Genomic DNA, 57,671 nt, shown 5'->3' with positions numbered 1-57,671 from the left:
ACCGCCATGGCGGATATTGCCGAAGAAGTGCAACTGCCGCGTTCCAACCTGCATTATTACTTCACCACCAAGAGTGAGCTGTACAGCGCGGTGTTGTTCGACTTGCTGGAAGTGTGGAAGCAGGACGCCCTGAGCTTTGAAACCTTCGATGACCCACGGGTGGTGCTCAGCAGCTATATCCGCGCCAAGATGCAGCGCTCGCGCACGCGGCCCTATGGTTCGAAAGTCTGGGCCAATGAAATCATCCACGGCGCGCCCACCCTCGGTGAGGCATTGGATGAAAGCCTGTACGACTGGGCCAAGATGAAGGAAGCGAAAATTCGCCAATGGGTTGAGGACAAACGCATCCTGCCGGTGGAACCGTCGAGCCTGCTGTATATGATCTGGGCTTCGACCCAGCACTACGCAGACTTTGATCATCAGGTGAAGATCTTGAATGATCACCAGCCGTTGTCGGATATGCAGTTCGAGAAGGCGATTCAGACGGTGACAGGGGTGATTTTGCGGGGGATTGGGTTGGAGCCTTGAGTTTTTTGCTGGGGCTTATGGCCTCATCGGGGGCGGTGCGACGATTCGACTTGCCCCCGATGAGGGCCTAGAGACCTACACAGCCTCTCGGTAAGGATTCCTCGGATCCTGCGTCCAATTCAGAAACGGCTTGCCCGTGTCCATCGGCACCATCTCGATGCAATCCGCCACCGGGCAGGTGATCTGGCACAGGTTACAACCCACGCACTCGTCATCAATCACCTCGTACTTATGCGTGCCATCTGCCTGTTTCAAACTGGCGATTGCCTGGTGCGACGTATCCTCACAAGCTATGTGGCAACGCCCACAGCCGATGCAGGCCTGCTGGTCAATCTTGGCGATTACCTGGTAGTTGATGTCCAGGTACTTCCAATCCGTAGTATTGCCCACCGCCCGCCCGGAAAATTCCTGCAAGCTCGCGTACCCTTGACTGTCCATCCAGCGCGACAGGCCGTCTTTCATTTCCTCGACAATCCGAAACCCGTGCAGCATCGCGGCCGTGCACACCTGCACCGCGCCGCAGCCCAGGGCGACGAATTCCGCCGCGTCGCGCCAGTTGCCGATACCGCCGATGCCGCAGATCGGCAGGCCTTGGGTCTGCGGGTCGCGGGCGATTTCTGCGACCATATTCAATGCAATCGGCTTCACCGCCGATCCGCAATAGCCGCCGTGGGTGCTCTGGGTGCCGACCATCGGCAGCGCGACCATGCGTTCCAGGTCGACGCTGGTGATGGAGTTGATGGTGTTGATCAGCGACACCGCATCCGCGCCACCGCGATAGGCCGCGCGCGCCGCCACACGGATATCGGTGATGTTTGGCGTGAGCTTGACGATCACCGGCAGCGAGCAATACGTCTTGCACCAGCGCGTCACCTGTTCCACATATTCCGGCACCTGGCCCACCGCCGCGCCCATGCCCCGTTCGGGCATGCCGTGGGGGCAGCCGAAGTTCAGCTCGATGCCGTCGCAACCGGTGGCTTCCACCAGCGGCAGGATGTTTTTCCAGGATTCTTCCACGCACGGCACCATCAGCGACACGATCAGCGCGCGGTCGGGCCAGTCTTTTTTGACCTGGGTGATTTCCTTGAGGTTGATCTCCAGGGAGCGGTCGGTGATCAGCTCAATGTTGTTGATGCCCAGCACTTCACGGTTGGCACCGTAGTGCGCCGAGTAGCGTGACGACACATTCACCGCGGCCGGGTCTTCGCCGAGGGTTTTCCACACCACGCCGCCCCAGCCGGCTTCAAAGGCGCGGACCACGTTGTAGGCTTTGTCGGTGGGCGGTGCGGAGGCCAGCCAGAAGGGGTTGGGGGCTTTGATACCGGCAAATACAATCGAGAGATCGGCCATTACGCAGCCTCCACAGTCAGCATGAGTTGGGCGTGCATGGCTTCGGCGGCCAGCTTGCCGTGTTGCACCGCCTGCACGGTGAGGTCCTGGCCGAGGCTGACGCAGTCGCCGCCGGCGTACACCCCGGGAATACTGGTTTGCAGGTGTTCGTCGACGAAAATCCGCTCGCCCACGCGGTGCAGTTGCTGGGCCAGCGGGTCGTGCAGCGCCTCGCTGTCAAACCCTTGGCCGATGGCTTTGAAGACTGCATCGGCGGCCAGCTCGAAGGTTTCGCCGGTCGGGAGCAGGCGGCCGTTTTCCATACGCGTACGCAGGAAACGCATGCCGCGCACATGGCCCTGATCATCCAGCAAGACTTCCTCGGGTTGGGCCCAGGTCAGCAGGCGCACCTGGTTGGCCTTGGCGATGTCCTGCTCATGCTGGGTCGCGCCCATGTCGGACAGGCCACGGCGGTACACCAGGTTGACATCGCGGGCACCGAGGCGGGCCATTTGCACGGCCATGTCGATGGCCGTGTTGCCGGCGCCGAGCACGATGCAGCGGTCAGCCAGGGGCAGTTGGGTGAGATCATCGGCCTGGCGCAGTTCGCGGATATAGTCGGTAGCGGCGAGCAGCCCGGGCGCGTCCTCATGGGGCAAACCGAGCTGTTTGCTCGCCGCGAGGCCCAAGCCGAGAAACACCGAATCGAATTGCTGGTGCAGTTCGTTCAAGGTCAGGTTGCCACCCAGGCGTTGGCCGTGGCGGATCTCGATGCCACCGATTTGCAGGAGGAAGTCCAGCTCCTGCTGGGCAAAATCATCCACCAGCTTGTACTTGGCGATCCCGTATTCATTCAGGCCGCCGGCTTTTTCCCGGGCTTCGAAAATCACCACGTCATGCCCGTGCAAGGCTGCGCGGTGGGCGCAGGCGAGGCCGGCCGGCCCGGCGCCGACTACGGCGATACGCTTGCCGGTCGGCGCGGCGCGCTGGAATGGGTGCTCGCTGAAGTGTGCGTTGTCGATGGCGTAGCGTTGCAGCAGGCCAATCAGCACCGGGGCGCATTCTTCGGCGTTGTTACGCACACAGGCTTGCTGGCAAAGAATCTCCGTGGGGCAAACCCGCGCGCAACTGCCGCCGAGGATATTGGCCGAGAGGATTTTTTGCGCGGCGCCTTGCACGTTTTCAGTGTGGATATTGCGGATGAACGACGGGATGTCGATTTCGCTGGGGCACGCGTTCACGCACGGCGCGTCGTAGCAATACAGGCAGCGCGAGGCCTCCAGTTGCGCCTGGCGCGCATTCAGCGGCGGCGCCAGGTCGGTGAAATGGCTGGCGAGGGTTGCACCATCCTCAACGGGATGGGGGAGGTGGGTCAGGGTCTGGATCACGGTTTTGGCCTCACGGTTTTTTTTGGATTGCCTCTAGCGGGCATTTTTGTTGCCTGTTCGGGCCTCATCGGGGGCAAGCCCCCTCCCACATTTGACCGCGTTTATCCTGTTGGAATGAGGTCATTGTGGGAGGGGCGGTGCGACGATTCGACTTGCCCCCGATAGCGGTCTCAGCGGTTCACAGCCACTGGCTTGGAGTGCTCAGCCCGCTTGCTCAACTGCTCAAACACCGCCGGATACGCCGGCCGCTCCACATACCGCCCGGCACCGCGCTCGGCGCGCAAATCACCATCGGCCCAGACCAGCTTGCCCTGGCTGATGGTGTGGCTCGGCACGCCGCGCACGGTCTTGCCTTCGAAGATGTTGAAGTCGACTTGCTGGTGGTGAGTCTTGGCCGAAATCGTGCGGGTGCCTTCGGGGTCCCACAGCACCAGATCAGCATCCGCACCCACGCGGATCGCGCCTTTGCGCGGGTAGAGGTTGAAGATTTTCGCGGTGTTGGTGGAGGTGAGTGCGACGAACTCCTGCATCGACAGGCGCCCGCTGTTGACGCCTTCGTGCCACAGCAGCGCCATGCGATCTTCGATACCGGCGGTGCCATTCGGGATCTTGCTGAAATCATCGCGGCCGGCGGCTTTTTGCTCGGCGCAGAAGCAGCAGTGGTCGGTGGCGGTGGTGTGCAGGTTGCCCGATTGCAGGCCGTGCCACAGCGCGTCCTGATGCCCGCGTGGGCGGAACGGCGGGCTCATCACATACCCGGCGGCGGTCTGCCAGTCGGGGTGTTGGTAGACGCTGTCGTCCAGCAGCAAATGCCCGGCCAGTACTTCGCCGTAGACCGGCTGGCCCTTGCCACGGGCGTAGGTGATTTCGTCGAGGGCTTCCTTGGTCGAGACGTGCACCAGGTACAACGGCGTGCCGATGGTTTCGGCGATGCGGATCGCGCGGCTGGCCGCTTCGCCCTCCACCTGGGACGGCCGCGACAGGGGGTGCGCTTCCGGCCCGGTGATGCCCTGGGCCATCAACTTGCGTTGCAGGTGATACACCAGTTCGCCATTTTCCGCGTGCACGGTCGGTACCGCGCCCAGCTCCAGGCAGCGTTCGAAGCTGGCCACGAGGGTGTCATCCGCCGCCATGATCGCGTTTTTGTAGGCCATGAAATGCTTGAAGCTGTTGATGCCATGGTGGCTGACCAGCTCGGCCATTTCCTCGCGCACCTGCTCGCTCCACCAGGTAATCGCCACATGAAAACCGTAGTCGGATGCCGACTTTTCAGCCCAGCCACGCCACTGGTGAAACGCTTCCATCAGCGACTGCTGCGGGTTGGGAATCACAAAGTCGATGATCGACGTAGTGCCCCCGGCCAAACCGGCCGCGGTGCCACTGAAAAAGTCTTCACTGGCGACCGTGCCCATGAAGGGCAGTTGCATATGGGTGTGTGGATCGATGCCGCCGGGCATCAAGTATTGGCCGCTGCCATCGAGTACTTCGGTGCCGGCGGGAATCTCCAGATTCGAGCCAATAGCGCGAATTAGACCGCCTGCGCACAACACATCGGCGCGGTAACTTTCATCATGGGTAATAACGGTGGCGCCACGGATCAACAGCGACATGTCGAGTTCCTCACAGGCTTGACCGGCTTGTGCCAGTTCTAAGTGTTGTAATGCTGCTAACCGATGGCTGGTTAATTCCTGTCATCGGTGACAGGAATAGAAACTAGCCCGAGTTTTTCGATTGAGCAAGAAGATTTTTTATAAGCTTATATCGTGTTTACGTTGTTGATTCTTAAGGATAAAAACTTAAATTCACCAAAATGTAGCGGCCGCTCACCATTTTGACGCACTTGACAGGTTCTTAAAATGAGCAACATTTCTTATTGCAAATCAGACGCTTGAGACATGCCTCTTGACGGGGCCGGGAAATAAAAATAATTGTGTTGCACCAGATTGAGTCCTGACAGTTCGGGCAACTTCCACTCGGTTTAGCCTGAGCCGCGTGAGAACTAACCGAGGTTCAATCGGAAAGCTGATTAACATCAGCAAGTTATATAAGCGGTGCGGGTTCATGGCGGGTTGTCGGCACGGTTATTGAGTGCAGTGACGGCTGGCCGGGCCCGTGATGTCATGTTGTTTACGAGGTACTCCGGCCACCTGCACTTACCACGCAGGTGAGCAAAAATAATTCGAAAAAACCGTGGAGCGGCCATGCAACAGAACAGATCGCAAGTCATTGAACGCAACGGCCTGTACGAACTCGACGCCGGCCCCGACGTCCTCGACAGCCCTCGCTACAACCACGACATGGCACCGACGAAGGTGCACGAACGCACCTGGAACAAGTGGCACATCACCGCGCTGTGGGTCGGCATGTCGATCTGCGTGCCCACGTACACCTTGGGCGGGGTGCTGACCGCGTATTTCGGATTGTCGGTGGGCGAGGCGCTGATGGCCATCTTGCTGGCCAATATCGTGGTGCTGATCCCGCTGACGCTTAACGCGTTTCCTGGCACCAAGTACGGTATTCCGTTCCCGGTGCTGTTGCGCTCGTCGTTCGGCATCCTCGGCTCCAATGTGCCGTGCCTGATTCGCGCGCTGGTGGCCTGTGGCTGGTTTGGCATCCAGACGATGTTCGGCGGGCTGGCGATCCACCTGTTTCTCGGTTCGATTTTCGAGGGCTGGAAGTCCCTTGGCGGCACCGGTGAAGTGATCGGCTTCATGATTTTCTGGTGCCTGAACTTGTGGGTGGTGCTGCGTGGTGCCGAGTCGATCAAGCGCCTGGAAACCTTGTCGGCGCCGCTGCTGGTGGCGGTGGGCGTCGGTCTGCTGGTGTGGGCGATGCCCAATGTGTCGTTGAGCGAACTGATGGCGATCCCGCCGAAACGTCCTGAAGGTGCGAGCCTCACGGGTTACTTCATGGCCGGCCTCACCGCGATGGTGGGTTTCTGGGCCACCTTGTCGCTGAATATCCCGGATTTCAGCCGCTATGCCAAAAGCCAGAAGGACCAGATACTCGGGCAGATTTTCGGCCTGCCGCTGACCATGTTCCTGTTCGCCGCCCTTGGCGTGATCATGACCGCCGCCTCGGTGAAACTGGTCGGCGTGAGCGTGTCCGACCCGGTGACCCTGATCGGGCATATCCAAAGCCCGGTGTGGGTGGCCATCGCCATGGCGCTGATCATCATCGCCACCTTGTCCACCAATACGGCGGCGAACATCGTCTCGCCCACCAACGACTTCCAGAACATTGCCCCCAAGCTGATCAACCGCACCACCGCGGTGATCCTCACCGGCCTGGTCGGGCTGGCGCTGATGGGGCATGAACTGTTGAAAAAGCTCGGGCTGATCGTCTCGGATGTGAGCCTGGAAACCGTGTATTCCAACTGGTTGCTGGGCTACTCAAGCCTGCTGGGGCCGATTGCCGGGATCATGGTGGTGGACTACTTCATCACCCGCAAACAACAGCTCGACCTGGCCGGTTTGTATCGCGATGACGTCTACCCGGCATGGAACTGGAGCGGCTTTATCGCCTTTGGCGTGCCGGTGGTGCTGACCTTGCTGTCGTTGGGCAGCGATGCGTTCAGCTGGTTCTACAGCTACGGCTGGTTCACCGGTTCGGCGCTGGGTGGCTTGCTGTATTACGGCCTCAATGCCAAGCGCGGCATCCGTCCGGTTGCCGCTAAATCACCCTTGTAAACACGGTTACTGTGGGAGCCGGCTTGCCTGCGATTGCATCACCTCGGTTCGGCAGAAACATCGAGTTGCCTGTATCGCAGGCAAGCCAGCTCCCACATTTGACCGGGTCAATCCATAAGAAATACATCCTGAGGAGATCCATATGAACGCTGCCCTCGACGTTCTGCAATCGACCCATCAGCACGTTAACCGCGACCGCTTGTGGCAGTCGCTGATGGACCTGGCCAAGCTCGGCGCCACCCCCAAGGGCGGTGTGTGCCGCCTGGCCCTCACCGATCTGGACCGCAAGGCCCGCGACCTGTTTGTGCAGTGGTGCGAGGCGGCGGGTTGTACCGTGACGGTCGACGGCATCGGCAATATCTTCGCCCGTCGCCCTGGGCGCAATCCCAACCTGCCACCGGTGATGACCGGCAGCCATATCGATACCCAGCCCACCGGCGGCAAGTTCGATGGCTGCTTTGGCGTGCTGGCCGGTGTGGAGGTGTTGCGCACACTGAATGACCTCAATATCGAAACCGAAGCGCCGCTGGAGGTGGTGGTGTGGACCAACGAGGAAGGCTCGCGCTTTCCACCGTGCATGATGGGTTCCGGCGTGTTTGCCGAGAAATTTACCCTGGCCGATACCTTGGCCAAGACCGATGCCGATGGCGTGACGGTGGGTGACGCACTTGATGCGATTGGCTATGCCGGTTCGCGTGCTGTGAGTGGGCACAAGGTCGGCGCGTATTTCGAAGCGCATATCGAACAAGGGCCGATTCTTGAAGATGAGAAAAAAACCATCGGCGTGGTGCTCGGCGCGTTGGGGCAGAAGTGGTTCGACCTGAAGCTGCGCGGCGTTGAAGCCCATGCGGGGCCGACGCCGATGCACCTGCGCAAGGATGCGCTGGTGGGGGCTGCCGCCGTGGTTGCCGCAGTGAATGCGGCGGCGTTGGGGCATCAGCCGCACGCGTGTGGCACCGTGGGTTGCCTGCAGGCTTATCCCGGCTCGCGCAACGTGATCCCTGGCGAAGTGCGCATGACCCTGGATTTTCGTCACCTGGAGCCGGCGCGGCTGGACTCGATGATTGCCCAGGTGCGCAAGGTGATCGATGAGACCTGCGCCAAGCATGGGCTGACGTATGAGATGGAGCCTACCGCCGATTTCCCGCCGCTGTATTTCGACAAGGGCTGCGTGGACGCCGTGCGCGATGCCGCGAATGGTTTGGGCCTGTCGAACATGGACATCGTCAGCGGGGCAGGGCACGACGCGATCTTCGTCGCCGAACTCGGCCCGGCGGGGATGATTTTCGTGCCGTGCGAGGGCGGCATCAGCCACAACGAGATCGAGAATGCGGCGCCGGATGATTTGGCAGCGGGGTGTGCGGTGTTGCTGCGGGCGATGGTGGCAGCCTCTGCAGCCATCGCCAGCGGCAAGTTAGCCGCCTGAAATACGGTTGAAAAATGTGGGAGGGGGCTTGCCCCCGATAGCGGTGGGTCAGTCACCCTGTTATCGGGGGCAAGCCCCCTCCCACATTTGAACAGTGTGTGATGTTAGATCCAGATGGCATCCCACAACGGGTAGTCGCCGATTTTTTTCACCAAGCCTGCTCGCAATGGATTAGCCACTACATACCTCGCCATCTTCACTAGATCATCCTCCTTGCGCAGTGCGCGGTCATGAAAGCTTTCCTGCCATAGTCTTCCCTTGCGACCACTTACGCCATTAACGGACCGCGTGCTCTTGGATTTTACCTGTCGCATCAGATCTGCAAGGGAGCCTTTTTTCAACTCAATAATCCAATGAAAATGGTCCGGCATGATCACCCACGCAAGGGAGTTCGCGAGCCCTTGGTGTTGTGCCAGCCGAAATTGCCAGACCAGCAGCCGACCCAAGTGGAAGTTGCTGAAAATGGGAATGCGTTCGTGAGTGTTGGTGGTGATGAGGTAGATGCGGTTGGGTTCGCTGAAGCGCCCGATGCGCAGGCGGTGTGAAGCGGGTAAGTCTGCCATTCCTTGGCCTCTCTTCCAGATGGTTCTGAGAGGCTAGATCGGCTGTTACAAGAGTGATCGACAGGCTTTTGGCGGGATGTGTCTGATAGGCCGCCATCGGGGGCAAGCCCCCTCCCACATTGGTCCCGCAGTGTTCATACATTGTGTGTCTAGTACAGGGTCACTGTGGGAGGGGCGGTTCGACGATTCGACTTGCCCCCGATGAGGCCGGAACTGCCACTGCCCCTATGGGTGCGGGCCTTGGGACTACAAGCAAATCTCCAAAGAATATGAAGCGTTTGGAAACTTCCATTACGGTGCAGTAGGCATTGCTGCCGGATTCAGTGAAGAAGTGCTTTTGCGCGCAGCCGGGCTTGCTCAAACCAGAGCCGGCACAGATAGACCCGAGTTTGGTCGTTGGTGGGGGGATGCGCCCTTCGGTGATGATCCGGTCGACCAATATTGGTTCAAGGAAGGAATCAGGTATGCCAGGTTCAGGTTCTACTAGAACGTCGCTCTATTCGATGGTCACCACGGCCCTGCTGGCGCTGTGTCTGTTATATATCGCTGCTGACTGGCTGTTTTCGCCGGGTCGCCCGCAATTGACCGAAGTCGTACTCCAAGTGCCTTTGAACGGCGAGGCATCCCTCTACGGCGTCAAGGATGACCGTGGTGGTGCAACCGTGCCATTCAGCTACCGATACTATGTTTATCGAACCCTGGGGGCCGACCGAGAAGTATTGTCTGCGCTGGAAAGCGCCACTCCGTTTTTGATTACGCGAGATGCCGCCGCAAAGGTTGATGTTCAAGGCAGTGCGGTAGCCGTTTCGGTGGTGGGCGAAGTGTCTGACTATCACAGTAGCACTCTGTATCGACATGCCAATGGCAGTGACTACACAGTGGTGAACATTTTTCTGAGTAGCCGGCCAGAGGGCTGAAATTGATCGTTCCCGCACTCAGTGTGGGAACGATCGGGTCTCAGGCGCCAGGCTCCCAGCCCCCGCCCAGCGCAGTGACCAACCCGACACTCGCCTGCAGCTGCCGCGTCTGCACCGCCTGCAACGTCCTTTGCGCCTGCAGCGCCGCCGTCTGCGCCGTCACCACATCCAGATAACTCACGGCCCCCGCCTGATAGCTGTTCATCGCCAAGGCTTGTGTGTGCTCTGCGGCGTCCGCCGCTGCCTGTTCATCCTGCGCCTCCTGCTGCAAATCCCGCAGTTGGCCCAGGTTATCTTCCACTTCGCGCACTGCCCTCAACACCTGGCTGCGGTACTGCGCGCAGGCTTGTTCGAACTCGGCTTTGGCCTGGCGTTCGTTGGCACTCAAGCGCCCACCGTCAAAGATCGGCAGATTCACCAGCGGCCCCAGCGCCCAATAACGGTTGCCCGCCGACAGCAGGTTGCCAACCCCTTGCGTCTGACCGCCAATCAACCCGGTCAAACCGAAATCCGGGTACCACGCGGCCTTGGCCACGCCGATGTTGGCGTTGGCCGCAAACACCCGGCGCTCCGCCGCGGCAATGTCCGGGCGACGTTGCAGCAGATGGCTCGGCAGTTGCGCAGGAATGCCTGGCAAGGCGATCAATCGTTGGCTCGGCGGCAAGGTGAAATCGCTGGCCGCCACACCCACCAACTCACCCATGGCATGCTCGGTCAGATTGCGTTGCCCGCGCACCTCATCCAGTTGCGCCTTGGCTTCGGCCAATTGATTTTGCGCGCGGGTCAGGTCCAGTTCCGAGGCGATCTGGCCTTCATAGCGGCTGCGCGTCAACTGCAACGCCTGGCTGAAATCATCCAGCGAGCTATTGAGTATCCGCGCCTGTGCGTCCAGCCCATTGAGCTGCACATACAAGCTCGCCAGTTGGTGTTGCAGGCTCAAGCGCGCCACCGCCAGGTCATCGCCAGACGCTTGCGCCTGGGCATCACCGGCCGCCACCTGGTTGCGGATCTTGCCCCACAGGTCCAGGTCGTAGCTCAACGAGAAACCTGCGCTATTGCTGTTGTACACCGATGGCTGGGTGTCGCCGCGCAACGGTCGCGAATCGGATTGCCGCTGGCGCAGCGGCTGCGCACTGGCGGTGATCTGCGGGAACAGCCCGGCGTGCAACTGGCTGGCATACGCCTGGGACGCATCGAAGTGCGCCAGCGCCGCCGCCAGGTCCGGGTTGGCCTTGAGCAGTTGCTGTTGCAGGTCGTTCAGGCGCGAATCGTTATAGAGCTTCCACCATTCGGGCGCCAGTTGGTCGGACGGTTGCGCGCTGTGCCATGGGCCATCGCTGGTCTGTTCGCGGTAGCCCGCCGGCAGGTCAACCGCAGGCACGGTGTAAGTGGGTGCCATCGAGCAACCCTGCAAGGCCAGCAGCACCAGCGCCGCGAGGGGCTTAAGCCTTGGGCGCATGCGCACCTCCCGAGGCATCGGCGAGTTGTACCGGGTCGCCTTCGCGCAGGGCGTCGGGCGGGTTGTCGACCACGCGGTCGGCGGGTTTCAAACCTTGGTCGATCACCAGGCGTTCGCCCAGATCCAGGCCGATATGGATGGTTTGCAAGTGCACATGGTTCTGCGCATCCAGCACCGCCACCTGCGTGCCTTGGGCGCGGAAGATCAAGGCGCTGGCCGGGATGCTCACGCCATGGGTGTCGGCCGGAATCGGCAGGGTGGCTTCGGCGTAGTCGCCGGGCAGTAGTTCATCGTTGGGGTTGTCGGCCACGAACTGCGCGAGCAAGGTGCCGGAGCGCCGGTCGATGGCGGTGGAGTCGCCGATCAGGCGCGCCTTGAAGTGCTCGCCGGGGTGCTCGGGCACGGTCAATTCGGCTTCAAGGCCGGGGCGGATCACTGACGCGTAGTTCTGCGGCACCGGCACATACAGGCGCAGTTGGTGGGTGTCAGCGATGTTGAACAACTCCGGGTCGCTGTCGGTGTCGGCCTTGATCAATTGGCCGATATCGGTGTTGCGCGCGGTGATGGTGCCGGCGAACGGCGCGCGCAGGGTCTTGTAGCTTTCCAGCGCGGACAGCCGCGCGTAGTCGGCAGCCGCGGCTTCGGCGTTGGCCTTGGCGGCGGCGGCGTTGGAGGTTTTTTCATCGGCCTCCTGGCGCGACACCGAATGGCTGGCCAGCAGGTTCTGCCAGCGCGTGGCGGTGGTTTCGGCCAGGCGTGCATTGGCCTGTTCCTGGATCAGGCGCGCATGGGTTTGCGCCAGTTGCTGGTCGAGGTCAGGGCTGTCGATTTCGGCCAGGATTTGCCCGGCCTTGACCTGGCTGCCGATGTCGACTTTCCAGTCCTTCAAGTAGCCGCTGACGCGTGCGTGGATCGGCGCCTTGCTCCAGGCTTCCAGGTGGGCCGGCAAACGCAGGGTATCGCCGCTGGCATTCTGCTGGGGTTGGAACACCAGCACTTGGGGGGTAGCGGCGGTTTCGGTCCAGGCGGTAACCGATTGTTCGTGCAGTGTGCGGGCGTGCAGGCCGTTGGCGACCAACAGGGCGGCCAGGGTCAGGCCGCCGACACCCATGAGCATCAGACGCTTGCGCGAGGGTTTGTGATCAGACGACATGTGGGGTAACTCCTGCTGCTGCGCGAGTAGGGTGACGACCGTGGACCAAGCTGAAGACCACGGGAACAAACAACAAAGTGGCGATGGTGGCGAAGATCAGACCGCCGATGACCGCCCGGCCGAGGGGCGCGTTCTGCTCCTCGGAAATCGCCAGCGGCAACATGCCGATGATCATCGCCAGGGCGGTCATGCACACCGGGCGGAAGCGCGTGTAGCCGGCCTCCATCGCGGCCTTCAACGCGTCGCCATGTTCGGCCAGGCGTTCGCGGCAGAAGCTCACCACCAGGATCGAGTTGGCGGTGGCCACGCCCATGCACAGGATCGCGCCGGTGAGTGCCGGCACCGACAGCGAGGTGCCGCTGAGGAACAGCATCCACACAATCCCCGCCAGCGCCGCCGGGAGTGCGGTGATAATCACGAACGGGTCGGCCCAGGATTGGAAGTTGACCACGATCAGCAGGTAGATCAGCACCACCGCGCCGAGCAAGCCAAAGCTCAAGCCGCTGAAGGCTTCATGCAGCGCATCGATCTGCCCGTGCAGGCTGATCACCGCGCCTTTGGGACGCATGGACGCGGTGTCATCCAGCACTTTCTGCACGTCACGGGCCACGCCGCCGAGATCGCGGCCTTGCACGTTGGCGTACAGGTCCAGGGTCGGTTCGATGTTGTAGTGGGTCACCACCGCCGGGCTTTGCACGCGGGAGATGTTGGCGACGCCGCCGAGGATCTGCGACTGGCCATCGGCACCGGTCACCGGCAAGGCTTCCAGCGACGGCAGGCTGTCGAGGCGGTATTGCGGGGTGGCGGCGACGATGGAATAGGACACGCCGTTGGCCGGGTTGAGCCAGAAGGTCGGCGCCACCTGGGAGCTGCCGGCGAGGGAGGCGACCATGCTGTTGGTCACGTCACGCTCGGTAATGCCCAGGCCGTTGGCGCGCATGCGGTCGACATTCACCTGCAGCGACGGGTAGCCGGTGGACTGCTGGATACGCAGGTCGGCGATGCCCGGTACGTGCTGCAGGCGACGCTCCAGCTCCACGGCGTAGGTGCGGTTTTGCGCATCGCTGCGCCCGGAAATTTTCACGTCCAGCGGGGCCGGGGCGCCGAAGTTGAGGATCTGGCTGCTGATATCCGCCGGCAGGAAGGCGAAGTGGCTACCGGGGAAACTTTGCGGTAGGGCCTCACGCAGTTTTTTCACGTAGTCGGCGGTGGGGGCGTGGTGCTGTTTCAGCGTGACCTGGATATCGCCATCCTGCGGGCCGATGGTGCCGCTGCTGCTGTAGGCCATGTCGATGCCGCTGAGCGGGATGCCGATGTTATCGACGATGGTATCCAGCTCCTGCGCCGGGATCACTTCACGAATCCGCGCTTCGATCCGGTCGAAGGCGGCGGCGCTTTCTTCGATACGTGTGCCCAACGGCAGGCGCACATGGAGCGCCAGGGCGCCGGCGTCGGTGGCTGGGAAAAAGTCCTGGCCCAGGCTCGGCAACAACAGGAACGAGGCCAGCACGCAGGCCAGGAAGCCGACGATAAAGCGCTTGCGATGGCCCAGCGCGAGCAGCAGCAGGCCATGGTAGGTGTCGCGGATATTCGAGAAATGCCGCTCGAAACCCTGCTGGAAATTCAGTACGGCTTGCAGGGCGGCATGGCGCGGTTTCTTGTGCTGCTCGCCTTCATGGTGGTTGATGAATGCATCTTCCGGATGATGGCCTGGGCCTTGCTCGGGCACGTGCGGCTTGAGCAGGAACATCGCCAGCGTGGGTACCAGGGTGCGTGAGAGGATAAACGAACTGGCCATGGCGAAAATCACCGCCAGGGCCATCGGCCGGAACAGGTAGCCGGCGATGCCTTGCAACAAAAACATCGGCACGAACACGATGCAGATACACAGCAGCGAGACGAACGCCGGGCCGACAATTTGCGCGGCGCCGTCGAGGATCGCGGCCTTCACCGCCTTGCCTTGTTCCAGGTGCCAGTTGATGTTTTCGATGGTCACCGTGGCGTCATCCACCAGAATCCCCACCGCCAATGCGAGCCCGCCGAGGGTCATCACGTTGAGGGTTTGCCCACTGACCGCCAGCAGTGCAATCGCTGACAGCACCGCCAGGGGAATCGACGCGGCAATAATGAGCGTGGAGCGCCAGCTGCCGAGGAACAGCAGTATCATCGCGCTGGTCAGCAGCGCGGCGATGATGCCTTCCTGGGCCACGCTGCCCACCGATTGCTTGACGAACACCGAGGCGTCGCCCAGCAGCGAGGTCTTCAGCGACGGCGGCAGGGTTTCGTTGATGCGCGGCAGCATCTGGCGGATACCGTCGATGATCGACAGGGTGGAGATGCTGCCGTTTTTCAACGCCGGCATCAGCACGGCGCGGTGGCCGTCAACCCGCACGATGTTGGTTTGCGGTGGCGAGCCGTCACGCACGTGGGCCACTTGGCCGATGGTGATGATCGCGCCGTCGACGGTTTTGATCGGCAGGTCGTTGAGCTCATCAATCGCCTTGGGGCTGTTGTTGAGCAGGATCGTGTATTCATTGGGGCCGAGTTTGGCGGTGCCCACCGGGATAATCTGGTTCTGTAGCGCCAGCGCATTGCCCACGTCCTGGGCCGACAAGCCTTTGGCGGCCAGTGCCTGGGGGTCGAGGTCGAGAGTGATCTGCCGCTGCTTGCCGCCCATCGGCGTGGGCATGGCCAGGCCGGGCAGGGCGCTCAAGGGCAGGCGGATATTGTTCTGTACCAGGTCGCGGATCCGGGCTTCGGACAGGCTGGGGCTGGAAAACGCCATTTGCAGGATCGGCACCGTGGAGGCGCTGTAGTTGAGGATCAGCGGCGGCGTGATGCCGGGCGGCATCTGCTTGAGCACGGTTTGTGACACCGCCGTCACTTGGGCGTTGGCGGTGCGGATATCCACGCCCGGTTGGAAGAAGATCTTGACGATGCCCATGCCGGGCAAAGATTGCGATTCGATGTGTTCGATGTCGTTGACGGTGGTGCTCAAGGAGCGTTCGTAGGTGTAGATCACCCGACCGGCCATGGCATCTGGCGACAGGCCGTTGTATTGCCATACCACGGCGACCACGGGGATGCCGATATCGGGGAAAACATCCGTAGGAGTTCGCAGGGCCGCCATCGGCCCGATGATGCAGATGAATATGGCCAACACGATAAACGTGTATGGCTTTTGCAGTGCGGTCTTTACCAGCCCGAGCATGCGTGAACCTCCTTCAGTGCAGGATTGCAAACCCCGGCAGTCTCACGCGACCCACCTAACACGCGCCTTTCAGCCAGGTGAAGGAACATTTAGGTAAGGGCTGAAGATCGTTTCATATGTATTCATTTGTTCTACAAAGGTCAGCTCTCCAAGCTTGTTCCCCATCAAATGCGACTTTTTCTGATGTTCTTTGGAGCCCTGCCAGCTATGTCACTTAAAACACTTAAGCCTCTGTTGTTGATTCCCGCCCTCGGTGCGGTGTTGCTGTTGTCGGCGTGCGCCGGCCCGATCCCCAAGGCCGACCCGAGCGAAGCCTGGATAGGTTTAAAGGAAGAAGCGCCGAATGACCTGATGGCCGAGCGCGTGGATGGCAAACGGGTGGATGACGGGCGCTTTTTTGAAGTGACTCCGGGCGACCATCGCCTGGATGTGACACTGTTTGAAGAGGAGCCAGGCGACGACAACCAGCAGGACTGTCAGGGCCGGGTCGAGTACAAGAATTTCAAGGCGGGTGAGCACTACACGCTGGTGGAGTCCAGCCTGGGCACTACCGTGCGCGCATCCCTGATGGATGGCCACGGCAAGGAAGTCGCGGCGACTCAGGACTTCAATTGCATGCCTGGCTAGGCGTGGTGTACCGCCACCTTATGGGGCTTGGCGGGTGCAGCGGGTGTGACGTGGGGGTGATGGTGGCGGCGAGTAATGCGCAACACCCCCCACAACATGGCGCCGGCAACTGCCAGCCAACCGCAGACCAACATGAAAATCGTTGTTGCAAGGCTCATTCGGGCCTCCTTTCGCCCCGCAGGGGGCACACACAGTCTTCTCAATGGACAGTCTAGCTAGCTGGCGGTTGCCTGCTATTGACCAATGGTCGTGTTCGTCCAACTTGTTTGTTCTATCCGCCCTCTTTACTAAGCCTGCGGGCTATACCCGCGTGGCAGAGCGTCCTATGATCAGGGCCCTTACCGGCAGTTGATCAAGAGAGTAAAAAATTGCGGTTACGGTCGAACCTTAAAACATCCGTGTTGCTGGCCTGTGCCTTGGGGCTCGCGGCCTGTTCCGGGCAGCCCCCGAAGCTGGCGGGCTTGCCGGAGCGTGTCGAACTCAATGGCGTGCCGACCTTTCGCAGCGAGGCGTATCAAAGCGGCCCTACGGCTTTGGCTAGCATGCTGTCGCAACAAGGCATTGTCATGACACCCGGCTTGCTGGATAAACCGCTGCACTTGCCGGGCGGTGAAGCCGACCTGGAGCGCAATATGCAAGTGCTGGCGCGTGAGTACGGGCTGATGGTGTATCCGCTGGATGCCAAGCTGACGGCCGTGCTGGCGCAGGTCGCGGCGGGTTACCCGGTGATGGCGCGGGTGGGTGGCGGGCTATGGTCTGACGCGCGCTACGTGGTCGTAGTGGGCTTCAATCAGCAGAAAAGTACGGTGCTGTTGCGCTCAGGCATGGACCGGCGCTTGCTGATGAGTTTCAGCGACTTTGAGTCGAAGTGGAGCAGCGCCGGGCACTGGGCAATCCTCACCCAACGCCCGAGCCAGTTACCGGCCAATGTGGACGCGCAGCGCTGGCGCGATGCAGCCAATGCCACCGGCCAGGCGGGGCAGGAGCGCGCAGCAGCGCAGGCGCTCAAGGTGTTGGCAGAGCGCAAGTAAACGACGAAGATCAAAATGTGGGAGGGGGCTTGCCCCCTCCCATATTGGATCAGCAGGTTATTCAGCGCTGCACTTGCGCCGCATTCGGGCGATTCTTCAGATTCTTGTCAGCCTTATAGCGCAACGCTACGTCCGGCACCGAACCGCTCTTGCCGGTTTCGACCCAGTTGCGAATGCGGCTGGCATCGGCAAAGTGGGTGAACTTGCCGAATGCATCCAGGATCACCAACGACACCGGGCGGTTGCCCATGCTGGTCACCAGCACCAGGCAATGGCCGGCCTGGTTGGTGAAGCCGGTCTTGGTCAGCTTGATATCCCAGTTGGCGCGGTTGATCAGGTGATCGGTGTTGGAGAAACCCAGGGTGTAGTTGGGCTTGCGGAACGCAACGGTCTTTTCCTTGGTGGTACTCAGCTGGCTCAGCAAGGGGTAGTGGCGTGCGGCGGCCAGCAGTTTGCTCAGGTCGCGGGCAGTGGATACGTTGTGGATCGACAGGCCGGTAGGCTCGACGTAATGCGTGCTGGTCATCCCCAGTGCCTTGGCCTTCGCGTTCATCGCTGCAATAAAGGCCGGGTAGCCGCCCGGGTAGTGATGAGCCAGGCTGGCGGCGGCGCGGTTTTCCGAGGACATCAGGGCGATCAGCAGCATTTCCTTACGCGGCATTTCACTGCCGATTTTCACGCGGGAGAACACGCCTTTCATTTCCGGCGTGTCCTTGATGTTGATATCGATGTACTCGTCCATGTTCTGCTTGGCTTCCAGCACAATCAGGCCGGTCATCAATTTGCTCACCGACGCGATGGGTACCACCACGTCCGGGTTGCTGGAGTAGATGACTTTATTGGTCTGCAGGTCCACCAGCATGGCGCTGCCGGAAGCGATTTGCAGTTTGGAAGTATCACGCGGGGCCTGGGTGGTTTCGGCGGCGTGCGCGAAGGTGCCTGTAAATGCAAAAAATAGGCTGACAATAGAGAGACGAATTTTCACGCGGATGAACTCGCTAAAAAGTAAGGAAATACCGTTCAGGAACGGTTTTTTGATAAATGCCGTTACATTTTAGGAGTATGGACGAAGAACTGTCGAATGTTCTTCGAGAACCAGACGAAAGTGCTTAAAAACTAAGAAAAAATCGGGTTTATTGCGGGCAATAAAAAGCCCTGCGATAAGGCAGGGCTTTTTCAGTACGCCTGGTTATTACGCGTGCAGGGTTTCTGCGGCGTACAGGGTATTTTCCAGCAGACAAGCGCGGGTCATCGGGCCTACACCGCCTGGCACCGGGGTAATCCAGCCGGCACGGGGCAGGGCGGTTTCGTACACCACGTCGCCGACCAGCTTGCCGTCTTCCTGGCGGTTGATGCCCACGTCGATGACGATGGCGCCTTCCTTGATCCACTCACCTTTGACCAGCCCCGGCTTGCCGGCGGCAACCACCACCAGGTCAGCGCGGCCGACGTGGCCGGCGAGGTCCTTGGTGAAACGGTGGGTGACGGTCACGGTGCAGCCGGCCAGCAGCAGTTCCATGGCCATCGGGCGGCCGACGATGTTGGAAGCGCCGACGATCACGGCGTCGAGGCCGTACAGGTCGACACCGGTGCTTTCCAGCAGGGTCATGATGCCTTTGGGCGTGCACGGGCGCAGCAATGGGATGCGCTGGGCCAGGCGGCCGACGTTATAAGGGTGGAAGCCGTCGACGTCTTTGTCCGGGCGGATGCGCTCCAGCAGCTTGGAGGCATCGAGGTGCTCGGGCAGCGGCAGTTGCAGCAGGATGCCGTCGATGCCCGGGTCATCGTTGAGGCCGTCGATCAGGTCGGTCAGGGCCTGCTGGGTGGTCTCGGAAGGTAAGTCGTAGGCCTTGGAAATAAAGCCGACCTCTTCACAGTCTTTACGCTTGTGCGAGACATAAACCTGAGAGGCAGGATCGCTGCCGACCAGGATCACCGCGAGGCCCGGTGTGCGCAGGCCTTGCTGGCTACGCTCGGCGACTCGTTTGGCGATCTGCTGGCGCAGGCTGGCGGCGATTGATTTGCCGTCGATAAGTTGTGCAGTCATTACGCGTGATTAACCATCGAGAGGGGGAAGAAAAGTGCGCGCATTCTCGCACGCCAAGGCGTGAGGGCAAAGGCGCTTGGTCTGCAAATTGGCCTAACCCCTTAAATAAAATGAATTTTTTTCAAAAAAGATTTGACGGGTTTCAGGACCCTCTATAATATTCGTCGCACTTGTCGGGCACAGCCTAGCACTGGTTAAGAAGGTCGAGCAGAATAGATGGTTGTTCTGCAAGGCTGGAAGCACTTAGTTTGTAATCCTCCAAGAGTACAGATTAATAAGGCGCCCGTAGCTCAGCTGGATAGAGCATCCGCCTTCTAAGCGGATGGTCGCAGGTTCGAGTCCTGCCGGGTGCGCCATTAGGCAGCTTTGGCACAAGTAGCGCTATATGGTGGGCGTAGCTCAGTTGGTAGAGCACGGGATTGTGACTCCCGTTGTCGAGGGTTCGATCCCCTTCGTCCACCCCATATTTTAAAAGGCGCCAGATTAATCATCTGGCGCCTTTGCTTTAAGAGCTTCAAGCGCGGATGTGGTGGAATTGGTAGACACACTGGATTTAGGTTCCAGCGCCGCGAGGCGTAAGAGTTCGAGTCTCTTCATCCGCACCAATTAAAGCTTTGCCCGGTCGTCAGGCCAGGTGAGGTTCAGTAAGGAAGATGTTTGAGTTCCTTGCGAATGCAATATGGTGGGCGTAGCTCAGTTGGTAGAGCACGGGATTGTGACTCCCGTTGTCGAGGGTTCGATCCCCTTCGTCCACCCCATATTTTAAAAAGCGCCAGATTAATCATCTGGCGCTTTTTTTTGCCCCGGGAAAATGCCTGGCATGCGACGGCCATTGACGCCAAGAAAAAACAAGCATTCTCAATGCCTTGGCGTTAGAATCGTTGCCGGTTTTGAGCGTGTGGAACTGATCCTTGGCTATATGCGGGTCGGTCCAGCTATTTAATAGCGAATAACGGCGCAGTACCTGAAAAAGGACTGCGCCGTTTTTGTTTCAGTGTTTCGAGTGTTCAGGGTGGGGCGCTTCATCGTATTTGTGTTTCTCGATGCTGCCGCCGTACTCGCCGGCCTTGTCCGCAAGGTGGGCGGCCAGGGCTGTGCTTGCGAGCTCTTCTATATATAGAAGGGCTGGCGCAGAGCCTTGGCGTGATGAACTGTATTTGCTAACGGGATAGGGTGCATGCGTGCACTTGAACCTATAAATGGCCTGCTGTTTTTTTACCCGTTTCCAGTAGGGTGACTTCTTGAGTTTGACCCTCTAGAATGCATGCCCTTGATTCTGGGGTCGGAAACGGCCGGCTAACGTCTGTGCAACGAGGAATATTCATGCAAGTTTCTGTTGAAAATACTACTGCTCTCGAGCGCCGCCTGAGCATCACCGTGCCGGCAGAGCGTATCGAGACTGCGGTCAACAAGCGTCTGCAGCAGACCGCCCAAAAAGCCAAGATCGCTGGTTTCCGTCCAGGCAAAGTGCCAATGAGCGAAATCAAGCGCCGTTTTGGTGCTGATGCGCGTCAGGAAGCTGTAGGCGACGTGATCCAGGCTTCTTTCTATGAAGCTGTTGTCGAGCAAAAGCTGAACCCGGCTGGCTCGCCTTCGATCGAGCCTAAGTCCCTGGAAGCTGGCAAGGACCTGGAATACGTAGCCGTATTCGAAGTGTTCCCGGAGTTCACGGTTGCTGGTTTTGAAGGTATCGAAATCGAGCGTCTGAGCGCTGAAGTTGCTGATGCCGACCTGGACAACATGCTGGAAATCCTGCGCAAGCAAAACACCCGTTTCGAAGTGGCCGACCGTGCCGCCCAGAACGAAGACCAGCTGAACATCGATTTCGTCGGCAAGGTTGACGGCGAAGTGTTCGCTGGCGGCTCCGCCAAGGGCACTCAGCTGGTGCTGGGTTCCAACCGCATGATCCCGGGCTTCGAAGACGGCCTGGTTGGCGCCAAAGCCGGTGAAGAACGCGTTCTGAGCCTGACTTTCCCTGCTGACTATCAGAACCTGGACCTGGCTGGCAAAGCCGCCGAGTTCACCGTGACAGTCAACAGCGTCTCCGAGCCTAAGCTGCCAGAGCTGAACGAAGAGTTCTTCGCTCAATTCGGCATCAAGGAAACCGGCATCGAAGGCTTCCGCACCGAAGTTCGCAAGAACATGGAGCGCGAGCTGCGTCAGGCCATCAAGTCCAAGGTCAAGAACCAGGTTATGGACGGTCTGCTGGCCTCCAACCCGATCGAAGTGCCTAAGGCTCTGCTGTCCAACGAAGTGGATCGCCTGCGCGTTCAAGCTGTTCAGCAGTTTGGTGGCAACATCAAGCCTGACCAACTGCCGGCCGAGCTGTTCGAAGAGCAAGCCAAGCGCCGCGTCGTGCTGGGCCTGATCGTGGCTGAAGTGGTCAAGCAGTTCGACCTCAAGCCTGACGAAGACCGCGTTCGCGAAATGATCCAGGAAATGGCTTCGGCCTACCAGGAGCCTGAGCAGGTCGTGGCTTGGTACTACAAGAACGACCAACAGCTGAACGAAGTACGTTCGGTTGTGCTGGAAGAACAAGTTGTGGATACTGTTCTGCAGAAGGCTAAGGTGACCGATAAAGCGGTCTCTTACGAAGAAGCAGTCAAGCCGGCGGAAGCAGCACAAGCCGACTGATTGTCCAACTCGTTGGAAATTCAACCATAAGCCAGCCTCGCGCTGGCTTATGCGTTTTCAAGACATGACTATTTGGGAGTAACTGCAGAGCATGTTCCGTAATTCCTATATTCAGCAGAACTCTGATATCCAGGCCGCAGGCGGCCTGGTCCCGATGGTTGTCGAGCAGTCCGCTCGTGGCGAACGCGCCTACGACATCTACTCGCGCCTGCTAAAGGAGCGAGTGATCTTTCTGGTGGGCCCGGTAGAGGACTACATGGCCAACCTGATCTGTGCGCAGCTGCTGTTCCTTGAAGCGGAAAACCCGGACAAGGACATCCATCTCTACATCAACTCCCCGGGCGGCTCGGTAACGGCAGGTATGTCGATCTACGACACCATGCAGTTCATCAAGCCGAACGTGTCGACCACCTGCATTGGCCAGGCTTGCAGCATGGGTGCGTTCCTGCTGACCGCCGGTGCCGAAGGCAAGCGTTATTGCCTGCCTAACTCGCGCGTGATGATTCACCAGCCGCTGGGCGGTTTCCAGGGCCAGGCCTCGGACATCGAAATCCACGCCAAGGAAATCCTGTTTATTCGCGAACGCCTCAATACATTGATGGCCAAGCACAGCGGGCACACCCTGGAAGAAATCGAGCGCGATACCAACCGCGACAACTTCATGAGTGCGGAAGCTGCGAAGGCCTACGGCCTGATCGACGCAGTGATCGACAAGCGCCCCGCTTAATCTAAGCCGCTCAAAATAGGGCTGGTCGGCATGTCCGACCACTGGCGGGCTTGAAAAAGCCCGCATAAGCCTTCATCTTGTGTTGCAAGCCTATCGGATTTGGATCGAACGAATGACTGACACCCGCAACGGCGAGGACAACGGCAAGCTGCTCTATTGCTCCTTCTGTGGCAAAAGCCAGCATGAAGTACGCAAATTGATTGCCGGCCCCTCGGTCTTTATCTGCGACGAGTGCGTCGACCTGTGCAATGACATCATCCGTGAGGAGGTGCAGGAAGCCCAGGCCGAAAGCAGCGCGCATAAATTGCCTTCGCCTAAAGAAATCAGCGGCATCCTTGATCAATACGTCATCGGTCAAGAGCGTGCAAAGAAGGTTTTGGCCGTAGCGGTGTACAACCACTACAAGCGCCTGAACCAGCGTGACAAGAAAGGCGACGAAGTTGAGCTTGGCAAGAGCAACATCTTGCTGATCGGTCCTACAGGCTCGGGTAAAACCCTGCTTGCAGAAACCCTCGCTCGCCTGCTGAACGTTCCCTTCACCATCGCCGACGCCACCACCCTCACCGAGGCTGGCTACGTAGGTGAAGACGTCGAGAACATCATTCAGAAACTGCTGCAAAAGTGCGATTACGACGTAGAGAAGGCCCAGATGGGTATTGTCTACATCGATGAAATCGACAAGATCTCGCGCAAGTCCGACAACCCGTCTATCACCCGGGACGTTTCCGGTGAAGGCGTGCAGCAGGCCCTGTTGAAACTGATCGAAGGCACGGTTGCTTCCGTACCGCCACAAGGCGGCCGCAAGCACCCGCAGCAGGAATTCCTTCAGGTTGATACGCGTAACATCCTGTTTATCTGTGGTGGTGCGTTCTCCGGTCTGGAAAAGGTTATCCAGCAGCGTTCGACCCGTGGCGGCATTGGTTTCGGTGCGGAAGTGCGCAGCAAGGAAGAAGGCAAGAAGGTGGGCGAGTCCCTGCGTGAAGTCGAGCCTGACGATTTGGTCAAGTTCGGTCTGATCCCGGAATTCGTTGGCCGTCTGCCGGTCCTGGCCACGCTGGACGAGCTGGATGAGGCTGCGCTGATTCAGATCCTCACCGAGCCGAAAAACGCCCTGACCAAGCAATATGCCAAGCTGTTCGAAATGGAAGGTGTAGACCTCGAGTTCCGTACCGACGCACTCAAATCGGTGGCCAAACGGGCACTGGAGCGCAAGACCGGTGCACGTGGCCTGCGTTCGATTCTCGAAGGTGTATTGCTCGACACCATGTACGAAATTCCCTCGCAGTCCGAGGTGAGTAAAGTGGTGATCGACGAAAGCGTTATAGAAGGTAAGTCCAAGCCACTGTATATCTACGAAAACAGTGAGCCGGCTGCCAAGGCTGCGCCAGACGCGTAAGCGTTTCGCAGTTTCGGTACAAACAAGGGGCCTTTCGGGGCCCCTTTGTTTTTCATGAAGATTTTTACTACGTGTAACTGCTGGCATTGAGCTTGTTTTTTTTACACGTAGCCCCCATCTTGGTTTCAAGCTTACTTTTCAACTGTCATAGAGGCGAAATCATGAAGACAACCATCGAATTGCCTCTCCTGCCGTTGCGTGATGTCGTCGTCTATCCGCACATGGTTATCCCGCTGTTCGTGGGGCGCGAGAAGTCTATCGAAGCCCTCGAGGCCGCGATGACGGGCGACAAGCAGATCCTGCTGTTGGCCCAGAAGAATCCTGCTGATGATGATCCAGGCGAAGACGCCCTGTATCGCGTTGGTACCATTGCCACCGTCCTGCAATTGCTCAAGCTGCCCGATGGCACCGTCAAGGTGCTGGTGGAAGGCGAACAGCGCGGCGCGGTCGAGCGCTTCATGGAGGTGGACGGCCACCTGCGCGCCGAAGTGGCGCTGATCGACGAAGTCGAAGCCCCTGAGCGCGAATCCGAAGTTTTTGTACGCAGCCTGCTCTCGCAATTCGAGCAGTATGTGCAGTTGGGCAAGAAAGTCCCGGCTGAAGTCCTGTCTTCGCTTAACAGCATCGATGAGCCAAGCCGCCTGGTCGACACCATGGCCGCGCACATGGCGCTGAAAATCGAACAGAAGCAAGACATCCTCGAAATCATCGACCTGTCGACCCGTGTTGAACACGTGCTGGCGTTGCTGGATGCCGAAATAGACCTGCTGCAGGTTGAAAAGCGCATCCGCGGTCGCGTGAAAAAACAAATGGAGCGCAGCCAGCGCGAGTACTACCTGAATGAGCAGATGAAGGCCATTCAGAAGGAGCTCGGCGACAGCGAGGAAGGCCACAACGAAATCGAAGAGCTGAAAAAGCGCATCGATGCCGCCGGCCTGCCGAAAGACGCTCTGACCAAGGCCAATGCCGAGCTGAACAAGCTCAAGCAAATGTCGCCGATGTCGGCCGAAGCCACTGTGGTGCGTTCATACATCGACTGGCTGGTGCAGGTGCCGTGGAAGGCCCAGACCAAGGTGCGCCTGGACCTGGCGCGTGCCGAGGATATCCTGGACGCCGACCACTACGGCCTCGAAGAAGTCAAAGAACGCATCCTCGAATACCTCGCCGTGCAAAAGCGCGTGAAGAAGATTCGTGGCCCGGTGTTGTGCCTGGTCGGTCCGCCTGGTGTGGGTAAAACCTCCCTGGCCGAGTCCATCGCCAATGCCACCAACCGTAAATTCGTGCGCATGGCCCTCGGCGGTGTGCGTGATGAAGCGGAAATCCGTGGCCATCGCCGGACTTACATCGGTTCGATGCCAGGAAGATTGATTCAAAAGATGACAAAGGTGGGCGTACGCAACCCGCTGTTCCTGCTTGATGAAATCGACAAAATGGGCAGCGACATGCGTGGCGATCCGGCCTCGGCGTTGCTCGAAGTGCTCGACCCTGAGCAGAACCACAATTTCAACGACCATTACCTGGAAGTCGACTACGACCTGTCCGACGTAATGTTCCTGTGCACCTCCAACTCCATGAACATTCCGCCAGCCTTGCTGGACCGGATGGAGGTGATTCGTCTGCCGGGTTACACCGAAGACGAGAAAATCAACATCGCCGTCAAATACCTCGCGCCCAAGCAGATTTCGGCCAACGGCCTGAAAAAAGGCGAGATCGAGTTCGAGGTCGAGGCGATCCGCGACATCGTCCGTTACTACACCCGCGAGGCCGGTGTACGGGGCCTTGAGCGCCAGATTGCGAAGATCTGCCGCAAGGCGGTGAAGGAGCATGCGCTGGAAAAACGCTTCTCGGTGAAGGTGGTTGCCGACTCCCTGGAGCACTTCCTGGGCGTGAAGAAATTCCGCTACGGCCTGGCTGAGCAGCAGGATCAGGTAGGGCAGGTGACTGGCCTGGCCTGGACCCAAGTGGGTGGCGAATTGCTGACCATCGAAGCCGCCGTGATTCCAGGTAAAGGCCAACTGATCAAGACCGGTTCCCTGGGTGATGTGATGGTCGAATCCATCACCGCCGCGCAGACCGTGGTGCGCAGTCGCGCCAAGAGCCTGGGGATCCCCCTGGACTTCCACGAGAAGCACGACACCCACATCCACATGCCGGAAGGGGCGACCCCGAAAGACGGCCCTAGCGCAGGCGTAGGCATGTGCACGGCCCTGGTCTCGGCACTGACCGGCATTCCGGTGCGCGCCGATGTGGCCATGACCGGTGAAATCACCCTGCGTGGCCAGGTATTGGCCATCGGTGGGTTGAAAGAGAAATTGTTGGCCGCACACCGTGGTGGCATCAAGACCGTGATCATTCCCGAAGAGAATGTTCGCGACTTGAAGGAAATTCCTGACAATATCAAGCAAGATCTTCAGATTAAACCGGTTAAATGGATTGACGAGGTCCTGCAAATTGCGCTGCAATACGCGCCGGAGCCCTTGCCGGATGTGGCTCCGGAGATAGTCGCCAAGGACGAAAAACGCGAGTCTGATTCCAAGGAAAGAATTAGCACGCATTAATGTGTTAAAGCCTGGGGGCTTCCTTGACAGCTTTTTAGAGCCCTTGTTATAAAGCGGCTCTTAAGTGTCTGTAGGCCATTCAGCACTGGTTTTTGCTTTTACCAAAAAACTTAGAATCATACTCAATAGATATATAAGGGGACTTAGAGTGAACAAGTCGGAACTGATTGATGCTATCGCCGCATCCGCTGATATCCCGAAAGCTGCTGCTGGCCGTGCGCTGGATGCAGTAATCGAATCCGTCACTGGCGCTCTGAAGGCCGGCGACTCCGTGGTACTGGTAGGCTTCGGTACTTTCTCTGTGACTGACCGCCCAGCTCGCACTGGCCGTAACCCACAGACTGGCAAAGCACTGCAAATCGCTGCTGCCAAGAAACCAGGTTTCAAAGCCGGTAAAGCCCTGAAAGAAGCCGTTAACTAAGCTTCGATCCAAGCCTTTACCTACCCGGGTCGGACCTAGGTCTGGCCTGGCAGCGGAGCGGCAGTTGGCCCACGTATCCATGGGCCGCCACGCCGGGGGTGTGGGTTCTAACCCCCGTCCGCTCCGCCAGTTACGAGAAGGCGCATCCTCGGATGCGCCTTTCTTCTATCCGGACTCTACCCACGCTCCACGGTTGCCAATTTTTGAAGTTCAACCGTTTCTGGGGGACGCATGCTGCAAAATATCAGGGACAATTCACAAGGCTGGATTGCCAAGACCATTATCGGGATCATCGTCGCATTGATGGCGTTCACCGGTATCGAAGCCATTTTCCAGGCTTCGGGTAACAGTAAGCAGGACGTGGCCAAGGTCAACGGTGAAGAAATCACCCAGACCGAACTGAGCCAGGCTGTCGATATGCAACGCCGCCAGCTGATGCAACAGCTGGGCAAGGATTTCGATGCTTCGCTGCTGGACGAGAAACTGCTGCGCGACGCGGCCCTCAAGGGCCTGATCGATCGCAAGCTGCTGCTGCAAGGTGCGGCCGATTCCAAGTTTGGCTTCTCTGAAGCTGCACTGGACCAGGTAATCCTGCAGACGCCGGAATTCCAGGTGGACGGCAAGTTCAACGCCGAACGCTTTGACCAGGTGATCCGTCAACTGGGCTATAGCCGCATGCAGTTCCGTCAGATGCTGACCCAGGAAATGCTCATCGGCCAGGTGCGCGCAGGTATCGCCGGCAGCGGTTTCGTCACCGACGCCGAGGTGCTGGCATTCGCCCGTCTGGAAAAACAGACCCGCGATTTCGCCACCGTCAACATCAAGGCCAATCCCGCGGCGGTGAAACTCACCGACGACGAGGTCAAGGCTTACTACGACCAGCACGCCAAAGAGTTCATGACCCCGGACCAAGTGGTCATCGACTACCTGGAGCTGAAGAAGTCGTCGTTCTTCGACCAGGTCAACGTCAAGGATGAAGACCTGCAGGCGGCCTATCAGAAAGAAACCGCCAACCTCGCTGAACAGCGTCGTGCCGCGCATATCCTGATTGAAGTCAACGATAAGGTCACCGACGCGCAAGCCAAGGCCAAGGTCGAAGAAATCCAGGCGCGCCTGGCCAAGGGTGAGAAGTTTGAAGCCCTGGCCAAGGAGTTCTCCCAGGATCCAGGTTCGGCCAACAATGGCGGTGACCTCGGTTTTGCGGGCCCTGGTGTCTACGATCCAGACTTCGAGACGGCTCTGTACGGGTTGAAGCAGGATCAAGTATCGGCGCCGGTGCGTAGCACTTTCGGCTGGCACCTGATCAAGCTGTTGGGCGTTGAAGCACCGCAAGTGCCGACGTTTGCCAGCCTGAAAGACAAGCTGACCCGCGAGCTGAAGACCCAACAGGTCGAGCAGCGCTTTGTCGAAGCGACCAAGCAATTGGAAGATGCGGCATTCGAAGCGTCTGACCTGGCCCAGCCTGCCTCCGACCTGAAGCTGACCGTGCACACCTCCGCGCCGTTTGGCCGTGAAGGTGGTGAAGGTGTTGCGGCCAACCGTGCCGTGGTCACCGCAGCATTCAGCCCGGAAGTGCTGGATGAAGGTGCCAACAGCAGCGCCATCGAGCTGGACCCGGAAACCATCATCGTGCTGCGTGCGAAAGAGCACCGCAAACCTGCGCAACTGCCGCTGGAAAGCGTCAATACCGCGATTCGCGCACAGATGGCCAAGGAGCGCGCCAGCGCGGCTGCCAAGACTCACGCTGACGAGCTGATCGCCAGCCTGCGTGATGGCAAGACCCCGCTGAACCAGCCGGTTGACGGCCAGGCCTGGAAAGTCACTGAAGCGGCTACCCGTAGCGCCGAAGCGATCGAGCCGGCCGTGCTGCAAGCCCTGTTCCGCATGCCCAAGCCTGCGGCCAAGGACAAGCCGACCTTCACCACCGTGACCCTGGCGGATGGTAGCCTGGTGATCGTGCGCTTGAACGGCGTCAATGAAGCTGCAGCCCCTACGGACGAAGAAAAGGCGCAATACCGCCGCTTCCTCGCTTCCCGTGTCGGCCAGCAGGACTTCGCGGCGTACCGCAAGCAGTTGGAAACCAAGGCTGACATCAAGAAGTTCTGATGTCGGTTTGAGTAAAAAGCCCCCGGCCTGAAAAGTCCGGGGGCTTTTTTATGTGCGTTAGACTGGACGCTGAGTGTCCCCGATCAAGGAGTTTCAAACGTGTTGATTCAAGGAATGGAGGGCTTGGCGATTCGTCGTGCCAGCGTGGCAGACGCGCCGGCGGTGCTAGAGGTTTTTGATCAGGTGATTGCCTGGTTCGTCGCCATCGGCAATCACGCTCAATGGGGCACTGCGCCGTGGTCGGCCGTGCCCCGGCGAGTTGCACAAGCAGAACAAGCGTGTGCGATGCCGGAGGCGTGGGTCGTCGAAGATTCTGAAGGGCGTATACACGCCGCGCTCGTATTAGGTGAGGCGATGCCTTATGTGCCAGCCGCGACCGAGCCCGAGGTCTATGTGCGCTGGTTGATCGTTGGCCGTGACGTGCGTGTACGCGGCCTTGGCCGGCGTCTGCTGGCCTTTGCCGAAGACCGCGCCCGTGCGGCCGGTGTCAGCCGCCTGCGCGTGGACTGCTACGCTGGCGGCACGGGCGACCTGGTGCGTTTTTACGAATCCTGTGGCTATGCGCGACTCTCAACCTTCGACCTGGAGGGCTGGCCCGGCCAGTTGCTGGGGCGAAGCCTTGGCAGCGCCGGCGATGGCCAATAGCATCAACACAATCACCGCCCAGGGGAACACCGCGACGCCCCAGCCCTGGAGCAGCACTCCTCCAGCCAGTCCGCCGCCCGCTATCCCGAGGTTCCATACGGTGACCAGCATCGATTGGGCGGCATCGGCCGAGTCTCCCGCCGATTTTGCCAGCGCCGTCTGCAGCAAGGCCGGTAATCCGCCGAATGCCAGGCCCCATAAGGCCACGGCGGTGTAGATAACCAGCTGCGACTCGATCCATAACGCCAGTGCCAAGGCCAACAGGCCAAACAGCGAGCAACTGATCAACACGAGCAGGCGCAACCAGCGGTCAATCAACAGGCCTGCAAGCCAGATGCTCACCAGTGCGGCCAGGCCAAATACCAGCAACACCTGGTCAACGTCCGCAGCGATCCCGGCGGGCACCAGCAGCGGCGCAATGTAGGTGTACAGAATGTTGTGGGCCAACACGTAGGTTAACGTCACCCACAGCACCGGACGAATCCCCGGCAGCCGCAGTACTTGGCCCAGGCCCAGGCGTTTTTGCGCGGGTTGGCCGGCAAAGTCCGGGAGCTGCCAGCGAGCCCAGACCAGCAGCACCAGGGTCAGCCCGGTCATGATCGCAAAACTCAAGCGCCAGCCAACCAGCGTGCCGAGTAATGTGCCAGCCGGCACCCCCAGGGATAGCGCCAGCGGCGCGCCGAGCATGGCGATGGCAATCGCGCGGCCTTGCAGGTGCGGGGCCACCATCCGGCTGGCATACCCCGCCAGCAGCGCCCAGAGCAACCCGGCGAAGACCCCGGCAAAAAAACGCGCCACCAGCGTGAGGCCGTAGTGGCTGGAAAGTGCGGTCACGCTGTTGACCAGGGCAAAGCCGCCAATGGCCACCAGCAATAGCGGCCGTCGGCGCCAGCCACGGGTCAGCAGCGTGAGGGGGATGGCTGCAAGCAACGACCCCAAGGCGTAGAGGGTGACCAATTGGCCGACCAGTGCGGGCGACACGCCCAGGCCTTCGCCCATTTGCGGCAGCAGCCCGGCAGGCATGGCTTCGGTAAGGATGGTGATAAAACCGGCGCAGGCCAGTGCCAATAGGCCACCCAGCGGCAGAGTATCCGGGGGCAGGTTAGGGTTGTTGCTCATGATGTCGATCCATGCAAAAGGGCAAGGATGTAGGGTATGGGGCTGTCGTTCGCGGAAAAACAGGCTAAGGTTCCGAACTTATCGGACGCAGGTGTCCGTAATCGCCAAGGAGAGAGTCATGGACAGCTTGGGCAGCCTCTCGGTCTTTGTGCAGGTGGCGGAGACGCGCAGTTTCACTGGCGCCGGCCGCGTACTGGGGGTGTCCTCTTCGGCAGTCGGCAAAAGCATTGCACGCATGGAAGAGCGCCTGGGTGTGCGGCTGTTTCATCGCAGTACCCGCAGCATCACCCTGACCAGCGAAGGCGCGCTGTTCCTTGAGCGCTCGCGGCGTATTTTGGCCGAGGTGGAGGCGGCGGAGCGCGAGTTGACGGAGGCCGGCGCCACGCCCCGGGGCAAATTGCGCATCAGTGTGCCGCAAGTGCGGGGCTTGTTGATGCCGGTGCTCAGCGACTTTATGCGGGCTTACCCGCAAATCGAGCTGGATGTGGATTTCTCCGACCGCATGGTGGACGTGATCGAGGAAGGTTTTGACGCGGTGATTCGCACCGGCAAGCCGGAAGATTCGCGTTTGATGGCGCGCCACCTGGGGCATTACCACCTGGTGCTGGTGGGTACGCCGGCCTACTTTGAACAGCACGGTACGCCGCAACAGCCCCAGCACTTGAGCGACCACGCGTGCCTGCGCCACAAGTTCTGCGCCACCGGCAAACTCGAGCCCTGGCCATTGCGCCTCGTACCGGGCGGCGCCGAACCGACCTTGCGCACACCGTTGGTCAGCACCACGATCGAGTCCCTCAACCATGTGGTACACGAAGGGTTGGGCATCGCCTGCCTGCCGGACTATATGGTCAACCACGCGGTGGCAGAGGGCCGCCTGCAACGAGTGCTGGATGATTACCTGGAACACCGTGGCAGTTTCTGGATGTTGTGGCCATCAAGTCGCCATGCTTCGGCCAAATTGCGCGTGTTTATTGATCATATGTGTGCCGGGCTATTTCCTGCAGGCGCCGTCCCATAAGCCTGTGATGTTTTACCTACAGGAATGCACGCGCCAAGGGTCCGTTCTGTTGCACAATACCGCCCGGACTGTTTTCCTCAGGATTTTCAATGTCGACATCATTTCACTTGCGTAGCCTCGGGCTGGCGCTGGTGTTGGCGGGCGCCGCGGGCTGCTCGTCACCCAAGACCGCTATTTATGAACATGAGAATTTCGACGACTCCGGCACGTTTTCCCGGGATTACCCGGTCACTGATGTCGCCGCGTGCGAAGCCGCGCGACGTGCGTTGCTGAGTCAGGGCTACATCATCACCAGTAACGATCCAAAACTGGTGGTGGGTAACAAGAGCTTCCAGCAGACCGGCGAAACGCACCTGCAGATCAGCTTCAACGTGGTGTGCGCGGATGACGGCAAGGGCGTCAACCACTCGACGATGTTCGCCAACGCCTTGCAGGATCGCTATGCGCTGAAGAAGGTCAACAACTCCGCGAGCCTGGGGGTGGGTGTACTGGGTTCGGTGTCGATGCCGATTGGCTCCACCGATGACTCGATGGTCAAGGTCGCCAGCGAGACGGTGTCCGCGCCGAAGTTCTACGACCGTTACTTTGCCCTGGTGGACGTGTTCCTGCCCCAGGAAGTGAAGAAGGCTGCGCATATTCCCGAGACGCCCAAGGCAGACCTGGGTGTGCCGGAGCCCAAGGCGGCGCCGGTTGCCGAGAAGGTCGAGGCGCCGAAGACAGAACCGACCGTTTCTGAGCCTGTGACGCCACCAGCCGAGCCTGCGCCGATTGCGCCACAGGAAGAGCCGGCACCTGCACCGGCGCCGGCTACTTCAGACCTGCCACCGCCGACAGAGGCGATTCCACCGCTGCCGACGCCTGCGCAGTGACTCAGACCGCTACGGGGTCGACCTTGTCGACGTTGATCCCGTAGCGTTTGATTGCCTCACTGACCTTCTCGCGACCGACCACACCGTCATCTGCCAGTGCCTTCAAGGCCGCCAGTGCGATGAAGTGGCGATCCACTTCGAAGAATTCGCGCAAGGTTTCCCGCGTATCCGACTGCCCGAAACCGTCGGTGCCCAGCGCGACAAAACGTCGGCCCGGTACGAACGGGCGGATCTGATCGGCAAACAGCTTCATGTAGTCCGTCGCCACCACCACCGGTCCCGTTTGCCCGTCCAGGCACTGCTCCACATAACTCACCCGCGGCGCGCTGTCCGGGTGCAGCAGGTTCCAGCGCTCCACGGCGTGCCCGTCACGGCGCAGCTCGGTCAGGCTGGTCACACTCCACACATTCGCTTGCACGGCGAAATCCTTGGCGAGCAGTGCCGCAGCGGCGATCACTTCGCGCAGGATCGAACCGCTGCCCATCAGTTGCACCTGGGCCTGTGGGTTTTCGCTGAGGCGATACATGCCCTTGAGAATGCCGTCCTCCACGCCCTCAGGCATTGCCGGGTGTGGGTAGTTTTCGTTGAGCAGGGTGATGTAGTAGTAAATGTCCTGCTGCTCGACATACATGCGCCGCATGCCCTCGCGAATAATCACCGCCAGTTCGTAGGCAAACGTCGGGTCGTAGGCCACGCAGCAGGGAATCACCGACGCCAGGATATGGCTGTGGCCATCGTCATGCTGCAAGCCTTCGCCCATCAGGGTGGTGCGCCCGGCCGTGGCGCCCAGCAGGAAACCACGTGCACGCGCATCGCCCGCAGCCCAGGCCAGGTCGCCGACGCGCTGGAAGCCGAACATCGAATAGAAGATATAGAACGGCACGGTCATCAGGCCGTGGTTGCTGTAGGACGTGCTCGCCGCGATCCATGAGGAAATTGCGCCGGATTCATTCAGGCCTTCCTGCATGATCTGCCCGTCCTTGCTCTCCTTGTAGTAGCTGAGTTGCCCTGCGTCCTGTGGGGTGTAGAGCTGGCCGACGGCCGAGTGGATGCCGATCTGACGGAACAGGCTTTCCATGCCGAAGGTGCGCGATTCGTCCGGCACGATGGGCACGATCAGTTTGCCCAAGTGCGGGTCTTTGAGCAGGGTGCCGAGGATGCGCACAAACGCCATGGTGGTGGAAATGGCGCGCTCGCCGGTGTCCTTGAGCTGGGTAGCGAAGGCCGCCAGTTCGGGGATCTGCAAGGCTTCGACGGCGGTGTGCCGCGCCGGCACATAACCGCCCAGGGCCTGGCGTCTGGCGGCGAAGTAGCGCGCTTCCTCGCTGTCGGCGGCCGGCTTGAGGTAAGGAATGTCGGCCAGCTGCTCGTCGGCCACTTCCAGGCTGAAACGGTCGCGGAAGGCTTTGACGGCGTCGGCCCCCATCTTCTTCAGCTGGTGGTTGATGTTCTGGCCTTCGCCGGCTTCGCCCATGCCGAAGCCCTTGACGGTTTTCGCCAGGATCACCGTGGGTTGTCCGGTATGGCGCACGGCGGCGGCGTAGGCGTTGTAGACCTTGTCCGGGTCATGCCCGCCCCGTGAGAGTTTCCAGATATCGTCGTCGGACATGTCTGCAACCAGTGCCAGCAGCTCCGGATATTTGCCGAAGAAATGCTCCCGCACATAGGCGCCGTTCTGGGATTTGTAGTTCTGATAGTCGCCGTCCACGCATTCCATCATGCGTTGGCGCAGCAAGCCGCTGGTGTCCTTGTCGAGCAGCGCGTCCCAGCCACCGCCCCAAATCACCTTGATCACATTCCAACCGGCGGCGCGGTAGAGGCTTTCGAACTCCTGGATCACTTTGGCATTGCCACGTACCGGGCCGTCCAGGCGTTGCAGGTTGCAGTTGACTACGAAGATTAGGTTGTCGAGTTTCTCGCGCCCGGCCAGGGAGATGGCGGCCAGGGATTCCGGCTGGTCCATTTCGCCATCACCGAGAAAGGCCCACACCTTGCGACCTTGGTGTGGCTTGAGAGCACGCAATTCCAGGTAGCGCATAAAGCGCGCCTGGTAGGCGGCAGTGATCGGCCCAAGGCCCATGGATACCGTAGGAAATTGCCAGAAGTCCGGCATCAGGCGCGGGTGAGGGTAGGACGAGATGCCCTCGCCACCGGCCTCACGCCGGAAGTTGTCCAACTGCGCTTCGCTGATACGGCCTTCGAGGTACGCGCGGCCGTAGATGCCCGGCGAGGAGTGGCCCTGGATATACACCAGGTCGCCGTCGAAGGTATCCGTACGGCCACGGAAAAAGTGGTCGAAGCCTACGTCGTACAGCACGGCGGCTGACGCGTAGGTCGCGATATGCCCACCCACACCGGAATGCTTGCCGGCGCGCAGCACCATGGCCATGGCGTTCCAGCGGATAAACGCGTTGGTCCGGCGTTCGATGGCCAGGTTGCCGGGGTAGGGCAACTGGCGGTCCACCGGGATGGTATTGACGTAAGGGGTGGTCACCCGCCCGTAGAAGTCGCCATGCCGCGCCACGTCGAAATCCAGCAACTGATCGATCAGGTAGTGGGCGCGCGGGCGGCCTTCGGTGGACAGCACCGATTCGATAGATTCCAGCCACTCGCGGGTTTCCTGTGGATCGTCATCGCGTCTGACTGCGTTATTCGGGGTCATGTGAGGCTCCAGGGTAGGCGGATTTCAAGTGGCGGATTCCTTGTGGGAGTGCCGTCAAAGTAATTGCAATTGCAACTACAAAACCGAATCTAGCGCGGGATGAGCTACTATTGCAACCTTCTTGAAATCCCCCGGATGGTGTTGCATGTCGTCGAAAGAGCCTGATGTATGGTTCCGTTTTGTCAGGGCCCACAGGACCGTCATCCGTGAAATCGAACGCCGCCTGGCCGCTGCCGACCTGCCGCCCTACGCCTGGTACGACGCCCTGTGGGGCCTGGAAAGCGGCCCCGATGGCACCCGCCGCATGCACGAATTGGCCGATGTGCTGGCCATCGAGCGCTACAACCTCACGCGCCTGGTCGACCGCCTGGAAAAAGACGGCCTGGTGCTGCGTTCGCGCTCCGACGGCGACAGCGACGGCCGCGCGGCGTTTGCCTCGATCACCGATGCGGGCCGGGTGTTGCGCAAAAAAATGTGGAAAATCTACGAAAGTACGGTAGATGAATTGTTTTTGTCACAGATCGAGCCGGAGCAGCGCCAGGCCTTTGCCGATGCGTTGGAGCGTACTGCCGGGCTGGCTGTGGAGGCCGGTGTACAGGTTCGAGGACGACGCAGCTCCAAGAAACAATAGAGATCCAATGTGGGAGGGGGCTTGCTCGCGAAAGCGGTGTGTCAGCCACAGGTGTTTCAAATGAACCACCGCCTTCGCGAGCAAGCCCGCTCCCACATTTTTGAGTGCATTCCAGCTCATTTCAGTGGGTCGTGGTGCATTGCGGTTTGCACTTGCGGCGCATCGATCTGCCCTGCATCCGCCAATGCCCTTAACGCAGACGACGCAGCTCCAAGAAACAATAGAGATCCACTGTGGGAGGGGGCTTGCCCCCGATGGCAGTGGGTCAGCCATGGAGATATCGACTGATTTACCGCTATCGGGGGCAAGCCCCCTCCCACATTGACTGCATTCCAAGTCATTTCAGTGGGTCGTGGTGCATTGCGGTTTGCACTTGCGGCGCATCGATGTGCCCTGTATCCGCCAATGCCCTTAACGCAGACGACGCAGCTCCAAGAAACAATAGAGATCCAATGTGGGAGGGGGCTTGCCCCCGATGGCAGTGGGTCAGCCATGGAGATATCGACTGATTTACCGCTATCGGGGGCCAGCCCCCTCCCACATTGACTGCATTCCAAGTCATTTCAGTGGGTAGCGGTGCATTGCGGTTTGCACTTGCGGCGCCTCGATCTGCCCTGCATCCGCCAATGCCCTTAACGCAGACACCACAATCCAGTACCGACTCGGCGCCGCTGCCTGCACTGAACCCGCCCCCAGCGCCACATATCGCGCATCCACATAGGCCGCCAACGGGTCGACAATCGGTTGCGGGTAGCCCGTGACGGCAATCACCGGCGCGCCGCTTCCCGCCAGGCAGTCACGCAGATGGCAACTGCGCTTGGGGGCTGTGGGATGCAGGCGGTTCCAGCGCTCAGCCGCCGCTGCCTCGCGGGCCAGCCGTGTGTAGCTGGGGCAGCTCCACAGCTGCGCGGTGATATTCCAGTCCTGCTCCAGTAGGCGCGCGGCCTGTACGACTTCTTCCAGTGCACGCCCTGCGCCAAGTAATCGCACATCTGCCGATTGGTCACCCTGGACCCGATACATGCCTTTGAGTGCATCCCCATAGGCCTGCTCGCTCAGCGGTACGGTGCTCTGATGGTCATGCAGCGCCAGGTAATAAAACCCCGGTTGGCCGTCGATATACAGCGCGTGTAACCCCGCCAGCACAATCGCGCGTGCCTCGTCCCCGGAGGCGGGGTCATACGGGGTGCAGCGCGGATGGGTCGCCAGCCACAACGGCAGGGAAGGTTGCGTACCCTTGGGCCAGGGCGAGGGCTGGGTTTCGATGTCGTTGCACAGGATGCCGCGCTGCGCGGTTTCGTCCACCAGCGCACACAACTGCGCCGACGACGTGGCGCTGTGCAGGTAGAGCATTGGCTTTTCGCCGGTATTGCGCGCGAACCAGGTGGGCCAGCCACCCACGCGGCGCGAGCGTGACTGCCCACGGATAACCCAGGCCTGGCGGCTGAATTCGAGGGTGTTGGCCATGCTTATCACGGTGTACAGCGGCGAGTTGGCGCAGGGGCGGACGTTACTCAGGGCGTCGATACAGTGTTGTGCGCAATGCGTGGTCATGGGCAGTTACCTGGCAAGGGATGCCTGCACCCTAATGGAAATATGGTTGCAATTGCAATGAGTTGGCGTAAGCCTTGAAGCCTCAGTGCTAAATCCGCCTGGTGCTGCTACGTTTAATCTTGAAGTGCAGGAACGTCATGGCGCGGACATTTTTTCGTCACAACGGCACTTTAGGCTGGTGATGCAGGTCAGTTACCTGCAGCCGCTTTTACATTAAAAAGGAGTCCAGCATGGACGATTACCAGGAAGAACTGCTCGAGTACCACGCGATTGAGTTGGACCCGCTGGAACCCGCAGACGATGCAACAGAGCTGTAAGACCGACTTCAGGCGGAATGCCGCTGACTGCGGCGAAATTCCCCTGGGGTCTGGTTGTTCCAACGCCTGAACGCCCGTTGAAACGCCTGGGCTGAGGCAAAACCGAGCAAATAGGCGATTTCGCCGAACGCCAGTTCCGTATCGCGAATGTAGGTCATGGCCAGGTCGCGGCGGGTGTCGTTGAGAATCGCGCGAAACTGAGTGCCTTCTTCCGCCAGTTTGCGGCGCAGCGTCCAGGTCGGCAGCTTCAAGCGTGCCGCCACTTCTTCCAGGTCGGGTTCCCGGCCGCCATTGAGCATCGGCCCCAGCAACCGGGTGATGCGCTCGCGCAGGCTGCGGGTGCGGGTCAATTGCTCCAATTCCCGTTCACACAATTGCAGCAGTAAATGCCAGGTGCTCGGGCAATGCTGTGGGTTGCGCAGGGCCAGGGTTTGCTGGTTGAGGCGCAGTTGATTGGCGTCGGCACCGAAGTGAATGTCCCCAAGCGCGTTGTAGTCTTCGCTGTATTGCGGCGCTTCGAACTCGATGTCGATGCGCTGCGCCTTCAGCGGTTGCTGGGCCAAACTCGACAACTGGTGCAACCAGCCGGCGATGATCGAATCCACCACAAAGCGGTTATAGGCGTTGTAGGGGCTGATGGAATAGAACCGCAGCCAGGCGCCTTCGGCGTCCTCATCAAAGCTGGATTGCCCGCGATAGTTGGAGCCGTACAGCGCTTCGAAACGTGTGAGCGCGCGGGCCGCCTCGCGCACGTTGGGCGCCTGGGCGGCGGTGACCCCGGCCAGCCCGGCCTGGCTCAGGCGGCTGAGTTGGCCCATGCGCAGGCCCAGGCCGGGGTCGCCGGTGAGCTGGATGGCCGCATGGCCCAGGCGCATGTAGCGCGGGATCGACAAGCGCGCACCCGCTTCGGCCAGCCGCGCCGGGTCGAGACCGTATTGCAGCAGCAGCGGTTGCGGGTCCAGGCCGTGGCTGTGGATGGCATCCGCCAGGGTGTGCACGAAGCCCACCGACAGATCCCCGAGGCGCACCGGCTTCACGGCGTTACAGCCAGATATTCAGCAAGCGCGCACCACGTGCATCGCCGTCGGCACTGACTTGCCCGTTACTGCTCAAGAAACTCTGCCCGGAAGTGCCCAGGTCCCAGAACTGCCCGCGCAGGAACACACTCATGCCCGCGCCGGCCTGGCTGATGGGCTGCTGGCTGATCAGGGTCAGCCGGCGCCAGGCTTCGCCCTCGCTGAGTTCTTCGGGCTTGAGGCTGATTTCCGGCGGTGTGGACACACTCTTGAACCCGCGCCACGGGCGGTTCCAGGTGTCGCGACCGAGTACAAAAGCCGGCACAGCGACCAGTTGCGCGCCTTGCTCGTTGAGCTTGCGGTAGTTGTCCGGGTACCAGCTGTCACTGCCCACCAGCACGCCCAAACGGCCGGCCGGCGTGTCGACCACGCTGACCACGTTTTCATCGCCAGGCTGGATAAAGCCACGTTCATCGTAGATCGGATAGAGCTGGCGTTGCGGCTGGCCCACCGGCAAACCGTCGGCATTGAACACCAGGCTGGCGTTGTACAGCGCACCATGGCCGATCTGCAGCTGGCCCTGGCTGACACTCGGGTTGGGCAGGGCGATGGAGCCGGCCACCAAGGTCACGCCAAACTCCTTGGCCAGACCGCCGAACAGCACCTGGTAGTCGCGTGCCATGCCGGCCGCCTTCATGCGCAGGTAGGCGTCGTCGCTGCGGTTGTCGCCGGTCGCGCTGATCCAGGCACGTGCAAACAGCAGCGGGTTACTCAGCGAAAACCAGTTCATCGCATCCTTGGCATGCAGCGCCTGGTACACCTCATTCTTTTCGCCGGTGAGCATCAGCCAGGTGCCGATATGCTCCGGCAGCACCACGATGGTCTTGTCGTTGATCAGCCCCTGGTCGCGAGCCTTTTGCAGGTAGGCCGCGAGTTTCAAGTGCAGGCGTTCCAGGCTCTGGTAGTCGGCGGGAAACAGCTCCGGCTGGATGCCCAGCAGGTTGCCGCGATCGGCAGGCAGCCCTTCATTCACCGCGAGGGTGATGCGCAGGTCGGACAGGTAATGCGCCACGGGGCGCTCCTGGGTCCAGACCAGATACGCGGCGACGGCGGCAACCAGGGCCATGGTGACGGTGAACGCTAGAAGTTTACGCATGGGAAAGCAATGAGGGTTTCTTTCTGAAATATCCCGCTAGGGTATGGCTCATAAGACAAATTGCCAAGGGGCGCTGACTATTTGCGGGAAAAGATGTCATGTGGCCATGAAGCGCTAATGATATGAACAATGATTTGGCTTGAATGTTTCTTATAGTTGGCGTGAGTAGCCGTTGAAGTAGTAGGTCAAGAAAGTTTTGAAGTTTATTTCCCTTGGCTATGGTTGTTATCTCTTAATGTTATGGATAACTGTCAAGTTTCACAGTAGTAAATACTCTGTGCTCTGGAATACTGACTGCGTCTTTACTGTGCTCGATCAGGTTGGGTGCGGACGCTTGATGTTTATTCGAATCATGGTTTAGCGCATGCGGTATCTTCAACGAGAAACGGGGTGCGGGGTATGAGTCTGTATTCGGAATTTTTCAAAGGTCATACGACGCTGATTGAAGCGATGGAACATCATGAGTCAAACAAACCCGATTTCATTGTCTATCACGAGATTTCACCGTCTGGTGACGTCAAGGAAAGTTTTACATATGCGCAGATCATGTCGCGAGCAAGAGCGCTCGCGAAAATGATGTATGGGTGTACGAACTGCGGCGACCGCGTGTTGATTCTGGTGCCGGGCGGCGCAGATTTTGTGGTGGCATTTTTATCTTGTCTGTTAGCCGGATTAGTGGCCGTGCCCTGTTATCCTATTCGAGGCTCAGGCAAGGCACGCGGGGTGAATCGTAATACGCAACGCGTGGTAACCCTTACGGAAGATGCAAAACCGAGTGTTGTTTTGTGCGACAGTTATATGAAAGATAGAGTTCAAGAACTGGGAGGGGTCTCCAGTTATTTTAATAGTGCACAATGGATATTAGTAAGCGCAGACACTCTCGCCGAAGAAGAATATCTAGGTAGAACGCGCAATCACGATATAGCCCTCCTGCAATATACCTCAGGGTCGACGGCTACGCCAAAAGGCGTAATGGTTTCACAAGCGAACTTGGTCTCAGGTATTCAAGATATGGAGGGTGGTAACCGACATGATGAAACGTCTGTGATGATCACTTGGATACCCGTTTATCATGATATGGGGTTAGTCTATGGAATGCTGACCCCGTTATATTTGGGGTTTGCAATTTATTCATTGTTGCCAGCGGTAGTGTTGCAACAGCCTGTGCGTTGGCTTCAAGCGGTTTCAAAGTACCGAGGTACCCACAGCGCGGCACCTAATTTTGCCTATGAACTGTGTATTAATAAAATAACCCAAGAGATGAAGGAAGGGCTTGACCTGCGTTCGTGGGTCGTTGCATCCAATGGAGCAGAACCGGTGCGCCCAAAAACCCTATTCGGATTCCACAGCGCTTTTGCAGGGTGCGGGCTAGGCGCGAATGTTGTACGGCCGGGTTATGGTCTTGCGGAGGCAACGTTGAAAGTATCGAGCGTTAGTGTCGACAAAGTTGCAAAAACTGTATGGGTCGATAACGAAGCGTATGCACGAAGAAAAGTTGTCGCTCGTCAAGACTTGGCTGACAGTCCAGAAGGGCGGCGTTTGCAAAGTTGCGGAGGTTCGAATATAAGCGCGGACTTGCGTATCGTAGATCCGGTATTGCTCAGTCAGTCTCAAAGCAATGAAGTGGGTGAGATTTGGGTTAAAAGTACCAGTGTCGCAATGGGATACTGGAATCAGCCTGAATTGACGAAACAGACATTCGGCGCTCGCTTGGATGGTGTCGATGGGGTCTTCCTGCGGACGGGTGATTTAGGTTTTGTTCATGAAGGCGAACTATATGTCTCAGGTCGTATTAACGATGTAATAATAGTTAATGGCCAGAATATTTACCCGCAAGATCTGGAACTTACGGTGGAGAATGCTCATCCCGCCTTGCGGGCAGGACGTTGTTGTGCGTTTGGTATGGAAATGCCATCGGGTGAAAAAGTAGTCGTTGTAGTCGAAATAGAACGATCCGAACGCCATCACTTGGAGCCGCTTGTCGTTGTGCTGGCCATTCAAGATGCTGTTGGGCGCGATCATGAAGTTGTGTTGGAAGATATTATTCTGGTGCGCTCAGGGACATTTCCATTAACGTCCAGTGGGAAAGTCCAGAGAGCAAAGGCGCGAGCCGAATATTTGGCTCAGGCACTGGAATGTGTGTATAGCCTTAAGAGCTCCGCACAGAATACGGTTGAGCGCATTGCCAGCAAGTCGAACATTGCGACATTGCGCGGGTACATGCTGGAATATTTATCGGACGTAAAAAATATTCCCGCCACTTCTCTCGATTGCAGCAGGACGTTCAACAGCCTTGGATTGGATTCGATTGAAATATTGGAACTGACGGATTGGTTAGGTGAGAAATTACGATGCCAACTGCCTTCTGACTTGCTTGTCGACTATCCGAGTATCGACCAACTGAGTTATTACCTGGCGGAGAACCGTCCATGAAAATCGCCGGGCTCAGTGCAGTGTTACCGTCGCGGACAGTCGGTAACCTCGATATACAGCGCCTCGTGACTGAACTGAGTCCGACCTTGGTGGGCGAGGAATTAAATCTGGTGTTACGGCGTATCAATTTCTTTTTAACATTCTCCGGGGCACGAGAGCGTCGCTGGTTGGCAGAAGGCGAGCGTCCATTTGAACTCTTGTCCAGAGCGGTGAGTGAGTCATTGGCAGAAGCGCAACTGAAACCCTCTGCAATAGAGCTGATTATTTACACCGGGGTAGATCGCGGGTTTCTTGAGCCTGCAATGGCTTATATGGTCGGCTCCGCATTGGGTATGCCAAATGCCCATTGCTTTGACATTGTTGATGCCTGTATGAGTTGGACGCGTGCTGCATTTGTAGTTTCAAATCTGATGGCTACCAACTGTTATCGGAACGCGCTGATTGTCAATTGTGAGTGTTCAATGCGTGCTGGTGGTAGAGTGTTTCCAGGATGCTTTAATCTTACAAAAATAGAGCAGGTCGAACACAATCTTGCCGCGTACACCATCGGCGAAGCCGCGAGCGCAACGGTACTGGTCAAGGACGATGGAAACCCCTGGGAGTTTCATTTCAGTAGTGAGAACGGTGCCAGCGACCTGTGTGCCGTACCGCTGGATGCTTATGACTTGTACTGTCAGCCGACGGATAAGCTGGGATGCAATGGCGTGAACAGTTTTTATTCGTTTGCCAGTGAAATGTTTGATCTTGGCAAGCCTCACGCTTTAGCCATCTTTGAAAAGTTGAGTGTTTCTTTTGACTCAATAAAAGCGATTTTCCCACACGCTGCATCCTTACAGGCTTGGTGGGAAATGGGTTGCAAACTCAACGTACAGGATAAAATCCAATTCATATATCCGGAGTATGGGAATCTTGTATCGGCCTCCATTCCTGTGGCATTGGCAAAAGCTAGGAATACCAAAGTGGTTGAGGAGGGAGACTATTGTGCCGGTTGGGTCGGGAGTGCGGGCATGTCATTTGCTTCGTTTGGCTTCCGCCTTTAGTTGCTGGTGCCTTGTCTATCGGTATAGAAAAAGCTATTGAGGTATTGTCTATGAATCTTTCTGATTTTTCATCGAGCGCTTTTTATGAGAATCCTTATCCGCTTTATCGAGAACTTAGAGAGGCGGGAGCTTTGGTCAGTTTGTTGCCCACTCTTTGGATAACAGGCCGTTATCCCGTTACGCAGGCATTGTTGCGTGACAAACACGTAGGTAGGGATTTTGTTCATTATCTAAATACTCGATATGATGAGGTCACGGCCGCGGGTCCGGCATTTAAAGTATTTACTCAATCCGTGTTAATGATGAATCCGCCTGAGCATACGGTACTCAGAGCTAAGATGGCGAAAGCATTTGGTTCCCGTTACACGGATAAGTTTACATCGCTAGCGGAAAATACTACTCACGGTCTGATTGATGGGATTTACTCCAAGGGCGAGACGGATCTGGTCGCCCAGTATGCTAGTCAGATACCTGTGGTTGTCATCTGCAATCTATTGGGCCTTGATCCCGAAGAAACGCGGCTTTTCAAACAGGAACTCTGGCACCTCACTGCGGCGATAACAAAAACATTGGAAATTGCCAATATCAATTATCACGATCTGGCTATCGCGAACGAAGGTGCGCTTAAGTTGCACGATTTCTTTCGAAATAAACTTGCTCAGCGAAGAAAGGTGCCTGGTGATGATTTGATTTCCCTTTTCTTGTCGTTAGATGAGGCGTTGGGGATGAGTGATGAGGAAATTATCTCAAATGTTATTTTTCTGTTTGCTGCTGGTCATGAGACATCTGGCAATATGATAGGTAATGCAATAATTTGTCTTTATAGACACCCAGAGACGCTTGCACGTATACGTGACAATCCCGAACTTCTCTCTCAGTGTGTGCTTGAGTGCCTTCGCCATGAGAACTCTTTACAGATTGCCGCCCGTGAAGTGCTCGAGGACTTTCATTTCGAAGGGCATTATCTGCGTCGAGGAGACACTGTGATTGTATGTTTAGGGGCTGCCAACCGTGATCCGGTTAAATTCGAAAATCCGGATGACTTTCTGATTGATCGACCTGGACTTGACGCGCGAGAGCTTACCAGTTTTGGCGGCGGCCAACATTATTGTTTAGGGGCTCGTCTCGCTTTTATAGAAATAAAGGTCGCTCTGCAGACATTGCTGGGACGTATGCCCGACTTGCAGATAACCAATATTAATGAGTTGAATTGGCATAAGGCACATACGCTACGCGGTGTGCAGTCTCTTCATGGCAGATGGTCCGTATAAGCTTATGAAGCAACTGTCGGTTCGGCAGGAGGTGGGTGATGATAAAGCATGGGAATATATTCGGTGTTGTAATGTGGTCGGATATTTATAAAGTTTCGAAAGTGATTAAGCAGCCTTTGGTGGCTTGGGCTATTATAGGGTTATTTTTTGCGGGGTTGCAGACTTATGTATTTACATCTTGGTTGCTTTTTTCCGACCTCATGCCTTTTTCCACGGGCGCTGATGGAGTTCCATTCGAAACCAAGGTGTCGGCTTGGGTTACTCAGTTTAATGTGGTTTTTTTGTTGGTTTTGTGTGTTCTGTATAACGTTATAAAATCGGTTAGAGAAGGCAAGGTTGCTTGGGATTTTTTGCTGGTTGGTGGGGGGCTGTCAGCAGGCTGGTTAGATACGGTGATTAATTTTTTCAATCCATTAGTGATCTACAATGCTTATCTGATCAATTGGGGTAGTTGGAATTCATTTATTCCAGGCTGGTTTTCTAATGGAGGTAATCTTACGCCTGAGCCAATAGTGTTTGTGCTGGGATTATATGGCTGGTGGTTTGTCCTGTTTGGTATGGTTTTATGTGCGACCCTACGCGTTATAAAACGGTTTTGGCCAAAATGTAATGCGCTCGGTATGGTGTTTTCAGGTTTTTTATTGCTCGCGGTTCTAGACTTTGTATTGGAGTTGTTTTTCGTATTTCCGGGGTTGTACGCCTTCAATATTGTTATCCCGAATTTGACTCTGTGGTCTGGTAAGGCCTATCAAATACCTATCTACGCGCCACTGATAATCGCTGCAATCTGCACCCCCATTGGATTGTTGCGTTTTCAGGCTCAGTAGCAGGGCTATTCCGTTATTGAAAGAATCAATCCCCAATATAAATTTTCCGTCGGAGTGCATCTTTTTTTGCGTCTTTTGGCGATGGTTGGATTTGTGAATGTTGTCCTTGTCACTGCGATAGTTATGCATTGGGCGATCGGAAGTTTCGGTGTGACAACAATTGAGTTCCCCAGTTACATGGGGATTCGCCGCTGACCCATAACGGTCTCTTTCGGAGGCGCAGGATGTCTACTTTTAGGAACTCCTCTCGCTACACCCACTATTTGAGGCCCGATGGCGTTGTAAAGGGAATATTGCCTGATTGTTTAGGCGACAAAGGGCTCGTCATGGCGCTGTACCGGCAAATGGTTCTGACTCGGCTCTTCGATCAGAAGGCGGTGGCCCTACAACGAACCGGCCGCATCGGCACCTACGCCTCTGCATTGGGTCAAGAGGCAATTGGCGTTGCCATCGGCAGCTTGATGGCCGAGAACGATGTGTTGACCCCTTATTACCGCGACTCCGCCGTGCAACTAATGCGTGGTATGCGGATGGAAGACATCCTTCTTTACTGGGCTGGGGATGAACGCGGTAGCTTTTTCTCCAAACCTGCATTCGCCCAGGACTTTCCGGTTTGCGTTCCGATCGCTACGCAAGCCCTGCATGCGTGCGGTGCTGCCAGCGCTTTCAAACTGCGTGGTGAGCCGAGGGTGTGTGTGGCTACGTGCGGTGACGGCGCTACCAGCAAAGGCGACTTCCTCGAAGCCCTAAATGTCGCGGGGGTATGGCAATTGCCCGTGGTGTTTGTCGTCAACAATAACCAATGGGCGATTTCCGTGCCTCGGCGGCTTCAAAGTGCGGCGCGCACCTTGGCTGACAAAGCCGTGGGGGCAGGGATTCGCGGTGAGATAGTCGATGGCAACGATGTTTTTTCGGTTTACGAATGCCTGAAGTCGGCATTGAACCAGGCGCGCAGAGGTGAGGGCGCGACGCTGATTGAATGCGTCACCTATCGGCTCAGTGACCATACGACGGCGGATGATGCCACCCGCTATCGAGATGCCGAGGAAACCCGGCAAGCCTGGTCGCAGGAGCCGGTAAGTCGCTTGCGCACTTATATGGCGGGCAACGGATTCTGGGATGACGAACGTGAGCAGGCACTGATTGCAGAGTGCAGGCACTTCGTCGATCAGGCGGTGCAACGGTTTGAGGCTGTGAACGCTCAGGCTCCCGCGTCGGTGATGGACTATGTCTATGCTGACTGGCCGAATTGCTTGGCTGCACAGCGCCTGGAGCTTATGAAGCGGGTGGCGCGCCGCTCGCCGGGAGGCAGCCATGACTGCTGAAACAATCAGCCTATTGGAAGCCGTGAATCTCGCCCTGCATCGTGCCATGACCGAGGATCCGAACGTCGTGGTGATGGGCGAGGACGTGGGGATAAATGGCGGCGTGTTTCGCGCCACCCAAGGTCTCAGCGAGCGTTTCGGTACGGGTCGCGTAATTGATACGCCGCTGGCGGAAACAATGCTGGGTGGCCTGGCGGTCGGCATGGCAGCCCAGGGGTTGAAGCCGGTGGTGGAGTTTCAGTTCATGGGGTTTATCTATGCAGCCATGGAACACCTGATCTCCCATGCCAGCAGGATGCGCAACCGTACGAGAGGTCGGATCACCTGCCCAATGGTTGTTCGCACACCGATGGGCGGCGGCATCCATGCACCTGAGCATCACAGTGAAAGTACTGAGGCGTTATTTGCTCAAATACCCGGGCTGAGGGTAGTGGTGCCGTCTTCACCTGCCCGGGCATATGGTCTTTTGCTTGCGGCGATTGACGATCCCGACCCGGTGATCTTCCTTGAACCGACTCGCCTGTATCGCACGCACACCTCGAGGTTTTCTGATGACGGAAAACGTCTGCCGCTGGACAGTTGTTTTACTTTGCGCGAGGGCAATGACATCACGCTCATCAGTTGGGGCGCCAGCTTGCTGGAAACGCTTAAGTGCGCAGATGCGTTGTATACACAGGGAATTTGCGCCGAAGTAATCGATGTCGGGTGCCTCAAACCTTTGGATATTCATACATTGGCGGCGTCGGTGAGTAAGACGGGCCGGTGTGTAATCATCCATGAGGCGCCTCGCTCCTGCGCAGTGGGCGCCGAAATCGCAGCGAGCCTATATGAGCATGTGTTCGACCGCCTCGTGGCGCCCATTGTACGAGTGACCGCCCTTGATATCCCACCGCCGCTTTTTCGGCTGGAGCACCTTTATATTCCGGCTGTCGAAGACATCCTAGCGGCGTGCAGCCCTATGTTTGAACCCCGGTTTTCGACCAGGGAGGCGTAATGAAACATTTTAATCTTCCGGATTTGGGTGAGGGGCTGCATGAAGCGCAGATTCTCAAGTGGCATGTCCAAGTCGGGGACAGTCTCGAAATCGATCAGCTCCTGGTATCGGTGGAAACTGCAAAGGCCGTTGTCGATATTCCGGCCCCTTACGCCGGACTGGTTGCAAAAACCTATGGAGAACCGGGCGATATTCTGGCGGTAGGTACCCCGTTGCTCAGCTACGCCATGGCCGCGGATGCCGGCACTGTGGTAGGGCGCCTGGACACCCACGAATGCAGTGACAGTGATGATTTTTTCATCGGCGCGTCGCCTTCAACTCGGGCGTTCGGGATTACCGCTGGCGCGACGGTACTGCAGGGCGTGAGCCGGAGCATGGTGTTGAGCATGGAGCGATCAGCTGCGTCTGTTGTACCCGTCAGTATTTTTGCCGATGCTGACTTGTACTGTTGGCGTGAATCGCGTGATCCATTGATGCGCTTGATCAAGGCTGTAGCCACCGCATGCCGTTTACACCCGGCGCTCAACTGCTGGTTCGAGCGGCAATCGCTGTCGGTCAAGTCCCATGGTCAGGTCGACCTGGGCATTGCCGTCAACACCGATCAAGGATTATTCGTGCCGGTGCTGCGTGGCGTTGGCTCGCGACCTACCGCAGAACTCAAACGCCAGCTGGCACAGCTACGTCGCGAGGCCAGGGCTCGAACCCTAAAACCTGCGGACTTGCAGGGCGCAACCATAACGCTTTCGAATTTCGGTGCGTTATCTTGCCGCTACGCCACGCCTATCGTCATGCCCCCGCAAGTCGCGATTATCGGCGCCGGTGGCATTCGTGAAGAGCCCGTAGCGATGAACGGCGAAGTGCATGTGCACCCGGTTCTGCCACTGTCGCTGACGTTCGACCATCGGGCTGTAACGGGAAAACAGGCGGCAGACTTTCTACAGGCACTGGTACTGGCACTGGAAAACCCCGACGAATAAGGGAATGGGGAACCGGGCACTGTGCATTTGGATCAATAACTTGTCAGTTTCGGTCATTGAGCCGTCGTCCACCGCCTCTTAGTCTGTGGGACATAAACCGATGGCAGGCCATTCGAGCCTGCCACGTCCCGTGATGATCCGTTGTGGAGTTGTACCATGACCGCTGCTGCCTACCCGCACCTGCTGGCCCCGTTGGACCTGGGTTTTACCACCTTGCGCAACCGCACCCTGATGGGCTCGATGCACACTGGTCTTGAAGAAAAACCCGGCGGTTTCGAGCGCATGGCGGCGTACTTTGCCGAGCGCGCGCGTGGCGGCGTGGGCCTGATGGTCACTGGTGGCATTGGCCCGAATGACGAAGGCGGGGTGTACGCCGGCGCGGCCAAGCTGACCACTGAGGCAGAAGCGCAGAAGCACAAGATCGTGACCCAGGCGGTGCACGAAGCGGGCGGCAAGATCTGCATGCAGATCCTCCACGCCGGCCGTTACGCCTATAGCCCCAAGCAGGTGGCACCGAGCGCGATCCAGGCGCCGATCAACCCGTTCAAGCCCAAGGAGCTGGACGAGGAGGGCATCGAGAAGCAGATCGAGGATTTTGTCAGCTGTTCGCTGCTGGCCCAGGTTGCCGAGTACGACGGCGTGGAAATCATGGGCTCCGAAGGCTACTTCATCAACCAGTTCCTGGCGGCCCACACCAACCATCGCACCGACCGTTGGGGTGGCAGCTACGAGAACCGCATGCGCCTGGCGGTGGAGATCGTGCGCCGGGTGCGCGAAGCGGTAGGCCCGAATTTCATCATTATTTTCCGCCTGTCGATGCTCGACCTGGTGGAAGGCGGCAGCACCTGGGAAGAAATCGTGCAGTTGGCCAAGGCTATCGAACAGGCCGGTGCGACGATCATCAACACCGGTATCGGCTGGCACGAAGCGCGTATCCCGACGATCGCCACCAAGGTGCCGCGCGGCGCCTTCAGCAAAGTCACCGCCAAGCTGCGTGGCGCGGTGCAGATCCCGCTGATCACCACCAACCGCATCAACACCCCGGAGATTGCCGAGCAGATCCTCGCCGAAGGCGATGCCGACATGGTGTCGATGGCGCGGCCGTTCCTGGCCGACCCGGAGTTCGTCAACAAGGCTGCCGCCGGCCGCGCCGATGAAATCAACACCTGCATCGGCTGCAACCAGGCCTGCCTGGACCACACCTTCGGCGGCAAGCTGACCACCTGCCTGGTCAACCCTCGGGCGTGCTACGAAACCGAGCTGAATTACCTGCCGGTCAAGCAGATCAAGAAAATCGCCGTGGTCGGCGCAGGGCCAGCAGGCCTGGCTGCCGCGACCGTGGCGGCGGAGCGCGGGCACCAAGTGACATTGTTCGATTCGGCCAGCGAAATCGGCGGCCAGTTCAACATCGCCAAGCGCGTGCCGGGCAAGGAAGAGTTCTTCGAAACCCTGCGCTACTTCAAGCGCAAGTTGCAGACCACCCATGTGGAGCTGTGCCTCAACACCCGTGTCGATGTTGCACAACTGGCAGCCGGCGGTTACGACGAGATCATCCTGGCCACTGGCATTGCGCCACGCACACCAGCGATTCCAGGCGTAGAGAACCCCAAGGTGCTGAGCTACCTGGACGTGATCCTCGAACGCAAACCGGTGGGCAAGCGCGTGGCGGTAATCGGCGCGGGCGGCATTGGTTTTGACGTGTCGGAATTCCTTGTGCACCAGGGCGTGTCCACCAGCCTGGACCGCGAGGCGTTCTGGAAGGAATGGGGCATCGACACCCAACTGCAAGCCCGTGGCGGCGTGGCCGGTATCAAGCCGCAACCGCATGCGCCGGCTCGCGAAGTGTTCCTGCTGCAACGCAAGGCCTCCAAGGTCGGCGACGGCCTGGGCAAGACCACCGGCTGGATCCATCGCACCGGGTTGAAGAACAAGCGGGTGCAGATGCTCAACAGCGTCGAGTACTTGAAGATCGACGATGCAGGCCTGCATATCCGCATCGGCGCCGAGGGCGAGCCTCAGGTGCTGGCGGTGGACAACATCGTCATCTGCGCCGGCCAGGACCCGCTGCGCGAACTGCAGGACGGCCTGGTCGCGGCGGGCCAGACGGTGCACCTGATCGGCGGCGCTGACGTGGCGGCCGAGCTGGATGCCAAGCGCGCCATCAACCAGGGCTCGCGCCTGGCGGCCGAGCTGTAAGACCCCGCGCGGGGCGGTGTTGGACAGGTGTTAGACTACTGCCCCGTTTTTCATGCAGACTTTTTCCGATGGGCCCCTTCGATTGGCTTCCCCGCGCTCCCCTTGAACCCGTGCAGCTGGATTGGCTCAACGGCGTGGAGTTGGCGGTGCTGCGCCTGGACCGCATCGACCCGCTGATCAGCGGTAATAAATGGTTCAAGCTCACCGAGCATCTGACCCTGGCGCAACAGGCCGGTGCCCGCGGGATCATCAGCCTGGGCGGCGCCCATTCCAACCATCTGCACGCGCTGGCGGCGGCGGGCAAGCGTTTTGGCTTCGCCACCGTCGGTTTGCTGCGGGGTCATCCGCAAGACACACCCACCGTCCTCGATCTCAAAGCCTTCGGCATGCACCTGCATTGGCTGGGTTATGGCGGCTATCGTGCGCGGCATGAAGCGGGTTTCTGGTTGCCCTGGCGTGAGCAATATCCTGAGTTTCACCCCGTGCCCGAGGGCGGTGGCGGGCTGGCAGGCGCATTGGGCTGTGGCGTATTGGTCGAACACGCCCGCACGCAGTTGAGCGTGCTGGGTTGGTCCGATTACCACGCATGGTGGCTGGCGGCGGGCACCGGCACCACGCTGGCGGGTTTGGCGCTGGCCGAGGCGGGCGCACATCCGGTCTACGGCGCGATGGCGGTGCCGGACGACCATGGCGTGGCGCAGAACATCGCCGCTATTGCACAAGGCGGATATGAATTGCTCGACGCCAGTCGTGGCGGCTTCGCCAAGGTCGATCCGCTGTTACTGGAGTTTATCGAAACCACCGAAAAGACCTGCGGCCTGCCGCTGGAACCGCTCTACACCGGTAAAGCGCTACTGGCGTTAAAGCAGCAGATCGACGCCGGGCGCTTTCTCCCCGGCACTCGCCTGATTTTCCTCCACACCGGCGGTTTACAAGGCCGCCGCGGGTTTGACGCCTGACACAAAATCCCTGTGGGAGGGGGCTTGCCCCCGATAACGGTGCATCAGTCGACAGATTTGTTGGCGGATCCCATGCCACCGGAAGCAATCCCCCTGCCACCCGGCATCATGCGCATCGCGGTGTTATCGCGCATCACATAGTGATGAAAAATCCCCGCCAACGCATGCAGCCCGATCAGCCAGTAACCAATCTTGCCGAACAGCACGTGCCAGCCTTCAATCGTCTTGGCCAGCGCCTTGTCCTCGCCGATCAACGGCGGCAACTCCATGCCGTAGAACATCACCGAATGCCCTTCGGCACTGACGATCAGCCAACCCGCAATCGGCATACCAATCATCAGCGCATACAGCGCAAAGTGCATCAGCGTGGCCAGCAGGGCTTGCCACTGCGGCGGCGCCGGCACAATCTTCGGCGCCACCCCCAGGCTGCGCGCGAACAGGCGCAGCCACACCAGCACAAACACGGTGAGGCCGAACATAAAGTGCATTTCAACGATCAACGTTCGCGCACCGCTGCCTTTGGGAAATTGGCCGCGTAACTCAATGCAGGCGTAGACCACCGCCAGCAACACCACCATCAACCAGTGCAACGCAATCGACATGGTGCTGTAGCGCGTATCGGAGTTTTTCCACGGCATCGCTGGGTTCCTCACTCATCAGGGCACACCTCCGTTCTAGGTGACGGAGTGCTTTAACTGTATGCCGGTTTTGCGCGGTTTGCGTGGTGGAAGTAGGACAATATTCCTCGAAAGATCCCACGTAACTGACGGATAGGCACTACAGACCCCTCCTGAAAACCTCTGCAAAGTCCTTCGCCTGATCACACAGTGCGAGGGATTGCAGATGGTTTTTCTGGTGGGTGTTTGGGTTGATGGGGCTGGCTCTTGATCGGCGCGACGGGCCAAACCATTGGCTTGCTGGTGCTCGCGGCCATGGATTCGAAGACGCGAGACGTTGAATCAGTTATTGGCGAATTCAAGCGCTGCTTAAACAGCTACGACATGTGGGCGGAAAGCTATTTCAGCTTTTCGGCACTGGATATCGAACAGGTATTCAAGGTCGGGGATGAGGTGGCGTTGGTCGCGCCGATCAACCGCTCGCTGTTTCCCAGCAGCACCACCGCGCAGTGCAAAGCTGACGGTACGTTGACCCTGGTGCATATGTTCCAGAGTTCGCGGTTCGTGCCTATTGGCAATACGCCTGTCGTGCTGCAACGCATTGATCCAAACGGCGGTCCGCTGGGCGAGCCGATCCATAAGACCATCGGGCCCAGCGGCATTCTGGAAATCACCGAGTGTGATCGCAACCAGAAATACCGGGTCAACTTTTACCCCAACGTTTCGAAGGAACACTTCAAGGCGCTGTATGCCTCGTATCAGTCGGTTATTACACCGCTTGAGGGCTGGCTGCGCAGTGAGTGGAGGGGCACGTTTGAGCCGTTGTGGAAGGATTACTCCGAAGTCAACTTCCTCCAGCGCTATCTGACGTTGCACAAGGCCTATGCCAGTGGGTTCGGCGACGCACTGTACTCGGTGTGGGACAACATCCAGCAACTGCTCCAGTGGCTGAGCCACCCGCTGGAAAACGCGGAAAAACTCCTGCATTACTTGTCGCAGGCCGAGTTTGAAAAGCTGCTGGCCGTCAGCGCCGAAACCCTCGCCAAAGGTTTGCTGGTGCTCAGCGATGAGCCGCTGTTGTTTATTTATGTGGCGGCGATGGTCAGTTGGATGCGTTTGCTGCCCCCGCCATATATGAATGAGGTGTTGGGGGAAATCAGCGCCGAGGTGCTGATCAACCTGCTGCTCGCGCTTGCCACTGCCGGGATGGGGATGGCGGTGCGTATCAGTGCGAAGGTGTTGGGAGGTATCAAGTCGCATCGGGCGCGACAGTGGCTGGAGCACATGGCCGCGCGGTTCGGCAAATCGCGCCTGGATGACCATGGTGAGGTGGCGAAGCCGATTTTGCTGGGTGGCCCGGCGATGGCGATCAAGTCGGTACCGGCTGCGCAGTTGAAGGCTGGGGAGCAGTTGGTTGCCAACCCGGTGCCAGCGGTGCGCAGCAAATCCCAGCAGACGGTGTTGGTCAGGCAGGAACACGTAGATGACGTTCCCCTGTCGGCGAAAAACCCGAAGGGGGATGCGGTAGCTTCTGCGGATAAGACCGCGACCCATGGCTGCCCGGTGTCGATGGTCACTGGCGAGGAATTGCTGACGCTGACCGATGGGGCGCTGGATGGGGTGCTGCCGTTTGAGTGGACGCGGGTGTATCGCACCAGCGCGGTGGAGGTGGATTGCGGGTTGGGGTTTGGGTGGAGTCATGCCCTGGCGCAGCGGCTTTCTGTTGCTGGTGATTTGGTGGTGTGGACGGATCACTAAAACCGACGTACTCAGTTTCCTTTGCCTACGGTTTCTCGGCCGGCGATTACCAATAGCCTGGCTGAAGCGGCCATTTATTTGGGCGCTTCGCCTGATGAACTGGTGCTGGCCCAAGCCTCACGTTTCTATCATTTTCGCGATGGCGTGCTGGTCTCGATCAGCGATGCGTATGACAACCGGTTGCGGATTTTTCGGGACTACTCCGGGCGTATTGAGCGTTTGGATAACGGTGTCGGGCGCTCGCTGGTTTTGCGCTATGCGTCGGGTCGCATCGTCGCGGTGGACTATCAGGTTCAGCGTGCCAAGGGCCATGAACCCTTTGAATGGGTTACCGAGTCTTGCATTGTTTCCTACGCCTATGACGACGCTGGCCGGCTGACCTCGGCGACCAATGCTGTAGGTGAATGTGAGGTTTATCGGTACGACGATCAGCACGTCATATTGGAACGTGGGCTGGCCGGTGGGGCGAGCTTCTTTTGGGAGTGGGAACGCGCGGGTAAGGCGGCACGCTGTGTCCGGCACTGGGCCAGCTTTTCACAGATGGACACGCGTTATGCCTGGGACGACAACGGCCGCGTCACGGTGCACAACGCCGATGGTAGCCAGGAAGTGTACGTCCACGATGACCGCGCACGGCTGGTGCAGCGCATTGATCCGGATGGCGCCAAGCATTTCAAATCCTATGACGACAAAGGTCGGCTGACGGTTGAGCAAGACCCGCTGGGTGCGGTGACGGCGTATCAATACGACGAAACCGGCCGCTTGGTGGCGTTGTTTCCGGGGGACGATGAGCCAACTTCGTACGAGCATGACAATGGCTTCGTACGGGTCGTGCGGCGTGGCAAAGCAGTCTGGAAATATGAGCGCAACGATCAGGGCGATGTCGTGCGCAAGACCGATCCTGATGGCCACGTTACGGATTACAGCTACGACAAATATGGGCAACTGATTGGGGTTTGGTATCCCGACGGCAGTTGCCATCGGCTGGTGTGGAATGAGCGTGGGCAGCGGGTTGAAGAACAGCTGCCCGATGGTGGGATCAAGCGTTATCGCTACGACGATCTTGGGCGGCAGATTGCGCGCGAGGATGAGTTTGGGTCCCTGACCCAGTATCAGTGGGATAGCGTGAGCCGCTTGATTCGCTTGGTGTTGCCAGGCGGCGCGGCGCGGGAATACAGCTACAACCCCTATGGAAAAATCACCGCTGAACGCGATGAACTGGGGAACGTCACCCGCTACGAATACGCCGATGGGCTGCACCTGATTAGCCGCCGGATCAATGCCGATGGCAGCCAGGTCAAGTATCGCTATGACAATGTTCGGTTACTACTCACCGAGATAGAAAACGAAGTCGGCGAGACTTACACACTCGACTACCACCCCAATGGCCTGATCCAGCAGGAAACCGCGTTCGACGGCCAGCGCACCGCCTACGACTATGACCTCAACGGCAACCTGCAGGAAAAGACCGAACACGGTGACGACGGCAGTCAGCTGGTTACCCGCTACGAGCGCGATCATGCCGGCCGTCTCGTACGAAAAACCCTGCCTGACAAAAGCATTGTTGAATATACCTACGACCGCCAAGGCAATCTCCTAAGCGTCGACGATAGCCACTGGTTTCTCGCCTACGAGTACGACGCCCAAAACCGCCTCACCGCCGAACACCAGGGTTGGGGCACCTTGCGCTATGGCTACGACGCCTGCGGCCAACTGCAACACCTGCGCCTACCGGACAACAACCGCCTGGTGTTCAACCATGGTAAAGGCGGCCACCTTTCCACCGTCGAACTGAACGGCACAACCCTGACCTCACATCTGTTCAAAGCGGGTCAAGAACAACAACGCCAACAAGGCCAACTTCTCAGCCACTACCACTACGACGACCAACAGCGCCTGCACGCCCACGCCGTCACCCAACAGCAACACACCCTCTACCAGCGCCAATACGACTACGACAAATCCGGCAACCTCACCCGCCTGCTCGACATCCGCAAAGGCGAACACCACTACCACTACGACCCCCTCTCGCGCCTCACCCGCGCCGATCACTCCCAAGACATCCAGGAACGCTTCGCCCACGACCCCGCTGGCAACCTGCTGATGCAAGACCGCCCCGGCCCCGACATCGTCGCCGGCAACCGCCTGACCATCCAGGGTGACCGCCATTACGACTACGACACCTTCGGCAACCTCATCCGCGAACGCCGTGGCAAAGGCCACGCGCTAATCACCGAATACCGCTACGACAACCAACACCGCCTGATCGGCCTCACCCAACCCAACGGGCAGAAGGCCAACTATCGCTATGACCCGTTCGGTCGGCGCATCAGCAAAACCGTGGACGGCATCACCACCGAATTTTTCTGGCAAGGCGACAAGCTGATTGCCGAACACCACGCAGATCGCCACCGCAGTTATATCTACGAGCCGGATAGCTTCCGCCCGCTAGCACTCCTCGAAGGCTATGGCCCAAAACAAACCAAACCCTACCACTACCAACTCGACCATCTCGGCACCCCACAGGAACTCACCACTCCCGACGGCGAAATCGTCTGGTCCGCGCACTACCGCGCCTACGGCGAAATCGCCCGCCTGGACGTAGGAAAAGTCGACAACCCGCTGCGCTTCCAGGGCCAGTACTTCGACCCGGAAAGCGGGCTGCACTACAACCGCCATCGCTACTACAATCCGGATATTGGTCGCTACCTGACCCCGGACCCGGTGAAGTTGGCGGGAGGGATTAACGCTTACCAGTACGTGCCTAACCCGACGGGGTGGACAGACCCTTTGGGATTGAGCTGTAAAGGCACAAATTGTCCTGAGGGGCCGTATAGCGCAATAGTGCCAGGGGGAGGTTTAGCGGTACACGAAGCGGCAGGAGGACACCTTATGAAAAAACATGTCGGCAGAACTGACCAACAGTTAGCGGATCGTTTAAGGCACGAACCAAATGTTCCCACAGCGTCAACATTTCCAGATCGAGCCACCGCAGAGTCAGCAATATCAAAAGTACTCGATGGTAACCAATCTAAAATCAATAATTTCCTTGAAGGAAAGGACAACCAACTTGTGAT

Annotated in this window: 41 protein-coding genes, 4 tRNA genes and 1 pseudogene (2 of these 46 only partly in view); 30 read left to right on the top strand and 16 right to left on the bottom strand. The window is 58.7% G+C overall.

What is annotated here, in order from left to right; genetic code table 11:
- Positions 1–528 carry the 3' portion of a TetR/AcrR family transcriptional regulator gene (locus CXQ82_RS19775; protein ID WP_101271903.1) on the top strand. 93 nt of this gene lie to the left of the window's left edge, so only the last 528 of its 621 coding nucleotides appear in the window; its start codon lies off the left edge, out of view; its stop codon occupies positions 526–528.
- 75 nt (positions 529–603) lie between these two features.
- On the opposite strand, the gene preA is transcribed toward CXQ82_RS19775, so the two are convergent.
- The 3 genes from preA to hydA form a co-directional block, all read right to left on the bottom strand.
- Positions 604–1,878 (bottom strand): NAD-dependent dihydropyrimidine dehydrogenase subunit PreA, encoded by a 1,275-nt coding sequence (gene preA / locus CXQ82_RS19770; RefSeq protein ID WP_101271902.1) that lies wholly within the window; start codon positions 1,876–1,878, stop codon positions 604–606.
- On the bottom strand, positions 1,878–3,245 hold the full coding sequence (locus tag CXQ82_RS19765) for an NAD(P)-dependent oxidoreductase (protein WP_101271901.1): 1,368 nt from the start codon (positions 3,243–3,245) through the stop codon (positions 1,878–1,880). The genes preA and CXQ82_RS19765 overlap by 1 nt, the downstream gene beginning before the upstream one ends.
- Positions 3,246–3,415: 170 nt before the next feature.
- Positions 3,416–4,855, bottom strand: a complete 1,440-nt coding sequence (gene hydA, locus CXQ82_RS19760) for a dihydropyrimidinase (protein WP_101271900.1) — start codon at positions 4,853–4,855, stop codon at positions 3,416–3,418.
- Between the two features lie 591 nt (positions 4,856–5,446).
- Here hydA and CXQ82_RS19755 point away from each other — a divergent pair.
- Together CXQ82_RS19755 and CXQ82_RS19750 are read left to right on the top strand one after the other, a co-directional pair.
- Complete coding sequence (locus tag CXQ82_RS19755; RefSeq protein WP_101271899.1) at positions 5,447–6,934, top strand: NCS1 family nucleobase:cation symporter-1; 1,488 nt, start codon at positions 5,447–5,449, stop codon at positions 6,932–6,934.
- A 142-nt stretch (positions 6,935–7,076) separates the two neighbouring features.
- Positions 7,077–8,360 carry a Zn-dependent hydrolase gene (locus CXQ82_RS19750; RefSeq protein ID WP_101271898.1) on the top strand — a complete coding sequence of 428 codons (1,284 nt, stop codon included), beginning with the start codon at positions 7,077–7,079 and terminating at the stop codon, positions 8,358–8,360.
- Between the two features lie 104 nt (positions 8,361–8,464).
- Here the strand turns inward: CXQ82_RS19750 and CXQ82_RS19745 are convergent, their stop codons facing one another.
- Entirely contained in the window at positions 8,465–8,923 is a 459-nt protein-coding gene (locus tag CXQ82_RS19745) for a transposase (protein ID WP_101271897.1), read from the bottom strand.
- 256 nt (positions 8,924–9,179) lie between these two features.
- Between CXQ82_RS19745 and CXQ82_RS19740 the strand changes: the two genes are divergently transcribed.
- On the top strand, positions 9,180–9,410 hold the full coding sequence (locus CXQ82_RS19740) for a polymorphic toxin type 44 domain-containing protein (protein WP_101271896.1): 231 nt from the start codon (positions 9,180–9,182) through the stop codon (positions 9,408–9,410).
- Positions 9,411–9,880: 470 nt separating this feature from the next.
- Here the strand turns inward: CXQ82_RS19740 and CXQ82_RS19730 are convergent, their stop codons facing one another.
- Genes CXQ82_RS19730 through CXQ82_RS19720 form a run of 3 tightly spaced genes read right to left on the bottom strand, consistent with a single transcriptional unit; the run spans position 9,881 to position 15,663 of the window.
- Entirely contained in the window at positions 9,881–11,299 is a 1,419-nt protein-coding gene (locus CXQ82_RS19730) for an efflux transporter outer membrane subunit (protein ID WP_101271894.1), read from the bottom strand.
- Entirely contained in the window at positions 11,283–12,452 is a 1,170-nt protein-coding gene (locus tag CXQ82_RS19725; protein ID WP_101271893.1) for an efflux RND transporter periplasmic adaptor subunit, read from the bottom strand. Before CXQ82_RS19725 ends, CXQ82_RS19730 begins: the two co-directional genes overlap by 17 nt.
- Complete coding sequence (locus tag CXQ82_RS19720; protein WP_101271892.1) at positions 12,442–15,663, bottom strand: efflux RND transporter permease subunit; 3,222 nt, start codon at positions 15,661–15,663, stop codon at positions 12,442–12,444. The genes CXQ82_RS19725 and CXQ82_RS19720 overlap by 11 nt, the downstream gene beginning before the upstream one ends.
- 207 nt (positions 15,664–15,870) lie before the next feature.
- Here CXQ82_RS19720 and CXQ82_RS19715 point away from each other — a divergent pair, with 207 nt between their 5' ends.
- Complete coding sequence (locus CXQ82_RS19715; protein WP_101271891.1) at positions 15,871–16,290, top strand: hypothetical protein; 420 nt, start codon at positions 15,871–15,873, stop codon at positions 16,288–16,290.
- On the opposite strand, the gene CXQ82_RS31475 is transcribed toward CXQ82_RS19715, so the two are convergent.
- Complete coding sequence (locus tag CXQ82_RS31475) at positions 16,287–16,448, bottom strand: hypothetical protein (protein WP_163034584.1); 162 nt, start codon at positions 16,446–16,448, stop codon at positions 16,287–16,289. The genes CXQ82_RS19715 and CXQ82_RS31475 overlap by 4 nt on opposite strands.
- Positions 16,449–16,658: 210 nt before the next feature.
- On the opposite strand from CXQ82_RS31475, the gene CXQ82_RS19710 reads away from it, so the two are divergent.
- Positions 16,659–17,321: a peptidase C39 family protein gene (locus CXQ82_RS19710; RefSeq protein WP_101271890.1), complete on the top strand. Its 663-nt coding sequence runs from the start codon at positions 16,659–16,661 to the stop codon at positions 17,319–17,321.
- Between the two features lie 61 nt (positions 17,322–17,382).
- Here CXQ82_RS19710 and pbpG read toward each other — a convergent pair whose 3' ends face one another.
- Together pbpG and folD are read right to left on the bottom strand one after the other, a co-directional pair.
- On the bottom strand, positions 17,383–18,306 hold the full coding sequence (gene pbpG / locus CXQ82_RS19705) for a D-alanyl-D-alanine endopeptidase (RefSeq protein WP_101271889.1): 924 nt from the start codon (positions 18,304–18,306) through the stop codon (positions 17,383–17,385).
- A gap of 207 nt (positions 18,307–18,513) precedes the next feature.
- Positions 18,514–19,368, bottom strand: coding sequence for a bifunctional methylenetetrahydrofolate dehydrogenase/methenyltetrahydrofolate cyclohydrolase FolD (gene folD / locus CXQ82_RS19700; protein WP_101271888.1), 855 nt, complete (start codon positions 19,366–19,368; stop codon positions 18,514–18,516).
- 279 nt (positions 19,369–19,647) lie between these two features.
- Between folD and CXQ82_RS19695 the strand changes: the two genes are divergently transcribed.
- The 11 genes from CXQ82_RS19695 to CXQ82_RS19645 all read left to right on the top strand — a co-directional run bounded on the left by CXQ82_RS19695 (position 19,648) and on the right by CXQ82_RS19645 (position 29,855).
- Positions 19,648–19,724: transfer RNA gene (locus CXQ82_RS19695), tRNA-Arg, on the top strand.
- Between the two features lie 32 nt (positions 19,725–19,756).
- Positions 19,757–19,832 (top strand) — tRNA-His (locus CXQ82_RS19690).
- A gap of 56 nt (positions 19,833–19,888) precedes the next feature.
- A tRNA-Leu gene (locus CXQ82_RS19685) sits at positions 19,889–19,973 on the top strand.
- Between the two features lie 77 nt (positions 19,974–20,050).
- Positions 20,051–20,126, top strand: a tRNA-His gene (locus CXQ82_RS19680).
- A 565-nt stretch (positions 20,127–20,691) separates the two neighbouring features.
- Entirely contained in the window at positions 20,692–22,002 is a 1,311-nt protein-coding gene (tig, locus tag CXQ82_RS19675) for a trigger factor (RefSeq protein ID WP_101271887.1), read from the top strand.
- Between the two features lie 91 nt (positions 22,003–22,093).
- On the top strand, positions 22,094–22,729 hold the full coding sequence (clpP, locus tag CXQ82_RS19670; protein ID WP_101271886.1) for an ATP-dependent Clp endopeptidase proteolytic subunit ClpP: 636 nt from the start codon (positions 22,094–22,096) through the stop codon (positions 22,727–22,729).
- Between the two features lie 112 nt (positions 22,730–22,841).
- Positions 22,842–24,125, top strand: coding sequence for an ATP-dependent Clp protease ATP-binding subunit ClpX (clpX, locus tag CXQ82_RS19665; RefSeq protein ID WP_017136464.1), 1,284 nt, complete (start codon positions 22,842–22,844; stop codon positions 24,123–24,125).
- 161 nt (positions 24,126–24,286) lie between these two features.
- Complete coding sequence (lon, locus tag CXQ82_RS19660) at positions 24,287–26,683, top strand: endopeptidase La (protein ID WP_101271885.1); 2,397 nt, start codon at positions 24,287–24,289, stop codon at positions 26,681–26,683.
- Between the two features lie 148 nt (positions 26,684–26,831).
- Positions 26,832–27,104, top strand: a complete 273-nt coding sequence (locus CXQ82_RS19655; protein WP_003174819.1) for an HU family DNA-binding protein — start codon at positions 26,832–26,834, stop codon at positions 27,102–27,104.
- Between the two features lie 231 nt (positions 27,105–27,335).
- Positions 27,336–29,210, top strand: coding sequence for a SurA N-terminal domain-containing protein (locus CXQ82_RS19650; RefSeq protein ID WP_101271884.1), 1,875 nt, complete (start codon positions 27,336–27,338; stop codon positions 29,208–29,210).
- 99 nt (positions 29,211–29,309) lie between these two features.
- Positions 29,310–29,855, top strand: a complete 546-nt coding sequence (locus CXQ82_RS19645) for a GNAT family N-acetyltransferase (protein WP_101271883.1) — start codon at positions 29,310–29,312, stop codon at positions 29,853–29,855.
- On the opposite strand, the gene CXQ82_RS19640 is transcribed toward CXQ82_RS19645, so the two are convergent.
- The gene (locus CXQ82_RS19640; RefSeq protein ID WP_101271882.1) at positions 29,781–30,974 is read right to left on the bottom strand and encodes an MFS transporter; all 1,194 of its coding nucleotides are present in this window, start codon (positions 30,972–30,974) and stop codon (positions 29,781–29,783) included. The two genes, CXQ82_RS19645 and CXQ82_RS19640, sit on opposite strands and share 75 nt — an antisense overlap.
- A gap of 118 nt (positions 30,975–31,092) precedes the next feature.
- Between CXQ82_RS19640 and CXQ82_RS19635 the strand changes: the two genes are divergently transcribed.
- Positions 31,093–31,992 (top strand): LysR family transcriptional regulator, encoded by a 900-nt coding sequence (locus CXQ82_RS19635; RefSeq protein ID WP_101271881.1) that lies wholly within the window; start codon positions 31,093–31,095, stop codon positions 31,990–31,992.
- An 89-nt stretch (positions 31,993–32,081) separates the two neighbouring features.
- The gene (locus CXQ82_RS19630) at positions 32,082–32,861 is read left to right on the top strand and encodes a DUF2242 domain-containing protein (protein WP_101271880.1); all 780 of its coding nucleotides are present in this window, start codon (positions 32,082–32,084) and stop codon (positions 32,859–32,861) included.
- A gap of 1 nt (position 32,862) precedes the next feature.
- On the opposite strand, the gene aceE is transcribed toward CXQ82_RS19630, so the two are convergent.
- On the bottom strand, positions 32,863–35,523 hold the full coding sequence (gene aceE, locus CXQ82_RS19625) for a pyruvate dehydrogenase (acetyl-transferring), homodimeric type (RefSeq protein ID WP_101271879.1): 2,661 nt from the start codon (positions 35,521–35,523) through the stop codon (positions 32,863–32,865).
- 145 nt (positions 35,524–35,668) lie between these two features.
- On the opposite strand from aceE, the gene CXQ82_RS19620 reads away from it, so the two are divergent.
- Positions 35,669–36,154 carry a MarR family winged helix-turn-helix transcriptional regulator gene (locus tag CXQ82_RS19620; protein WP_101271878.1) on the top strand — a complete coding sequence of 162 codons (486 nt, stop codon included), beginning with the start codon at positions 35,669–35,671 and terminating at the stop codon, positions 36,152–36,154.
- A gap of 558 nt (positions 36,155–36,712) precedes the next feature.
- Here the strand turns inward: CXQ82_RS19620 and CXQ82_RS19615 are convergent.
- The 3 genes from CXQ82_RS19615 to CXQ82_RS19605 all read right to left on the bottom strand — a co-directional run bounded on the left by CXQ82_RS19615 (position 36,713) and on the right by CXQ82_RS19605 (position 40,197).
- On the bottom strand, positions 36,713–37,708 hold the full coding sequence (locus CXQ82_RS19615; RefSeq protein WP_101271877.1) for a pyruvate dehydrogenase: 996 nt from the start codon (positions 37,706–37,708) through the stop codon (positions 36,713–36,715).
- 325 nt (positions 37,709–38,033) lie between these two features.
- Positions 38,034–39,062, bottom strand: coding sequence for an AraC family transcriptional regulator (locus CXQ82_RS19610; RefSeq protein ID WP_101271876.1), 1,029 nt, complete (start codon positions 39,060–39,062; stop codon positions 38,034–38,036).
- 4 nt (positions 39,063–39,066) lie between these two features.
- Entirely contained in the window at positions 39,067–40,197 is a 1,131-nt protein-coding gene (locus CXQ82_RS19605; RefSeq protein WP_101271875.1) for a carbon-nitrogen hydrolase family protein, read from the bottom strand.
- Between the two features lie 399 nt (positions 40,198–40,596).
- Between CXQ82_RS19605 and CXQ82_RS19600 the strand changes: the two genes are divergently transcribed.
- From CXQ82_RS19600 to CXQ82_RS19560, 9 genes are all read left to right on the top strand, one after another.
- A complete protein-coding gene (locus tag CXQ82_RS19600; protein ID WP_101271874.1) occupies positions 40,597–42,630 on the top strand; it encodes an AMP-binding protein in 2,034 nt (677 codons plus the stop codon).
- The gene (locus CXQ82_RS19595) at positions 42,627–43,670 is read left to right on the top strand and encodes a 3-oxoacyl-[acyl-carrier-protein] synthase III C-terminal domain-containing protein (RefSeq protein ID WP_101271873.1); all 1,044 of its coding nucleotides are present in this window, start codon (positions 42,627–42,629) and stop codon (positions 43,668–43,670) included. Before CXQ82_RS19600 ends, CXQ82_RS19595 begins: the two co-directional genes overlap by 4 nt.
- 50 nt (positions 43,671–43,720) lie before the next feature.
- Positions 43,721–44,941, top strand: a complete 1,221-nt coding sequence (locus CXQ82_RS19590) for a cytochrome P450 (RefSeq protein ID WP_101271872.1) — start codon at positions 43,721–43,723, stop codon at positions 44,939–44,941.
- A gap of 38 nt (positions 44,942–44,979) precedes the next feature.
- Entirely contained in the window at positions 44,980–45,768 is a 789-nt protein-coding gene (locus CXQ82_RS19585; protein ID WP_101271871.1) for a spirocyclase AveC family protein, read from the top strand.
- Between the two features lie 224 nt (positions 45,769–45,992).
- Positions 45,993–47,093 (top strand): pyruvate dehydrogenase (acetyl-transferring) E1 component subunit alpha, encoded by a 1,101-nt coding sequence (pdhA, locus tag CXQ82_RS19580; protein WP_101271870.1) that lies wholly within the window; start codon positions 45,993–45,995, stop codon positions 47,091–47,093.
- The gene (locus tag CXQ82_RS19575) at positions 47,083–48,087 is read left to right on the top strand and encodes an alpha-ketoacid dehydrogenase subunit beta (protein WP_101271869.1); all 1,005 of its coding nucleotides are present in this window, start codon (positions 47,083–47,085) and stop codon (positions 48,085–48,087) included. The genes pdhA and CXQ82_RS19575 overlap by 11 nt, the downstream gene beginning before the upstream one ends.
- Entirely contained in the window at positions 48,087–49,064 is a 978-nt protein-coding gene (locus tag CXQ82_RS19570; protein WP_101271868.1) for a dihydrolipoamide acetyltransferase family protein, read from the top strand. The genes CXQ82_RS19575 and CXQ82_RS19570 overlap by 1 nt, the downstream gene beginning before the upstream one ends.
- Positions 49,065–49,220: 156 nt before the next feature.
- Positions 49,221–51,260: an NADPH-dependent 2,4-dienoyl-CoA reductase gene (locus tag CXQ82_RS19565; protein ID WP_101271867.1), complete on the top strand. Its 2,040-nt coding sequence runs from the start codon at positions 49,221–49,223 to the stop codon at positions 51,258–51,260.
- Positions 51,261–51,328: 68 nt separating this feature from the next.
- Positions 51,329–52,219: a 1-aminocyclopropane-1-carboxylate deaminase/D-cysteine desulfhydrase gene (locus tag CXQ82_RS19560; protein WP_101271866.1), complete on the top strand. Its 891-nt coding sequence runs from the start codon at positions 51,329–51,331 to the stop codon at positions 52,217–52,219.
- A gap of 44 nt (positions 52,220–52,263) precedes the next feature.
- Here the strand turns inward: CXQ82_RS19560 and CXQ82_RS19555 are convergent, their stop codons facing one another.
- On the bottom strand, positions 52,264–52,857 hold the full coding sequence (locus CXQ82_RS19555) for a cytochrome b (RefSeq protein ID WP_101271865.1): 594 nt from the start codon (positions 52,855–52,857) through the stop codon (positions 52,264–52,266).
- A gap of 294 nt (positions 52,858–53,151) precedes the next feature.
- Here CXQ82_RS19555 and CXQ82_RS19550 point away from each other — a divergent pair.
- Positions 53,152–57,671 (top strand): annotated as a pseudogene (locus CXQ82_RS19550) (RHS repeat-associated core domain-containing protein); it runs 148 nt beyond the window's last position.

Origin of the sequence: Pseudomonas sp. S09G 359, assembly GCF_002843605.1 — a bacterium.
GTDB lineage: Bacteria > Pseudomonadota > Gammaproteobacteria > Pseudomonadales > Pseudomonadaceae > Aquipseudomonas.
The sequence above is the reverse complement of the archived record's forward strand: the minus strand, read 5'-3'. Positions and strand labels throughout refer to the sequence as shown.

Coding starts and splice junctions, on each gene's coding strand:
- preA (WP_101271902.1), bottom strand. CDS start 1,878: ATGGCCGATCTCTCGATTGTATTTGCCGGTATCAAAGCCCCCAACCCC.
- hydA (WP_101271900.1), bottom strand. CDS start 4,855: ATGTCGCTGTTGATCCGTGGCGCCACCGTTATTACCCATGATGAAAGT.
- CXQ82_RS19755 (WP_101271899.1), top strand. CDS start 5,447: ATGCAACAGAACAGATCGCAAGTCATTGAACGCAACGGCCTGTACGAA.
- CXQ82_RS19750 (WP_101271898.1), top strand. CDS start 7,077: ATGAACGCTGCCCTCGACGTTCTGCAATCGACCCATCAGCACGTTAAC.
- CXQ82_RS19745 (WP_101271897.1), bottom strand. CDS start 8,923: ATGGCAGACTTACCCGCTTCACACCGCCTGCGCATCGGGCGCTTCAGC.
- CXQ82_RS19730 (WP_101271894.1), bottom strand. CDS start 11,299: ATGCGCCCAAGGCTTAAGCCCCTCGCGGCGCTGGTGCTGCTGGCCTTG.
- CXQ82_RS19725 (WP_101271893.1), bottom strand. CDS start 12,452: ATGTCGTCTGATCACAAACCCTCGCGCAAGCGTCTGATGCTCATGGGT.
- CXQ82_RS19720 (WP_101271892.1), bottom strand. CDS start 15,663: ATGCTCGGGCTGGTAAAGACCGCACTGCAAAAGCCATACACGTTTATC.
- CXQ82_RS19715 (WP_101271891.1), top strand. CDS start 15,871: ATGTCACTTAAAACACTTAAGCCTCTGTTGTTGATTCCCGCCCTCGGT.
- CXQ82_RS31475 (WP_163034584.1), bottom strand. CDS start 16,448: ATGAGCCTTGCAACAACGATTTTCATGTTGGTCTGCGGTTGGCTGGCA.
- folD (WP_101271888.1), bottom strand. CDS start 19,368: ATGACTGCACAACTTATCGACGGCAAATCAATCGCCGCCAGCCTGCGC.
- tig (WP_101271887.1), top strand. CDS start 20,692: ATGCAAGTTTCTGTTGAAAATACTACTGCTCTCGAGCGCCGCCTGAGC.
- clpP (WP_101271886.1), top strand. CDS start 22,094: ATGTTCCGTAATTCCTATATTCAGCAGAACTCTGATATCCAGGCCGCA.
- clpX (WP_017136464.1), top strand. CDS start 22,842: ATGACTGACACCCGCAACGGCGAGGACAACGGCAAGCTGCTCTATTGC.
- lon (WP_101271885.1), top strand. CDS start 24,287: ATGAAGACAACCATCGAATTGCCTCTCCTGCCGTTGCGTGATGTCGTC.
- CXQ82_RS19650 (WP_101271884.1), top strand. CDS start 27,336: ATGCTGCAAAATATCAGGGACAATTCACAAGGCTGGATTGCCAAGACC.
- CXQ82_RS19640 (WP_101271882.1), bottom strand. CDS start 30,974: ATGAGCAACAACCCTAACCTGCCCCCGGATACTCTGCCGCTGGGTGGC.
- CXQ82_RS19635 (WP_101271881.1), top strand. CDS start 31,093: ATGGACAGCTTGGGCAGCCTCTCGGTCTTTGTGCAGGTGGCGGAGACG.
- CXQ82_RS19630 (WP_101271880.1), top strand. CDS start 32,082: ATGTCGACATCATTTCACTTGCGTAGCCTCGGGCTGGCGCTGGTGTTG.
- aceE (WP_101271879.1), bottom strand. CDS start 35,523: ATGACCCCGAATAACGCAGTCAGACGCGATGACGATCCACAGGAAACC.
- CXQ82_RS19620 (WP_101271878.1), top strand. CDS start 35,669: ATGTCGTCGAAAGAGCCTGATGTATGGTTCCGTTTTGTCAGGGCCCAC.
- CXQ82_RS19615 (WP_101271877.1), bottom strand. CDS start 37,708: ATGACCACGCATTGCGCACAACACTGTATCGACGCCCTGAGTAACGTC.
- CXQ82_RS19605 (WP_101271875.1), bottom strand. CDS start 40,197: ATGCGTAAACTTCTAGCGTTCACCGTCACCATGGCCCTGGTTGCCGCC.
- CXQ82_RS19600 (WP_101271874.1), top strand. CDS start 40,597: ATGAGTCTGTATTCGGAATTTTTCAAAGGTCATACGACGCTGATTGAA.
- CXQ82_RS19595 (WP_101271873.1), top strand. CDS start 42,627: ATGAAAATCGCCGGGCTCAGTGCAGTGTTACCGTCGCGGACAGTCGGT.
- CXQ82_RS19590 (WP_101271872.1), top strand. CDS start 43,721: ATGAATCTTTCTGATTTTTCATCGAGCGCTTTTTATGAGAATCCTTAT.
- CXQ82_RS19585 (WP_101271871.1), top strand. CDS start 44,980: ATGATAAAGCATGGGAATATATTCGGTGTTGTAATGTGGTCGGATATT.
- pdhA (WP_101271870.1), top strand. CDS start 45,993: ATGTCTACTTTTAGGAACTCCTCTCGCTACACCCACTATTTGAGGCCC.
- CXQ82_RS19575 (WP_101271869.1), top strand. CDS start 47,083: ATGACTGCTGAAACAATCAGCCTATTGGAAGCCGTGAATCTCGCCCTG.
- CXQ82_RS19570 (WP_101271868.1), top strand. CDS start 48,087: ATGAAACATTTTAATCTTCCGGATTTGGGTGAGGGGCTGCATGAAGCG.
- CXQ82_RS19565 (WP_101271867.1), top strand. CDS start 49,221: ATGACCGCTGCTGCCTACCCGCACCTGCTGGCCCCGTTGGACCTGGGT.
- CXQ82_RS19560 (WP_101271866.1), top strand. CDS start 51,329: ATGGGCCCCTTCGATTGGCTTCCCCGCGCTCCCCTTGAACCCGTGCAG.
- CXQ82_RS19555 (WP_101271865.1), bottom strand. CDS start 52,857: ATGCCGTGGAAAAACTCCGATACGCGCTACAGCACCATGTCGATTGCG.